Here is a 52,600-nt window from a genome sequence, read left to right as displayed (position 1 = left end):
TGCTCCCCGCGTAAGCGGGGATGAGCCCGATGACCTCGAGGGCGCGGACTCACTGGAATGGTGCTCCCCGCGTAAGCGGGGATGAGCCCGGGCACGCGTACCCCGGCCTGAAGCTTGTGGAGTGCTCCCCGCGTAAGCGGGGATGAGGCGCGTCCATGTGTAGCAGTCATCGATGCTTCTCGGTGCTCCTGCGAGCGTGTGAAGTTAGCCCTGATGGGGTGTGTTCTGTCCGGCAGTTTGGTGTGCTGTTCGAAGGCTCTGGTTCTCGGTGGATTCCGGATCAGTGGCCCAAATGGGGGCTGAGCTTTTGCTGGTGCTGTCGCGCTTGTGGCACTGCTCGGCGCTTCCGAGGGCTCGGTGAGACCGAGAAGTGCAGCAGACTAGTGGGGGAGTCATTGCCGCAAATTGCTGTTTGAGGGTCCTGCCGATTAATGTTGCGGGGAGCGGATTCGCTGCTGAGTGTGGCGCGGCTGGCTGTGAGCCGGAGCGGACACATGAGTAATGAATACGCGGGGCTATAGCTCAGTCGGTTAGAGCTACGGACTCATAATCCGTTGGTCCCGGGTTCGAGCCCCGGTGGCCCCACCATCAGGCTCGCTGTCGAGCGTCGCCACGACGCTGGCGGGCGAAGCGAACCTCAATGCGAGAATCTGCGGGCTAGCAGTTACCATGACCCACATGAGTGTTGAGATGGACCCGTTAATCGAGTCGCTGTATTACTGGTCCGACATCATCGGAGTCCTTCTCATGGGCATGATCGGCGGCACCATTGCCCGCCAGCGCGGCTATGACATCGTCGGCTTCTTCTTCATTGCGATGTTCTCCTCCCTGGGTGGAGGCATGATCCGTGACGTGCTCATCAACCGCGGCACCGTGGCGGCGATGAGTCAGCCGGAGTACCTTTACTTGGCTTTTACAGGCGCAATCATCGCGCGCTTTGTCTACTTCAAGGGAAAGACCTGGGATTATGTGCAATCCCATGGTGATGCGGTGGTGTCGGCACTGTGGGCGTCGACAGGCGCGCTCAAGGCCATTGCCTACGGCCTGCCCTTCATTCCCTGCATCATGATGGGTGTGTTCACAGCGACTGGCGGCTCCATGATTCGTGACATTGCGATGGGCCGTGAACCGGCGGTCTTTGGTGACAACACGCCGACTGTTATCCCGGCAGTGGCGTGTGCACTGGTCGTGCTGGGGGCGGATGCCACCGGGTTCTTGGCCTACGGTGTCATTTTGGGCCCAATCGTGTCCTTTGTGCTGACCATGCTGGGCATCTGGGTGGGCTGGCGCATTCCTGCCCGTCAAGAGTGGGCGCCGGTTAATGACACTGCGGCGTATGTCATGGTGATGGCGCGCAAGGCGGAGAACAAGGGCCGCGCTGTGGGCCGTCGTCTGGAGCCGACCAAGCTCCGTGCGTGGCGGCATAACCAGATGGAGAAAGCACTGCAGCGACGTATTGAACGTGAAGTGCGCGCGGGTAAGCGCCGAGCAGACGCGACTATCGACGCCTCAGAGTTCCTCGATTCCTTCAATGAGGAAGTCGCCGAGATGTCTGCAGAGATGGCGGCAGCTTCTTCTGACGCCCACTCTGATTTCGGTGTAGACCTTAGCGGTGATTCCTACGATGCCCAGAACAGCGAAGGGCCTTCGCCGCGCGAGCTTCTGGACCGAATCTTGGCCGATGAGAAGCTTACAGATGAGCTGGTTGAGAAACTTATGCACCGCTACGAGAACCGAGATAATTAAAACCTGAAAAATAGGTTAAAATGGGTGCGGAAGAAAGGAGTCAAGGGTGCGATCTGTCCGGTCCGGTCTCAGCGTAGTGTTAGCTCTGGCCGTGACGTGCGTCGGCGCGGCGGCCGTTACAGGCTGCGCGGATGAGTCCGCACACGTCGATACTTCAGGACTAGACCTTATTACGACCGATATCTCCGAACCCCAAAAATCCCTCATCCCGGCAGACTCCAATGACGTTCCGGGTCAGACCATCATCAACTTGGTGTACTCCGGCCTGATGTATTTGGACAAGGACGGCAACCCGCACTATGACATGGCGGAGTCCGTCACCCAAGTCAACGACACGACCTATGACGTGGTCATCCGGGATGACGCAGTGTTTTCCGATGGCTCGGAGGTTGACGCCCGAGACTTCGTTGATACGTGGAATACGGCTGTACGCCAGTCACTGCTGTCGGCCTATAATTTCGAGCCCATCCTGGGGTTCCACGAGGGTCAGCAAACCATGCGCGGCTTGAGCGTAACGGGGAAGAAGTCCTTCCGCATTGAGCTCTCTCGCCCCACCGCGGGTTTCCTCGAGCGCTTGGGCTACTCCGTCTTCTTCCCCATGCGCTCTGAGGATCAAAATCAACTGACTGAGCGCGGCACGGATCCCATCGGCAACGGGCCCTACATGTTGGTCTCGTGGGAACGCGAAGAAGCTCTCACAATCGTGCCGAATCCTCGCTATGAGGGGCCGCGTACCCCGCAGAACGAGGGAATCAAGTTTGTAATCTATCCCTCAGAGGATCACGCTTACAAGGACTTGGTGGCAGGGAATCTGGACGTGCTTGTCCAGATCCCTGATTCCAAGCTGGCCACCTTCGAAGATGAGTTGGGTTCCCAGGCAGTAAGCAAGCCGGTGGGGTCCATGATGGAAATCACCATCCCGGCTAATGCCTCGAACTTCCGCGGCGAGGCAGGCCGTCTGCGCCGACGCGCCCTGTCTATGGCAGTGGACCGTGAGAAGCTGGCCCGCGAGGTCTTCTACGACACCGTAATCCCGGCCAATGGCTTCGTGGCACCACTTCATGGCACGATGCCACCCGCACCCACCGACGCAGAGGCGCTGACCTACCAGCCGGAAAAGGCCCGCGAACTCTGGGAGAAGGCAGAGAAAATGGATCCCTTTGAAGGGACCTTCAGCATTGCCTATAACCTGGATGGCAGCCACCAGAAGTGGGTCGAAGCTGTAGCTCAACAGATGACGGATACCCTCGGCGTGCCCTGTGAAGGTCGTCCCTTGGAAACGTTCAAGGATATGCGCCAAGAAGTCACTGCGCGCCACATCACGGGAGCCTTCCGCACCGTGTGGCAGGCAGAATACCCGGATGAATCTTCCTTCCTCGCACCACTGTTTGCGTCGTACTCGGCGGCAAATGAGTCCGGATTTAGCAACGGCGAATTCGATGATCTGCTCAAGAAAGCCGGCAAGGCCGCTTCCAAGGCTGAGGCCCACGAGTACTACGCGCAGGCCCAGGATCTTCTGGTGGACGCTATGCCGGCGATTCCGCTGTGGACCTCAAAGGCACTTGGGGCCTATGGCAAGGACATTGCTCCCGCTAGCTACACGTGGAAGCCCACGCCGAACTATTATCTCATTCACCGCACGTAATCGCTTCTTCCTCCAAGGCTTCTGGCAGGGTGCGCGGCTAGAGTTAGTGAAATGCTGAGGTACTATTTTTTCACCTTCTGGCAGGCCTTCATCGATCATGGCCTGCCGCTACTGGGCATGCTGCTCACCGTGCTTCTTATCCCCCGCGTGGGACGGCTGGCAGTGCGGGTTATCGAATCCCGCTTGGATGAGAACGAGGAATCAACCAAGGCGCGCTTAGCCTTGGCAGGCGCTCTGGTCTACGTTGCCCAAGCCGTGGCGTATTTTCTTCTCGTCGTGGCTGCACTCGCCAACCTGGGCGTACCTGCACTCGGTGCGGCCATCCCCGCAACCGTGGTCTCAGCCGCGGTCGGTTTCGGTGCGCAGAAAATCATCGGTGATTTCCTTGCCGGCTTCTTCATTCTCTCGGAGAAGCAGTTCGGCGTCGGAGATTATGTGAGCTTCGATGGCGTGACGGGCGTGGAGGGAACTGTTGTGTCCTTGACTTTGCGTACGACGACGGTGCGCACTCCCACCGGCGAGGTGGTTATGGTGCCCAACGGTTCAGCAGGCGTGGTGACAAACTATTCCCAGGAGTGGTCCCGTGCGGTGGTGGACATCGCCATCCCGGTCCATGAGGGAGACAGCCTTCCTGACATTACGGCTCGAGTGGAAAAGATTTCGGAGCACGCGATCCGCACACCGGATATTCGTGATGACGTGGATGGTGAACTCGATGTGCTTCCCGCTACCGGAATTGTGGCGCCGACCGTTGCCGGTCAACCCTGGCAGGTGAAGTACCGTGTCCTCGTGCGGGTCAACCCTGCCCGTCAGTGGGCAGTTGAACGTGCGATCCGCTCGGCGCTGCTCGCGTTCTTCTGGGATCTGTACAAGCTCCCCCATCCAGAGGCCATTCCGGATGAGTTCCCCTTGGATCGCACGGCGACAAACTCCGTGAGCACACCGACGGGCAGTGATACCCACGCTGAGACGTCGATAACTAGCTCTGTGCCGACCACGAACCAGCATGCCGCTGCTAAACGTGAGGATTCGGGGCAGGCATCGCAGGCGGTAGCGGGGGCTGTAGCGAATACGGACATGAGCACTGACAATGGGCCAGGCCGCCCAGCTTATTCGGGGCGCGACAAGGAAGACGAGCCGGATGAGCACACTCGCGGAATTTGGCGCGCAGATCACCCAAAGAACAAGTGGGACTATTTCTGGACCATAGGCGGACGAGTACGCGCGTCCACGACCGGCCTATGTGCCGGGCTTGCTGTTGTTGGCGCATTGCTGCTCGCGTCAGCAAACCCGGATGGCGTGGATGCGGGCTGGCTGTCGCCCTCGCGGTGGATGAATGAAATTGCCACCGCGGCTGAGTCCTCGGAGCAGCAGACCGCGCCTGAAACAGCCCCACGCGAGGCCTCGCAGGACGACGCACCAGCAGCGGAGCCCGCTGCGAGTGACAGGGAAGAAGGCACAGAAAACGGCGCGGAAGCCTCCCCACGCAACGAGTCGTCTGTGGCTCCACGACCAGAGGAGGCGCACGACGGTGACACAGCAGCCACACCTGCGGTTACTGAAGGAGATGACGGGTCACGCACGGGCGATGTGACGGATACCGTGGAATCGATTTCCCCAGACACCGCAGCGTCCACCGACACCGTCGAGTCAGCCCCTGCGAACTAAGCGGGGAACTCCCTAGGCGAACGCGGCTCTGTGAGAGACGCTCGGGAGAGCACATGAGAAATATGAGTGATAGGGATGCAACGCGGTGAAGCGCTACATTGTGTTTATCGCTACTCGTGGCGCATTCGTTAACGCCAGCGAGGACTATGACACGAAACCAACGCCTGGTTTGAATGTCATCGAGACCGCCTCGTGAACCGGAGAACCAGGTTTAAGCAGGTCCTCCACTCGCAGCCAGTGCATCTGTGCCTCCTCGCGGGTGATGGTGACAAAGCTGTAGCCGTGGCTGTCCAAGTCCACGTGATGGCAGTGCGGGTTCGCTGCGCGCAGGAGCTGCTGTGCGGTCTGTGAGACGGTGTTTCCCTGTCGCAGGTTGAGCGCCTCGTTGATATTGGGCGCCGAGACGGATGCGCACACCATTTCGGCCCCCACAACTCGGCTGCCTGTAGTGATGGCGTGGGCCCATTCGGTGTGAATGTCACCGGTGAGAAAAAGGGTGTGGGTGGGGAGGGCGTCGATAAGCGCACGGCGTTCGGCGGAGTACCCATCCCACTGGTCACCGTTGATGGGGATACTGGTGATGTTGTCCGTCAGTGCCGCAGCCACCTGCGCCGTCATGGAGTTCTCCTGTAGAGAAATGAGATTGAGTGGGGCGAACATGACGGAATTGCCCAGCACTTTCCACGTGGCCTGCGAGGTCTCAATCTTGCCCAACAGCCACTCGTACTGCTCCGAGCCCAGCATTGAGCGGCCTTCTTGGGCGAAAGCCACGGGATTCCAGGACACCTGCTCATCGCGGTAGGTGCGCAGGTCCATCATGGTCAGCTCCACCAAGTCACCGAAGGTGAGGGAACGGTAGAGATGCCCAGCCTCGGATGGCGCGGTGGCGCGCACCGGCATCCACTCGAAGTAGGCGCGCATTGCCGCTGACTGTCGCGCGGCCCAGCTGCCTTCCGTGGCGGGGCTGTGGTTCTCAGCGCCACCGGCCCAGTTATCGTTAGCTATCTCGTGGTCATCCCATACCACGACCCATGGCAGCGCTGCATGGGCTTCCTGCAAGTCCGGGTCGGTACGGTAGCGTCCGTAGCGCGTGCGGTAATCCGCCAGCGTTGTAATCTCGTGCGCTGGGTGGTGCAGGCGAACCGGCCCGAAACCGGAGTAGGCGCCGGAGCGATACTCGTAGATGTAATCACCCAAAAAGACCATGTAGTCCAGTTGCCCACCGCGGGCTCGCTGTGCGATGTCCCGGTAGGCGCTGAAGAAACCGGACTCCCAATTGGCACACGAGGCCACGCCAAAGGTGAGCTTGTCCGGGGAGGCATTCGCGGCGGGTGCGGTCTTGGTGCGTCCAATAGGGGAGGAGGCACCGTCTACGAGGAAGCGGTAAAAATACACCGTGTCCGGCTCGAGGCCGTGCGGGTCCACGTGGACGGTGTGGTCATGGTCCGCGGTGGCGTGGGCGTGGCCACGCTTGACGACGTCCCCCATCCCCTCATCCCGGGCCACTTCCCATTCCACGGTGACTGCTGGGCCCACGCCGCTGCCAGGAAGCGCCTCCTCCGTGGGTGTTACGCGCGTCCATAAAATGACCGAATCCGGAATCGGATCTCCCGAGGCCACTCCGTGCACGAAGGGGAGCTGTCCTTCCGGCGGCTCAACGAGGCCGAGGGAGGCGGAAGCGTTCGGATCTGCTGCGGAGGCGGAGGATGCGGCGAGTGAAGCGGCCGTGGCGGTGGCCAGGCCGGTGGCGTGCAGGAGGCGGCGACGAGAGAAGGAACGGCGCATGTTTCAAAGGTTTCTCCCCTGAAGCGTCTCCGCAACTTGGGGCGCGAGAATTCGCTCGCCGGTTAAATGCCGTTTTCCAGCCTGTTACGTGTGCTTTACCCCCGGGGTAGTGAGATTTCCTCGGCGGCGGTGTTACGGGATATAACAAGTACTTATGACAAAGTTCTCTCGCGCGGTTCTCGCCGCTTCTGTTTCTGTTTCACTGTCTCTTTTCGCCGTGGTCCCTGCTCATGCAGAGACTGGCGCTGTCGACGCGGAGGTTGTCGCTCCGGCGTCTACTGCCCCTGAGTCCGATGCTGACCCAACCTCTACCTCGAGCTTCGAGTCCCCCGCTAAGGACGACGCATCTGATGCTGAGGAGCAGCAGTCTTCTCAGGGGGAGAAGATCGCCCTCGGCGTGGGCATTGCTGCGGCAGTACTCGCAGCCGCCGCCGGAGGCGTGTTCTGGGCGGTTCAGCAGGGCATTATCCCGAATCCACTTCCTGGCGTTATCCCTTCACCACAGGCTCCTGCACCTGCACCTGCACCTGCACCTGCGCCAGCGCCGAAGCATGAGCCTGCTCCTGCCCCTGCTCCCGCCCCTGCTCCTGCCCCTGCTCCAGCGCCCGCACCAGCTCCGGCACCCGCTCCGAAGCCTGCTCCCGCCCCGCAGCCAGCACCGGCTTCCTATGGTCGTTGCCTCGATGTGTGGAACGCACTTGGTCGTCCGATTTACCCGAGCGATCCGGGTTTTCGTTCCAAGTTCGACAGAGACGGTGATGGCGTAGGCTGCGAGAGGGATCCTCGTTAAGCTAGAGCGCATGAGCGCTTTTTCTTCCATTGAATCGTGGCCCGTCGACACCGTTGCCGGTGCATTGCTGCACCGCGGCGACGTGGTGGAGCAGGTGGGTGATGCCACACGCCGCTTCCCAGTAGCGTCGGTGACCAAGCTTGTGGCTGCCTATGGGGTGATGGTGGCCGTGGAAGAAGGCGCGGTGGAGCTGGATCAGCCCGCTGGTCCGGAAGGCTCCACGCTGCGTCACTTGCTGGCGCATGCTTCGGGCGTGGGCTTTGATTCGCGTGAACTTCAGAAGCCGGTGGGAAAGCGGCGCATTTACTCTTCGGCGGGCTATGAGTGGGCCGCCGAGGTGGTGGAGAAGGCTACCGACTTTTCTTTCCCTGACTACCTTGCGGAGGGAGTGTGCGCCCCGCTGGGAATGAGCGCGACCACCCTCGAAGGTTCGGCGGGCCACGGTGTGGTTTCCACCGTTAATGATCTCGCGGCCTTTGCCCGTGAGGTGCAGTCCCCGCAGCTGCTTGCTCCCTCCACTGTCGACGAGATGCGCAGCGTACAGTTCCCCGGACTGCGCGGCATCGTGCCAGGCTATGGCAGCTTTAAGGACTGCACGTGGGGACTGGGCTTTGAAATCCATGGGGAGAAGGAACAGTGGATGGGTGGCCTGCCAACTGACGCCGTGGGGCACTTCGGCATGAGTGGCACCTACCTTTGGGTTGCCGGTGACTGGGCCATGGTGGCGCTGACTGACCGTGATTTTGGAGACTGGTGCAAACCGCTGTGGGCGGAGGCTAACACGGCGATCTGGGAGGAGTGCCAGGCGCAGTAGCTATGCCGTGCCGTGGCCGGCTGTGGGTGCAACGGGGGTAGTGGGGTACCTGTGGTGGCGGCACATAGCTGGTGCGTATGAGCATTAGTGTTGCGAAAGTGATTCGTGTGGCGGATTTCGGGGGAGAAGTCTCAAGGTGAGATTGAGATAGCGGGGGCTTAAGTGCAGGTTGAGGGTTGTTGAGGCTTAAGTGGCGGAGGAAAATTGTGGGCAACTCAGACGCACCGAAGCCACGTGCGGCTTGGCCCAAGGTTGAGCTCAGCGTGTGGCGTGATGAAGGCAAGTTCGTAGGGGAAGACGAAGCTCGTCTTGCGTCGGCGCAGGCCGGCGTGCCATCACACGGACGTCAAAGGAGACAAAGGAGTGAATCTACGCGTTCACCCGCAGCACGCCGACGCATCTGCGCCGGCCACGTCAGCGAGCCCTGTCGGCAGCCCCGCAGAAAGCTGGCCCAACCGCGCCCGCGGTGAAGTCGGCACAGCGGTCCTGCAGATTTCGGGCATGCCCCGCGGCCTGCGCCCGGCTATCGAGCGTGCCATGGCGCGCTGCATCCGCAGCGAGAGCGAATTCATCGTGCCGGGCGATGACCCACTCACCGCGCAGTGGTGTACCCGTTGGCGCCGCGATGCCGACTGGGACCCGGTGAGTGGAATGACGCTCGGCGGTGGCCCCAGCGTGGGCATCGGCTGCCGCCAGGTCCTTACCGGCACGCCCAGCGAGCTGGAAGCCCTAGGCCGCGCAGTAGAGATGCTGGCAGGGGAGTACGGCTTTAAAGGTGCAGTCCGGCGCGCGCTCTAGGCTCGTTTCACAGCCCTAGTCCTGAAAAGGATCGAGGATGCGCTCCGAGAGGTCCGCCACGGAATCGATGATGCGCGTCGGGCGGTACGGGTAGCGCTCAATCTCGCGGTCATCACTGATGCCAGAGCGCACGAGGATACTGCGCATGCCTGCCTCAAGGCCCGACTTGACGTCAGTATCCATCCGGTCACCAATCATCACGGTGTTCTCCGAGTGCGCGCCAATGTTGTTCAGAGCGCTGCGCATCATGACCGGGTTGGGTTTGCCCACATAGTAGGGCTCGCGGTTGGTCGCCGCTGTGATGAGTGCGGCCACGGCACCCGTAGCCGGCAGCACTCCCTGCGGTGCGGGGCCAGTGACGTCAGGGTTCGTGGCAATGAAGCGAGCACCATTGCGGATGAGGTTGATGGCCGTCGTGATGGCCTCAAAGGAGTAGGTGCGCGTCTCACCCAACACCACGAAGTCTGCCTCCGTTTCATTGAGAATCCAGCCTGCTTCGTGCAGTGCGGTGGTCAGGCCTGACTCGCCCACCACATAGGCGGTAGACAGGCCCGCCTGGTTCGAGAGGAAAGCTGCGGTGGCCGTGGCCGAGGTCCAAATACGCTCTGCCGGAATGTCCAAGCCAGTGTTCTTAAGGCGGGCGGAAAGATCCCGCGGGGTCGACATTGAGTTGTTAGTCAGCACCATGTACTCGATGTCATTATCCTTCAGCGCCTGGATGAACTTATCCGCGCCGGGAATCATATCTCCTTCCTTGATGAGCACGCCGTCCATGTCGGAGAGATAAGAAATCACGAGTGTTCCTCCAAATAATTAGCAAGTTCGCCCACCGTCTTCACGGAGAGCATTGTTTCTTCAGTCAGCCGCACCCCGCAGGCTTCCTCAAGGCGAATGGCCAGCTCAATGCGCTCAAGCGACTCCACCCCAAGGTCTTCCAAGAGGGCGTTGCGCTCCAAGCCCTCCTCAATTCCCGTGACTTTCGTGATAAGGCGGGTGAGCTCACCATAGGTATCGCCAGCGGAAGCAGAATCGGTGTACTCGGCCGGCTCGGAGCCAAAGCGGGCGGCCAGTTGTGCGGAAAGGTCGTTAGCCATGTGTATCAGTCTAGTATTGAAATGTCATGATTATTCGAGCACGCTCCTCCGCAATCGCCCGCAGCTGGGCGCGCCGCGTTCGCCCGCAGATGCGCCGCGTTGAGCACGGCGTCCATTCCCAACTGCATGATCTCACTACCGAGCCTGGTTTGACGCAGGTCAGCGCCACTGGCTTCGTGGACAACGAGGGCGTGCGCGTGGCCTGGTATGAAGTCGGGCCAGCGGATGCCGAGGTAACCGCGGTCTTTATTCACGGTTACTGTTTGTCGGCGGAGAGCTTCTATTCGCAGGTTGCGGATGTCCGCGCAAACTATCCCTCGGTGCGTTGTTTGCTTGTCGATGTCCGCGGCCACGGCCGCTCCACCCACGTCGCTCCCTCTGAGTGCACCGTGCGGGGCGCAGCCGATGATGTTCTCGCAGTTATTGCTGAGCGCGCCGCAACTGGGCCGCTGGTGGTGATGGGCCACTCCATGGGCGGCATGATTGCGCTCAATCTTCTGCGGCGTGCCCCACGTCAGGTGGCCCAGCGCATCGAGGGAATGCTGTTGGTCTCAACGTCGATGCAGCGCTTTGCTGCCGAGGGAATGGCCCGCATGTTGGAATCGCGGACCCTCGGTGCGATCTACAGTGCCTGCCTGCGCCTTCCCGATCGCATGAATCGCGCGCGCTTCGAGGCAGCAGCGGTGGTCACACCCGCGTTCGCCGCACTCCTGCAAGGTTTCCCGCAGATGGACAGCTTGCAGTTCCACGTCTCCATGCTGCTCGACACGCCGATGTCGAGCTACGCTGGCTTCTTTGATGACTTGGTGGAGCACTCCGAGTTCGGTGCGGCGGCTCGGCTCCGTGATATCCAAGGGGAAATCGTCGTGGGCAACTATGACATCGTCACCCCGAAGCGCCAGTCCGAGGTCATTGCTCGGCATTGGCCCGCAGCAACGTTTACCGCTATCGAGGGTGCCGGACACATGGTCATCCTGGAGGAACCACTCGAGGTCTCTAAGGCGCTGGGCCGTGTCCTTGACCGTGTGCTCGCTAGTTCCCGCTGACGGCGGCTGAGCCCTTTGCTGATAGCGGTCGTGCCCTTTGCTGTTGGCGGCCGAGCCCCGCGCGGTGGCTGAACTGCCCTATCTGCCAAAGTTGTCGCCCCTGCCTCAATTTTTGGAAGAAAAATTGTCAGGTAGGGCAGTTGCCGTTGTGGCTTTGAGCATGAGAATGCCCCTTCTGCCCGAAGCGGGACAGAAGGGGCTGGAGGGCGTGAAGCTTTTAGCCCTAAGCCTTAGTCCTCATCGGAGGAGGCGGCGAAGGTAGCCGTCGGGTCATCGATCTTCAGGTCGCGGGCAGCCTGCTCCACGACGCTACGCTCCACCTTGCCCTCGCGAGCCAGGCCCTCGAGGACGGCGACGACGATGGACTCGGCGTCGTTGTTGAAGAAGCGGCGAGCGCCCTCACGGGTATCGGAGAAGCCGAAGCCGTCCGTGCCCAGGACGATGTACTCGCCCGGCACGTAGGGGCGAATCTGCTCCTGCAGGTCCGTGGCGAAGTCGGAGACACCGATGTACGGTCCCTCAAAGCCCTTGAGCTGGGAGGTGGCGAAAGCCTCGGTCGGGGTGCTGCCCTTCTGCAGGGCCTCCTTGTTGCGGGCAGCGCCATCGCGGGCCAGGTTGACCCACGAGGTGACGGAGAACAGCGAAGCCTTGACGTCGAACTGCTCGGCCAAGATTTCCTGGGCACGCAGCGCCTCATAGACACCGACACCGGAGGCCAGGATGTTGGCCGGGATGGAGCCGGACTCAGCGGTGTTGTAGTGGTAAATGCCCTTGTGCAGGCCCTCGACGTCGAGGTTCTCCGGCTCGGCCGGCTGCTTCACCGGCTCGTTGTACACGGTGATGTAGTACATGATCGGCTCGTTGTCTTCGCCGTACATGCGCTCGATACCGCGCGGAACAAGGTGAGCAATTTCGTAGCCGAAGGCTGGGTCGTAGACCTCAACCGCTGGGTTGGTCGATGCCAGGATCGGGGAGTGACCATCCATGTGCTGCAGGCCCTCACCGGTCAGGGTGGTGCGGCCGGCAGTAGCACCGATGATGAAGCCGCGGCCCAGCTGGTCGCCGGCGGCCCAGAAGGCATCGCCGGTGCGCTGGAAGCCGAACATCGAGTAGAAGATGTACAGCGGAATCATGGCCTCGCCCTGGGTGGCGTAGGAGGTTGCAGCGGCGGTGAAGGACGCGGCAGCGCCGGCCTCAGAAATACCTTCGTGGAGGATCTGGCCGTCAGTAGCCTCGCGGTAGGAGAGCATGAGGTCATGGTCCACCGGCACGTAGTTCTGGCCGCGTGGGTTCCAAATCTTCAAGGTCGGGAACCAGGAGTCCATACCGAAGGTGCGGGCCTCATCCGGGATGATCGGCACAACGCGCTTGCCCAGCTCCTTGTCACGCATGAGCTCCTTGAAGGTTCGAACCAGAGCCATGGTCGTGGCCACATCCTGCTTGCCCGAGCCCTTGCGCACCGAGCGCAGCTTGGACAGATCCGGGGTGGTCAGCGTGGTGAAGTTCTCGCGGCGCTCCGGCAGGAAGCCACCGAGCTCCTTACGACGCTCCAGCATGTACTTGATTTCCGGAGTCTCCGGACCCGGGTGGTAATAGGGCGGCAGGTACGGATCAGCCTCAAGCTGCTCATCCGAAATCGGGATACCCTGCTTATCGCGGAAGAGCTTGAGATCCTCCAGCGTCAGCTTCTTCATCTGGTGGGTAGCGTTACGGCCTTCGAAGTTGTGGCCCAGGCCGTAGCCCTTAATGGTGTGGGCCAAGATGACGGTCGGGCGGCCGGTGCCGGCGTAGCTCAGAGCCTTGTCATACGCAGCGTAGATCTTGCGGTAGTCGTGGCCACCACGGCGCAGTGCCCAGATCTCATCATCGGTCATGTCCTCAACCAGCTTGAGCGTGCGCTCATCGCGGCCGAAGAAGTGTTCACGCACGTAGGCGCCATCGTTGGCCTTGAAGGTCTGGTAGTCACCATCCGACGTGGTGTTCATGATGTTGACAAGGGCGCCTTCCTTGTCAGCGTCGAGAAGCTTGTCCCAACCGCGGCCCCACACGACCTTGATGACGGACCAGCCGGCGCCACGGAAGAAGGACTCCAGCTCCTGGATAATCTGCGTGTTACCGCGCACCGGGCCGTCCAGGCGCTGCAGGTTACAGTTTACCACGAAGGTGAGGTTGTCCAGCTCATAGAGGGACGCCATCTGTAGCAGACCACGGGACTCCGGCTCATCCATCTCACCGTCACCGAGGAAGGCCCACACGTGCTGCTTGGAGGTGTCCTTGATGCCGCGGGTCTCCAGGTACTTGTTGAAACGAGCCTGGTAGATAGCATTAATCGGGCCAAGACCCATGGAAACAGTTGGGAACTCCCAGAAGTCCGGCATCAGGCGTGGGTGCGGGTACGAAGGCAGGCCCTTATTCTCACCGCGGGAGTGCTCCTGGCGGAAGCTGTCCATGTCCTCTTCAGTCAAGCGGCCTTCCATGAAGGCGCGGGCGTAGACGCCCGGGGAGGCGTGGCCCTGGAAGAAGATCTGGTCACCGCCGGACGGATCGTCCTTGCCCTTGAAGAAGTGGTTCAGGCCCACCTCGTAGAGCGGGGCAGCGCCAGCGTAGGTGGAAATGTGGCCACCAACGCCAATGCCCGGACGCTGTGCGCGGTGCACCATGATGGCGGCGTTCCAGCGGATCCAACGACGGTAGCGCTTCTCTAGCTCCTCGTCGCCGGGGAATTCCGGCTCGAGGGAGGTCGGAATGGTGTTAACGAAGTCCGTAGACGTCAGGGACGGCAGTGGAACACGCTTGGCGGTGGCACGCTCAAGAAGGCGCAGCATGAGGTAGCGGGCACGTTCCGGATCGGAAGAATCAAGCAGACCGTCGAGGGAATCCATCCACTCGCGGGTCTCCTCCGGGTCGGAGTCGTGCAGGTACGCGGCTACACCATCGCGGACGATGGGGAAGTTGGAGTCGCCGTTGACAGCGTCCAAATCAGCCATTGAATCCTCCTGGTTCGGGGTACAAAGATCTGTCACAAGGATACGCGTCTCTCACTAGGGAGACACGTCGAGGTCCCTTGTGGTGCTTTTACGGGGGAAAATGTCCACTTCTGGGGAGGAATAGGGGTGGTTCAGCGCGAAAATGTGCACGGCAGACGTTAAAATACTCTGCATGACAACGACGACTCCATCGGAAGGAACTCAACACGTGACCGGATCTGCGGCCAAGCTCGGTATCGAGGAGGGGCAGATCGCCCTCGAACTCGGATGGGACGAGGACTGCGATTCCACGATTTCCGAGTCCATTGAAGACGTGCTGGGAGAAGACTTCCTCGACGAGGAGACCGACGAGCTGTGTGATGTCGTGCTGCTGTGGTGGCGCGCTGAGGATGGCGACTTGGTCGATGGCCTCGTGGACGCCACCCGTCCGCTCGGTGATTCTGGCCGAATCTGGCTGCTCACCCCGGGTGCCGGCAAGCCGGGCAACCTTGAACCGGGTGAGATCTCCGAATCCGCACAGCTGGCAGGTCTGGTGCAGACCAAGGCTGAGCGCCTTGGTGAGTGGCAGGGTTCTTGCCTCGTGGCGCGCGGCTACACCAAGAAGCCTTAAACTTTTCACTGCTCAGCGGGCATTCTCGGTGTCGGGGGAGGCCCTGATTTGTTACTGCGGGTGCCCGTAAGCTAATCTTGTGCGAGCGCACCAAGCGCACTGCGGCTTTAGCTCAGCTGGAAGAGCAACTGGTTTACACCCAGTAGGTCGGGGGTTCGATCCCCTCAGGCCGCACCATTGTCATGAGTCGCGACATGCTTGACAGGTGAGTCGCGACATCGTTGACAAACCGGCATCTCAGTTTGTTTTGTTCTGGGGTGCCGGTTTCGCTTTGCCCAGAGCGCTGGAAAGGTTGATTCTGTTCCCGGAGGCCCTCCTTGCAGGAACCCTGCCGCGTGCGCGAGAAGCATCGGGATAGCCCAAGCATGAGCACGATGCCGCCTACGCTGAGTGGAGCAGGGGCTTCTTAGTCCTACCGGCGACACTGAGGTCTTAGCCTGCTTTGACGATGGCGAGGTTGCGGTTGGGACTGTTCATGGTGTCAAACATGTCCCGACTCACCTGTCAAGCATCATTCGACACGGTAAGGGTGGGCTAAGTGTCAAGTTTGTCGCGACTCACCTGTCAAGCATCAGGACTGCTCGCGCAGGAACAGGGTGTCAAATATGTCGTGAACTCGGACACCTCAGGCCGCACCATGTAAGCGCCACTTCCTACACTGCTAGGACGTGGCCCTTTCGCGATCTCACGGCTGTCCCACGGGGGACGGGGGTGACGCTAGAAGCGGTCTTGGCCGCGGTTGCGGATCTTTTCGTAGAAGTCCGGCTTGGAGGAGCCGTAGCGCGAGCGGGAACGGCGCGAGGAGGAAGCAGGGGAGGCCGGTGCTGTGGGCTGCGGTGCGGCGTCGGTAGACACCGCGGACCCAGTGGACGCAGGTGCGGAGTCGGAGGCAGACTCCAGCTCGGCTGTGGTGGGGCCGTCTACAGCGGCTGCAGCAGCGGCGAGAGCAGCTTCCTCCTCACGGGCACGGCGGCGCTCCCGAATTTCTGACCAGACGAAGTAGGCCAAGCCCAGGGGTGCCATGATACCGAAGGCGATCCACTGGTATCCGTAGGACAGGTGGTTTCCGCGGTCGAGCTTCGGCACTGGGAGAGCGTGAAGCTCGCCGGGCTGATCCGGGGAGAGTTGGAGGTAATCGTGGGCGAGGGGGACGCCGACAAGCCCTGCTATCTGCTCCGTATTGATGGAGTAGACCTGCGTGTAGCCCTGCTGCTCCGTGGGGGCGGACGTGTGCTGGGGTTCGTCCGTACGGGCCATGGCCACGATGGTGACGTTCTCACTGGGGGCCTTATCGATGTGAGGGACGGCGTTGCCCTCATCGGTGGGCATCCAGCCGCGGTTAACCAGATAGGTCGTGCCCGAGGTGCTCTCAAAGGGGACGAGGGACTGGAAAGCCGGGCTTGAGCCCACCGGGCGCAGGCGCAGCAGTACTTCCTGATCCGGCAAATAGTGGCCGGTGACCTCAGCGCGGGTCCATTCCTTGTTCAGCGTTCCCTCAGCGGAGAAAACATCCTCGATCGGCTGCGGGTCAGACTCATAGGCCTCTTCGATGAGGTGGTTGCGTTCCACAATCTGATCATCCTTACCCAGCTGCCATGGTGCGAGCACCGTGAAAGCGAAGTAGGTAAAGGCGACGACAATGATGAGCAGGATGACCCACCCAGGCTTGAGGAACGTCTTCAGCATGAGGACCAGTCTAGTCGCGCTGCTCGCGAATCCACTCGAGTAGGCCCGGCACGGACGCGTCGATCTCCTTGCGGGTGCGCTCAAAGTCCTCGTCAGTGCCGTAGAACGGATCCTCGACGCTGGCGTCCTCAGGAGAGTTCGGGTCGAAACTGCGCATGAGGCGCACCTTATCCTTAGGGATACCGCGCTCAAGGAGGGCATCGCGGTGGCCAGTGTCCATGGCCACGAACAGGTCGGCGTCCATGTGCTCCTCACCGAGCTGGGAAGCGCGGTGATTGGCACCATCATGGCCGCCGCGGCGCAGCTCGGCCACGGCGCGCTCATCGGCTCCCTGGCCAACGTGCCAGCCGCCGAGACCACACGAGGATACGCGGGCAAGGAGATCGAGCATGTCGGTCTCCATGGCATCGCGGGTGATGATTTCAGCCATGGGGGAGCGGCAGATATTGCCAGTGCAGACGAATACGATGTGGAGCTGGTTGTCGTTCTCCGGAGGCGTCATGGAGGGGACTCCTTAAGATATCGAGGGTGCGCTGGCGAACGAAAGCTAGGATATAGCAGCAACGCGACTGACGTGAAACCCACCTTCAACAAAGGAGCAAACGAGATGGCAGAACGCACGACCGTCGGTGACATCCGCCGCGTCATCCACGAGGCATACCCGCCAGAGCTCGCCGAGTCCTGGGATGCCGTGGGCCTGGTCTGCGGTGACCCCACGGACGAGGTGAGCACCGTGGCCTTCGCCCTTGACTGCACCCAGGAGGTGGCGGACAAGGCTGTGGAACTTGGTGCCCACATGCTCGTGGTGCATCACCCGTTGCTCATGCGCGGGGTGACCTCGGTTGCTGCTGATACCCCGAAGGGCAAGGTCATTCACACCCTCATCCGCAACGGTGTTGCATTGCTCTCGGCCCACACGAATGCGGACAAAGCGCGCCCGGGTGTCAATGACAGACTGGCAGAGCTCGTCGGCATCACGCCGGGTCGACCCATTGTTCCCGTAGAGCCGTATGACAACCTCGAGGAGGCGTTGGGGCTGGGCCGCGTGGGCGAGCTGCCGGAGGCCATCACTCTGCGCGAGTTCACTCAGCGGGTAGCCGATGCCCTTCCGGAGACCGAATGGGGTGTGCGTGCCGCCGGGGATCCGGAGCGGATGGTTAAACGAGTGGCCGTCTCTAGCGGTTCGGGTGATTCCTTCCTCGATAAGGCGGCGGCACTGGGCGTGGACGTGTACGTCACGTCTGACCTGCGCCATCACCCGGTGGATGAGCACCTGCGCGCGGCCGACCTGGCGGATCCGGAAGGCCCGGCCGTGGTGGATACCGCCCACTGGGCCAGCGAATTTCCCTGGACCGCCCAGGCGCGCGATATTGTGGAAGGCGCATTGCGCGTGAATACCGAGATTATTGATCTCCGCACCGACCCTTGGACGATTTCTGCGCAGAAGGAGAACTAAATGAAACTGTCACAGGACCTGCAGCAGACCTTGCTCGAGCTGGCCACCCTGCAGCGCACACAGGCGCTCGGTGGACCGCCCACCATCCCAGAACAAGAGGAGTACGAGAAGGCACAGGCCGCACACGCCCGGCTTGTCGACGCCTCCGGCTCCGCCCAACTCGCCGTCGATGACATGGAGCTGGAAATCCTCCGCATCCAGGCCGATGAGCGAAAGCTGCGCCAACGCGAGCGCGATGACAAGGCACAGCTCGGTGCTGCTACAGACCCAGAACAGCGCAAGGACCTGGAGCACGACCTGTACGCGGCGAAGTCCCGTATTGCTGATCTCATGAGCGAGCTGCAGGAAGCTCACAACGAGATCCATGCACTGCGCGCCAACCTGGACGTGCATGGCGCCAAGGTCTCCGACTCCGAGCGCAAGCTTGAGGTACTCAAGCGTGCGGCCGAGGCAGCGAAGGAAGCTGCTGATAACCAGCCGGACCCGCAAGAGCGCATCAACGAGCTGCGTGAGCAGTTGCCTGCTGAGGTCATTGAGGATTATGACACCGTCCGCGAGGAGAACGGCGTGGGCGCCGCTGCCTTCACCGGCCGCGCCTGTGGCGGCTGCTTCATCGTGCTGCCTCCGGCTGAGCAGAATGCTGTGCGCAACGCGGCTGCCGACGTTGTCCCGCAGTGCAGCGACTGCGGCTCCTACCTCGTGCGCCCTGCCTCATGAAACTCGTCATCTTTGCTGATGGCGGTTCCCGCGGCAATCCCGGCATCGCCGGCTCCGGCACCGCGGTCTACAACGACGACCGTTCGCAGCTGTTGCGGGAAATCGCCTACGTTGTAGGCCAGAAATCCACCAACAACGTGGCCGAATACCACGGCTTGCTGCGCGGCCTTGAGGCTGCCGTGGAGATGGGCGCGGACGAGGTGGAGTTCTACATGGACTCCAAGCTCGTGGTGGAGCAGATGAACGGGCGCTGGAAAATCAAGCACCCAGACATGCAGAAGCTCGCCATTGAGGCCCGCCGTCTGCTTAACCAGATTGGCAGTTACACCCTCGACTGGGTTCCGCGCGCACAGAACAAGGTGGCTGACGAGCTCTCCAACGTGGCGATGGATGCCGCCGCAGCCGGTGAGCCTGTCGGCATCGTCGGTCCAAAGAATTCTGACGCTGCGGCGACAACCGATGACACCGTGGGCGAGGAACCGGTGGGCGAGGAGGGGACGTCGGAAAGCACGGCGACCTCCACTGAGCCGGCCATAGGGCCCACTACGGTGTCCGACTGGCGCCCCGACACCGGTCCCGCGACCCGGTTTATCCTGCTGCGCCACGGCCAAACAGCCATGTCCGCTGCCAAACAGTATTCCGGCCGCGCCAACCCGGAGCTCACCGATCTGGGTAAGAAGCAAGCGCTAGCAGCCGCCCAAGCCTTGGCCGATACCCACATCGACGCAGTCGTGTGCTCTCCACTGCGCCGCTGCCAGCAGACGGCCTCCGCGGTGGTGGAAGGCCGAGACCTGCGCGTTGAAACTGTGGACAAGCTCATCGAGGTCGATTTCGGACGTTGGGAAGGCAAGACTTTCGCCGAGGCCGATGCCGCCGACCCCGAACTCCATGCCCAGTGGCTCACGGATACGTCCGTGGCCTGCCCCGGCGGTGAATCTCTGCGCGCGGTGCATCGCCGCGTCAGTGCCGCCCGCCGTGACCTGCAGAAGCGTTACGAAGGCAAGACGGTGCTCGTGGTCTCCCACGTCAACCCCATTAAATCCTTCATCCGCCAAGCACTCGACTCCGGCCCGCAGACCCCGAACCACCTCTTCTTGGGGCTGGCGTCTTTGAGCGAGGTTGAGTTCTTCGCAGAGGGCGGTGTCCTGCACCGATTCAACGATGTGGGGCATCTGGGCGCGCTGGGATAAACTAGCACCAGCGAATGAGCCGACCGGGTAAACGCGTCCTAGCGAACCGGCCCCCATGTGTGGGGCTAGGCGCGGGCCGAGGAAAGTCCGGACTCCACAGAGCACGGTGGTTGCTAACAGCAACCCGGGGTGACCCGCGGGCAAGTGCAACAGAGAGTAGACCGCCGCGCACTCCGCTACGCTTCGGCGCGGCGAAGTGGAGCGGTAAGGGTGAAAGGGTGCGGTAAGAGCGCACCAGCACCGTCAGCGATGGCGGTGGCTGGGTAAACCCCACTGGGAGCAAGGCATCACGGCCCGCCACGAATGCGGGCCCGATCAGACGTCAGTAGGTTGCTCGCCGAAGTCTGAAGGTAGCTGCTTGAGCCAACTGGCAACGGTTGGCCTGGATGGATGTTTACCGCCGCGCCGCGTGCGCGGTACAGAATCCGGCTTATAGGTTGGCTCATTCGCTCCTACACGTTAATTTTTTGGAACAATGGGGCGGCATGAAGCTTTATGCCGCACCGTTGGATTTCCGCGCCATCGCGGAAGAATTTTCCGTCCCCACCGACTTCCCGTCTGAGGTTTCCGCACAGGCCGCCGCCGCGCAGGATCGCTACGCAGACCAGCGTCGGGACGCCCGGGACATTCCCTTCGTCACCATCGATCCGGCCGGTTCCATGGACTTGGACCAGGCCGTGTTCATTGAGGCCCGCGATGGTGGCTACCGCGTGCTTTACGCCATTGCGGACGTTGCCGCCTTCATCGAGCCCGGCTCAGCTTTAGAAGAGGAGTCTCTCAAGCGCGGGCAGACCATTTATCTCCCCGATGACCCAGCGCGGCTACACCCGGCGGAGCTCTCAGAGGATAGGGCCTCGCTGCTTGCCGACGTCGACCGGCCCGCCGTCCTCTGGACCTTCGACCTCGACTCCGCCGGTGAGGTAGAGGACTTCTCGGTCGAGCGCGCCCTCGTGCGCAACCGCGCACGCCTTGACTACGACCAGGTCCACGAGGATCTAGAGAACGGCACCTTGCATTCCTCCATCGCATTGCTGCCACAGGTGGGCAAGCTGCGCCAGGCTTCCTCTTTGCGTCGAGACGCGATCAACCTGCGTCTGCCCTCCCAGCGGGTCTCCGAGACATCTGACTCGGGGCAGGCTGAGGAACAGGGACACTACGAGCTCATTATCGAGCCGCGCTATGAAGTCATGGACTACAACTCGGAAATTTCCTTGTTGACCGGCATGTGTGCGGGCCGACTCATGGAATCCCACGGCGTCGGTTTCCTGCGCACGTTGGCCGCTGCCACACCGGAGGCTGAAGCCGAATTCCGTTCCGAAGCTCAAGCTCTGGGCTTCTCGCTGGAAGGGCAGTCCATTTCAGAGTTCTTGCACTCTGTCGATGCTGATTCGCCCCGTGGCATGGCGGTCATGCGTGAAGCCCAACGCCTCTTGCGCGGCGCGGATTATGTGTGGCTGGAGGAATCCCCGGCTGATGTCCACGCTGGTATTGGTGGGTACTATGCCCACGTCACGGCGCCGCTGCGGCGCCTCGTGGATCGTTTCGCTACCGAGGTCTGCTTGGCGCTCAGTGGCGGCTACGAGATCCCGGAGTGGGTTCGCGAGCGCGCTGCTGCGGTCATTTCCACGATGCGCTCGACATCGCAGCTGGCCTCCCAGGTGGACAGGGCCTGCCTCAACCTCACGGAGGCTACCGTCCTCGCACCGTGGGAGGGCACGAACTTCGAAGCTGTTGTGCTCGACGGCAGCGAGAAGCGCGAGAAGGCCCGCCTCTTTGTACTCGAGCCTCCTGTGATGGGGGAGGCCGTGGGCCAGCCCGCAACCGGCAGCGAGACGACCGTGTCCCTCGTCAAGGCCGATGTAGCGGAGCGCGACGTACTCTTCGCTTGGCCGGCCGACTAGCTTTCGGTTACTGCCGGCGCGCCCGCGTTGAGCGGAACCACAAGCAAGCCATCTTCCGCCAAATCAGCGGCGAAGTTGGTGGCCTTGGAAGCAGGAACATAGGCGATGACCGCCGTCGACGTTCCGGCATGCGCCGAACGTGCTGCCACAGCACCGCGGGCGGTGGCCAGCTGGGCGAGCTTTTCGGCAGAGTCGAAGCCGTACACCGTAGCCAACGCTGACTGTGACTGCGTCAGCAGCGGGAAGAGTTCCATTCCGCGCCGGGACCGCAGCGCACGGGCCAGGCCCTGGGCACGATCGGTTTCCTCTGCGTAGAAAGTCAGCCATGCGGTGGCCTGGGGAATCGTGGGCTGATTTTCTGGCCCGTGGATTTTGTGGACGGCCGCCAGCCAGTCGAGAACGCGCTGCGGTGCGTCCGGCAACAGACGCAGCGATTCCGTGCCGAAGGCGCGGCAAGCGTCATCCACGAAGCGCTCGCGGGTGCGGATATCGGCGATAGCCTCTTCGCAGTCGAAGTCACCTGGTACGGCGAGCACACAAGCTGCTAGGTCCTGGTTGACTGGGTGCGGAGCCTGCGTGACGGAACCATCGGCATAGTCGATGATGGTGATGGATTCACCAGTTCCGCGCAGCGCTGCGGAATGGCGGGCGCGCAGAGCCGGGAAGTGTGCGAAAGTCCCGACTGCTTGCGAGCAGACCTCAGCCAGACGCGCGCGCAGCGGGGCGTCGTGCGGATCGTCAGCGCTGCCCAGCAGAGCGAGAGCCGTCGCGATGTCGATCGCTGCTGCCGCACCCAGTCCCGCGTTATCTGGGATGTCGGTGACCACCGTGATGTCCGCGCCGGTGGTCTCGCGGGAGAGCAGCTGGCGGGTGATCATTGTGTGGATAATGCCGCCTAAACGCGCGGCAAGGCCTCCTGCCGGTGCCGGGGGTTTCACCGGCTGGCCCTCAGAATCAACGCTGGGCTGCTGTTCAGCGGCGAGGGCGGAGACCTTATCCAACGTGATGAAATCCTCGGTCGTGCTGCCGTCAGCGTTGAGGCAGCGAACGGTGACGGTGCCGTCGTCACGTGGGCTGACTCCTACCGCTGCGCGCAGGTCCGACAGCCCCATGATGGCGATGCCGCCGTAGTGATCAATGTGCTCACCAATGAGCGACCACGTGGCTGGGGCACTCGCAATGTGAGCGGGCTCGGTACCGACGTTCTCATTGTGTGCGGTGCGTACGCGGTCGATGACCGGCGTTGAAGGGGCGGTCCACAGGGGCATCGGGGAAGTACTCCTTTGCTGGTGGCGGTATGTTCTCTGCGGCTGGGCAGGAGAGAGTGACCTGTTCATTCTAGCCGCATGGCTCACGAGGGGTCTGTAGTGTGGGGTGCATCGAATCGACGGTGCACTTTTCCGGTGACCGAAACCGGAGAGGTCTCCGCATTCCCCGATTCACAACGTAGAGATACGAGTCTCAGAATGGAGAAAACAATGGCTGACGCTGACAACAAGTGGTTCTATGACCCATCTACCGGTGAGGTTACCCAAGGCAAGGTTTCTGGCTGGGAGAACCGTATGGGCCCGTATGACTCCCGTGAGGCCGCCGAGCACGCCATCGAGATTGCTAACGCTCGTACCGCGGCTGCCGATGCCGAGGATGAAGCTGAAGACGACTACTAAAGGCCACAGCCACAGGCGCCACTGCCACAGGCGTCACTACTGACAAACACCTGACCCCGCTGCTCTCCATCAGGTAGGCGCTTAGTGCACCTAATGAAGGAAGCAGCGGGGTCAACCACGTCTCACGGGCCTGCTTAAAGCGGATTATCGAGCGGCGTTACTTTCGCAGCTTCTTGCGCAGCGGCTTAAACGCCGCCTTAATCGCCTTGAAGCTCTCGGCGTAGGCATCGAGCGCCTCCAGACCAATGGCGCGCTCTCGCTGGTAGAGAAGGCCGTAACCAAAGGTATCCTCGCCGCGCCGACGAGCAGTCTCAGCCAGCTCGATGAGCTTGTCACGGGATGTTACTGAGTCCTGAAAGTCACCCAACACCGACTGCATCTGCTTGCACGCCTTGTACAGGTTCTTGGTCTTGAGATTGGTAGCCGAACCTGCAGCCTCCGCAGCATAACGCAGCTTCTTAGCAGCCTTGCGCATGTCGTGGAAATATTCCTCGCGCTCATGCAGCGACAACTCGGAGTTGTCCCAGTTCTTCACCGCCTTCTTGTGGCGCTTTACCAACTTGTCGTATGCCTCGTTGAGGTGCAAAGCCATGACAGTATCGAGGTCATGATGCTCCTTATCCTCAGTCTTGGAGTGCTTGGTCTTAGTCTTCGGCTCGTCCTGAGACCCCTGGCCTTCCTGATTGTCAGCGGACTCCTGTGCCTCAGGGCCCACCTCAACGCTTGCATCAGTCTCAGCTTCGTCGCGCTCGTCGTCCTCACGAGCAACCGGAGGGTTCGCCAAGAAGGCGTCAAGGGCGTCAAGCAGATCGAGGTACTGATCAGAATCGAGTGCAGCGATAACGCGACGGTGAGCACGGCGGTAGTCACGGCCCATGTCGTGTGAAATGTGCTCACGGGTTGCATCATCCAACACGTCAGAGTCCTCCGACGCGAGGAGGTTCTGCCAGCGTTCTTCGACAACCTCTGCATCGCGGGCTACGCCCAGCATGCTGGCGAGTTCCTTGAGATCAGATTCCAGACGCTTAATCTCCGGACCCACCACAATGCCGTGGAAGGTCTGAAGGTGGCTGCGAAGCTCACGCGTAGCAACGCGCATCTGGTGCACGGAATCCCACTCATCGCGGCGAACTCGAGGGTCATACTCCACGAGCTTGTCACGGTTTGCTTTGAGTGCATTGACGACGGCTGCGGCGGGGGAGTCCGGTTCAACATTCGATACGGCGAGTGCCGGCGGCAGCTCCACGTTGTTGATGGAGTCCCCCAGGGCCGACTTCAGCTTGGAAGGTGAGGACGATACGCGAGCACCAGAGCTGATGAGTAGGGATGTGGCGTGGCGCAGGAAAGAGCCGCCCTCCTTGGTGGCGGGAAGTTCCCCTGCGAGCTCGACCTCCCACTCGCGCCATACACACTGGGAGCCGCCCGGTAGGAACGAGAAGGCGGTGACGTGGTCATCGCAGAACTCAGCGACCGGCTGATCAGCTGTGTCGACCAAGAGCAATTCCGTACGGTTGTTATCCACCTGTGCAATGGGCTCCAAAGAGTGATTGCGGACCACCGAGCGCACTTCGTGGATGAGCTCTGCCGGAACCTCATAGCGGCCGTCAACAGGCTCGCCCAATTCAGCACGAATTTCTGTACGTCCCGCCTCACCCGGGATCTTGATGTGCCATCCATCATCATTACCGCCTGTACGGCGGCGCAGAGTGATCTTGGCATGAGTGAGTCGAAGATCCGCAGTGTCGTAGTAAATCGCTGACATTGAGTGATGACGAGTTTCCGCTACCCGGGCGACCTCTTCGAGCTGGGTGAGATCAGGCACCGGCGTGGATTCATCCACGGCGAACTTTGCTTCGACTTCTAGGAACGTCTTGGGAGACATACACACACCTTCGTCGGGAGGAGGAAACTTTCTCAAAGAGCAGGAAATGCCCTTATATCGCTACATAGTTTACCTGGCCACAGGGCTATACGGGGTTGGAGTGGTTGCCTAGCGTGTTAGTTGTCGGCGTCCGTCCACTCCAGAGGAATCGCCGTTAAGATGAGATTTTTCTGCAGCGGAGGCCCCAGCGGACATGCCCGCGCGGCTGCCCATAGCCAGCGATATTGTCCGCGCATTTGGGAAGTGTCGGTCTCGGGCTGCTTCAGCGTCTAGCCGGCGCTGATCCAATGCATTGAAGGCCCGGTTGGTGAGTGCCAATGCGTGGGGGTCATCCTGGTGGGCAGAATCCTTGAGGTCTGTTTCTCTAGGCTCATGGGGTGCGAATGTCTTGTTAGCCTCATCGAGAAGCTCGCCGATCCGAGACGCGTACGACAGGATGAAGCTGCGGCGGTAACTCGCGAGGTTGCCGAGTTTCTGGGCATTCTCGGCATGCTCCCCATGGCGCATGTGCCAATCACATTGGCGCTGCAGAGACCGGAAGAGATCGAGCACATGTCGAAGATCGCCCTCGGTTCCGAAAATGGTGATGATTCCTTTAGGGTGAATCTGCAACGCGGAACAGCCGTTTCTATCAGCGATAACACTGAGCAATGTCGACTTGTGGTTGATGTAGGGAGCACTGATGTGAACCCGCCTGGACACGAACTCAGCTGCATCATTACTGTCAATCTCTTCCATTCGGTGTCGTTGCTGAAGGCTCTGAGCCTTAGCAATAAGCGCGCTCGCTTCCTCTTCGTAAGGCGTCGATTCGGCCTTCTTGAGGAGATTAGTGATTCTTGTGCGCACCTTGGCTTCTTTGGTTCTACGCGGTTGTTGAGCGCTCGACTCATCAATCAAAGCGTCAACGTCCCTTAACCGAGGCAGCCTCATGATTTCTGTAATGAACTGTTCGAGCTCGGTAGTGGTCATGCTCATGGACGTGGGTGGTTCGAGGGTTAGCCATTCCTTGCGTAGAACCGTAGAGGTGATTTGGGCTGGTACACGCCCAGCGGCACGGTAAACGATGGGGTAGCAGTATTTGCCTAGGACGTGGAGTAGATCTGCGGGAGACCACCCCTGTTGCGCGGCGACAATAACGAGATCGATGCCTCGGTCACTGAGTGCTGAGTGGTAAGAGTTCATGACTATCCTTTTGTGGTTGGTACAAATGTTCGCTTGTGTGGCCATTCAAGCATGTTGCTTCGACATAAGTCCCTGGGTTAGAAAATTCTTGCCCCCGAGATACTCTTGCGAGCAGGGGTAACGAACAGCGATGCGGGGGCAATCCTGATGACTTTCGGCTGGGGTGTACTGACCGCCGGTAGGGTTTAAAGCATGAACAGCCAACACGAATTCGTCCTCCGCACAGTAGAAGAACGCGATATCCGCTTTATTCGTCTGTGGTTTACCGACATCCTGGGCGCATTGAAGTCCGTGGTGATGAGCCCCTCCGAATTGGAATCTGCATTTGAAGAAGGCGTTGGCTTCGATGGTTCATCAGTCGAAGGTTTCTCCCGCATTTCTGAGGCTGACACCATTGCGATGCCAGATCCGTCGACGTTCCAGATCATGCCTTTCGACAAGGATGAACCTGAGCTGCTGTCGGCACGGATGTTCTGCGATATCGCGCAGCCTGATGGTCAGCCCTCGATGGTGGACCCGCGACACATTTTGCGACGACAGGTCACTGAGGCTGCAAATGAAGGATTCACGTGTATGGCATCGCCTGAAGTGGAGTTCTACCTTCTCGAGGATGCCCGGGACATTAACAGGTTGGTTGCCACCGACAATGGCGGGTACTTTGACCAAGCGACTCATGACAATGCGCCGAGCTTCCGTCGGCGCTCCATGTACGCACTGGAGTCTATGGGCATCGCCACGGAATTTAGTCACCATGAAACCTCTCCTGGGCAGCAGGAAATCGACTTGAGGCACGCAGACGTACTAGCGATGGCGGACAATATTATGACCTTCCGCTACGTCATTAAGGAGGTCGCTTCGCAACAGGGCGTTCACGCCACCTTCATGCCCAAGCCGTTTGAGCATCGCTCGGGTTCCGGTATGCACACGCACCTGAGTCTCTTTGAAGGGGACTCGAATGCGTTCCACGACCCGGATGATGAGTTCTCCCTTTCGGAGACTGCGAAGCAGTTCATCGCTGGCATCCTCGAGCACGCTGTCGAAATGACGGCAATCACTAACCAATGGACGAACTCCTACAAGCGGCTCATGTTCGGTAGCGAGGCGCCGGGTTCCGTGACTTGGGGCGTGTCGAATCGCTCCGCGCTCGTCCGTGTTCCTACGTATCGGCTCTCCAAAGAGATGTCTCGCCGGGTAGAGATTCGTTCTTTGGATTCCGCGATGAACCCCTACTTGGGTTATGCGGTTCTTCTTGCCGCCGGTCTGCGGGGTATCAAGGAAGGCTACGAGCTTGGTGATCCTGCAGAGGATGACGTCCACCAGCTGACGCGCCGGGAACGCCGTGCGATGGGCTATAAGGATCTGCCGATGAGCTTGGATCAGGCGCTTCGTGAGTTTGAGCGTTCTGAGTTTATGGCGGAAGTTCTGGGAGAGCACGTCTTTGAATACTTCCTGCGCTCCAAGTGGGATGAATGGCACGAGTACCAGCAGCAGATCACGGCTTTTGAACTTCGCCACAACCTGAACTTCTAGGAGAAGCATGCGTCCTGCATCAGTACCGTCACCAGCAACTCTCGGGCTGACCAGACCGACCGCAGGGGAGGACCTTGCCCGCTTAGGCTGGGACAACGCTGACTCTTTGGATTTGTTGTGGACACTGGCGGCTGCCGGTGACCCAGACTTGGCCTTGAATACCCTCATGAGGGTCTTTGACGGCGCTCCTGAGATTGGCCCGGCACTGCGAGAAGATGAGACATTCCGAGTGCGACTCATCGCTCTGCTCGGAGGTTCTTCGGCTTTTGGAGATCATCTCGCCGCAAACCCCGGCACGTGGCAAGAACTGCAGCGGGCGTTGCCTACTCCCACGGAAATGCTGCATACGCTGCTCACTACGATTGGCGCAGAGCCGGCAACGTTTGCTGAGCAACCGGATCGTCCCGATACTGCCAGCGAGGATCTCACCACGCCGGGTACGTACCGCGCGGAAGCGGGGGAGCACAAAGCACAGCTCAAGACGGTCTACCGCACGCTGATGATGCGCATTGCTGCCCACGACCTGGCAGGAACATTTCATTCTCGAAAAGGACAGTCGCGGCCACAGCCGCGCGTTGGATTCCGCGAGGTGACCAGGCTGACAACGGCACTTGCAGACGCAGCACTGACGGCCGCCCTGGCAAGCGCGGTGCGCGTTGTCTACGGCGATGACTCACTCGATGCCCAGTTATCAGTGATCGCAATGGGCAAGTGTGGTGCTGGCGAGCTCAATTACATTTCAGACGTCGACGTCCTTTTCGTCGGCTCGGAGGCCACACCGCGAGTAACCCGACTAGCTTCAGAATTTAACCGAATCGGTTCAGCGTGTTTCTTCGAGGTCGATGCAAACCTTCGTCCCGAAGGAAAGTCTGGCGCCTTGGTGCGTACCTTGGATTCGCATATTGCGTACTACAAGCGGTGGGCAGAAACCTGGGAGTTTCAAGCACAGCTCAAGGCCCGCCCCCAGACGGGATACATGCCGTTGGGTAAGGACTATGTGGACAACATCGGCCCCATGGTGTGGACTGCTTCGCAGCGTGAGTCATTTGTTGAGGATGTGCAGGCCATGCGTCGCCGTGTCCTCGATAACGTGCCGGAAGATATGCGTCACCGTGAGCTTAAGCTCGGTGAGGGTGGATTACGTGATGTCGAATTCGCGGTGCAGTTGCTTCAGCTCGTCCATGGGCGCTCCGATGACACTCTTCGCACACTCGCTACGGTGGATGCACTTGCCGCTCTCGTACGCGCGGGCTACGTGGGCCGTGAAGACGGTACCCAGCTCATTGAGGCTTATGAATTCCTGCGCTTGCTGGAACACCGCTTGCAGTTGGAGCGCTTCCGCCGCACCCACACTATGCCGGCCAGTGATGATGCCAGCGCGCTGAAGTGGCTAGCCCTCAATGCAGGCTTCCACTCCCAAGGGCAGCAATCAGCCGCAGACAGGATGAACGAGCACCTGCGTAAAATTCGTGTGCTGATTTCGGAATTGCACTCGCGCCTGTTCTACCGGCCGCTTCTTAACTCCGTGGCGTCGATGTCTGCAGATGAGCTCAAGCTCTCCCGCGAGGCCGCGCTCCTACAGCTGGCGGCCTTGGGGTATCGCCACCCTGACCGTGCCTTCGAGCACCTCACCTCGCTCGCCGCGGGAAGCTCACGCAAGGCGCGCATCCAAGCTATTTTGCTTCCTACACTGATGGAATGGCTTTCCTTCACGGCAGACCCTGACATGGGCCTGCTGAACTACCGGAAGTTGTCGGAGGCTGCCTATGACAGGAATTGGTTCCTCCGCATGCTCCGTGATGAGGGCGTGGTGGGCCAGCGTCTCATGAAGATCTTGGGCACCTCGCCGTTTACGTCGGAGCTCATCATCAAGGCCCCTGATGTGGTGAAACAGCTCTCTGACGGTGCGGCGGGGCCGAAGCTGTTGGAGACCAAGCCGGAGCAGGTCTCCTCAGCACTCATCAACTCAACGAAACGTCATGCCAACCCAGATAAAGCCGTGGCAGTGGCACGGTCATTGCGTCGCGTGGAGCTTGCCCGCATTGCGTCGGCAGACTTGCTGGGATTCCTTCCTGTACAACAGGTATGCCACGAGCTTTCCACCATCTGGAATGCCGTTTTGGAGGCCGCGTTGCGGGCCGAAGTTCGTGCTTGGCGCCTTGCGGAAGAGGATGCTGAGCCGCCGGCGCGCATCGCGGTGATTGGCATGGGGCGTCTCGGTGGCATGGAGCTGGGATTTGGTTCGGATGCTGACGTCATTGTTGTGGCCGAGCCGACGGAGGGCGTTGAGGAATCGGCTGCGATCTCGTGGGCAATCAGCATCATTGATAAGCTGCGTCGCCGCTTGGCCAAGCCGTCCGGTGACCCACCATTGGACGTTGACTTGGGTCTGCGCCCTGAAGGGCGCTCGGGAGCTGTCGTGCGCTCGATTGAGTCCTATGAGCGTTACTACTCCCGCTGGGGTGAGTCCTGGGAGATGCAGGCCCTCTTGCGCGCTGCCTTTGTCGCTGGCGACAAGGAGGTGGGCGAGCAGTTTATGACCATGATTGATGGATTCCGCTACCCAGCAGATGGCGCGAGTGAAAAGACTCTGCGGGATATACGCAGGATGAAAGCGCGGGTTGATAATGAGCGCCTGCCTCGTGGCGCAGACCGTAATACCCACACCAAACTGGGCCGTGGAGGCCTCACCGATATTGAGTGGACCGTGCAGCTCTTGCAAATGATGCATGCTCACGAAGTGCCGGAACTGCATGATCCGTCCACGCTCCGCGTGTTGGATGCGCTGGAGGAGCATGAGGTTATTCCTGCTTCACACGTCCAGGACCTACGTGAGGCGTGGCTGTTGGCCACTGACGCACGAAATGCACTCGTCCTCGTGCGTGGCAAACGCGTAGACCAGCTTCCAGCACCCGGCCCACAGCTAGCTCAGGTCGCCGGTGCATCCGGCTGGGCGCCGGAGAATAACCAGGAATTTCTCGAGCACTATCTCAAAGTCACTCGCCATGCCCGCAAGGTGGTGGATGAGGTGTTCTGGGGAGAAACGGAATCCTTTGAACACGATTAATGAGAACAACAAGATTCAGATCTCAGGGTTATCCCTGAACTTGCTGCTAAACCCTGTTCTTTCCCGTGCGAAAGCGATACTCTGAGGAGCAAACGGAATGAAAGGTTTTCCCTTCTCCGCAGTGCCCCTCCCAAACCGAAGGATTACCAGACCATGAGCTTAAACCTTTCTCTCGACCTTGCCGGTGCTACGCTGGCTGACCTTGAAGCATTCCTCGCTGCAGCGCGTGCCGCTCACAGCGATCCGAAGGCGGAGCTCAGCGTGGAAGGAACGGTGATGCGGGTGGACGTCGATAAGCCGCGCGTGCGCCCAGTGGAACCGCAGCCGGAGAGGCGCCCACGCACCGGCATGGATCGCCCAGTGGCAGAAAGCACCATTCGCTCGATCATTGATGCACTTTCTGAGCGTCTAGATCCGCCGTACCCACCGCGCGGAAGTTCCTTCGGAACTTTTGGCCCTGATATGGATTAAACCGTAGGAACGAGGGCGCATTAGAGTGATGGGCGTGAAGTCCAAGCAAATAATCGCCGTGTGGATTGTGGTGGTGCTCGCAGTCCTAGCGGTTGTTGGTGTTGGCTGGTGGTTTACTGAGCGGCAACATACCCCGGAGGATTTTTTGACAGTGCAGGACGTTGTTAACGGCGGCGTGCCCCAAGACCAGTCGGTCAATGTGAATGCGGATTCAGCGGAGAAAGACCGCATTGTGGCGCTAGCAGAAGCGCTCGGAATTCCTGCGGAGTCGGTGCCACGTGGCATCCTGTCGGTGTCGACTGATGTTTACCGCTCCCGCCAGGTCCTGCAAGGAGAGCTGAAAAAGGCCGTAGAGAGCGGGACCATCACAAAGGACGATGCTGCAGGCACTCTTGCCGCCTTCGACGCCGGCATTGTTACCCCAGCGATGGGGCCCATCATCGCAGAATCTACCCCAGCAGATTAGAGAGCGCGCAGCGACTGGCAGAGACTCGGCAGAGACCCGGCATGGTGCTGGCAGGCGGGGTGCTTAGTCTCAAACGCACACATAACGAAACGGTAAAGGTGGTGCGTTGAGATGGAGAAACGTCGACGGTTACGAGAGCTCCTGCGGACGGTATGCGGGGTCAGCCTCGCCATCCTCGTTCCCATCGGTGGGGGATTAGGGATGTTTGCGGTGGCAAATGGGGTGCCCCTGGAGATGCAGATCAACACGCTGCCCTGGGGCTAGCCCACCTGCACGATGGTGGTGCGCGGGCGCGTGTCGCCACCCCGTCTGCGCAGGATATGGGTGATGATGACGCCCACGATGCCCACGCCCCACACGCCCAGCACTGCCCAGGCAGCTAGGCGGAAATCATGCATGGGATACGCAGGGCCATGGCCCAAGTGGTCCAGAAACACGCCGAAAAGCTGCGCACCCAGCATAGAGGAAATGAACCCACCCATATTGCCCAAACCGGTTGCGGTGGCGACAACGCTGCGCTCGAGGTTTTCGCGCACAATGTCGAACCCATAATTCGCCACCGGCGTGCACAGGGAGACCAAGCTGATGAGGATGAACAGGGACAGGTAGCTTCCGCCGGCGAGGAAGAAGACGACCCACACCGCGATATGGACAGCGACGAAGCTGAGGGTAAGCCATGGGCGGTACCCGCTTGCCCGTGAGGAGAGCTTGCCGTGCAGAGGGCCGACCAGAACCATGCATACGCTAAACCACGTCAGAACCCAGCCGGCTTCCGTCTTGGAAAAGCCCAGGCCAGCCGTCATCATCGGCATACCCCACAGCATGACGAAAACATTAGTGGCTGCCAAGCCTACCCAGTGGATGAAGAAGGCCTGCCAGGCTACTGGGGAGCGCAGCACGGTGGCTAGCAGCGAGCCAAGACCGTGGGACCCAGAATTGGGGCGTTCTTTTGGAGTCTTAACAATGCCGAGGGATTCCGGAGAGTCCGCCACCGCTACCGCGGCAGCCACAGCGATGAGGATGCCCACCGCGCCCAGCGTGACAAACGCCGTGGTCCATCCGGCCCAGCCCAGAACGAGGGAGAATGGGATGGCGGACATGAATTGGCCCAGCTGACCTAGCGAGGAGGTCACCTGGGTAAACATGGGGGTGCGGTGCAGTGGGAACCAGTAAGGGAGGATGCGCATTACTGACAGGAAGGCGGTGGCATCGCCCGCACCGATTAATATGCGGGCAGCGATGGCCACCCAGTAGTTCGTGGTAAAACCCAACACAACTTGGCCTAGGCCCATGATGACCGAGCCGATAACAAGCAGGCGGCGCGGACCGAATTTATCAATGAGCATGCCGGTGGGGATTTGTGCGAGGGCGTAGACGCCCAGCTGAACCGAGGTAAACACCGCAATGCGTGAGGCGTCCACTTCGAAGCGGTCGATGGCTTCCAGCCCGGCCACGCCAAAGGATGTGCGCCCGGTCATCGCCACGATGTAGACCAGCATGGCTGCTACCCAAACAGAGAGAGCTTTGGTAGTGATGACTTCGCGAGGATGAGGGGCTGACATGGCTGATACTTTACGCCGCACCCACTAAGATGCAGGGGGTGAAGTACATTTCGACCCGAGACACCGACCGCCAGCCGGCCTCCTTTACGGACATCCTCCTCGGAGGTTTGGCTCCTGACGGAGGCCTGTACCTGCCGGAATCCTATCCCCGTATCGATGATGCCACCCTGACCGCGTGGCGTCAGACGCTCGCGGAGGGCGGCTACGCGGCGCTGGCCGCAGAGGTGCTGAAGCTCTTCGTGGATGACATCCCGAAGGATGACCTCGAGGGCATTGCGCAACGCGCTTACACTTACCCCAAGTTTGCCCATGAGGAGATCGTCCCCGTCAGCGAGCTGGGGGAGGGACTGTACATCGGTCACCTCTCGGAAGGCCCCACAGCCGCCTTCAAGGACATGGCCATGCAGATGCTCGGTGAGCTCTTCGAGTACGAGCTGGCACGCCGCGGTGAAACACTCAACATCCTGGGCGCTACCTCGGGCGATACCGGCTCCTCTGCTGAATATGCCATGCGTGGCCGCCATGGTATCCGCGTCTTCATGCTGACCCCGGCTGGGCGGATGACGCCGTTCCAGCAGGCACAGATGTTTGGGCTCGATGACCCGAATATCTTCAACATCGCCCTCGACGGGGTCTTCGACGACTGCCAGGACGTAGTCAAGGCTGTGTCGTCCGATGCCAACTTCAAGGCGCAGCACCGCATTGGTGCCGTGAACTCCATCAATTGGGCTCGCCTCATGGCGCAGATTGTCTACTACATCAACTGCTACCTCAAGGTCACCACGGAGAATGCCCAGAAGGTTTCCTTCAGCGTGCCCACCGGCAACTTCGGCGACATTTGCGCGGGCCATATCGCTCGCCAGATGGGCTTGCCCATTGACCGCCTCATTGTCGCGACGAATGAGAATGACGTCCTCGATGAGTTCTTCCGCACCGGCAGCTATCGCCCGCGCTCTTCTGCGCAGACACACAAGACTTCCTCGCCGTCCATGGATATTTCCCGCGCCTCCAACTTCGAGCGCTTTGTCTTCGACCTGCTGGGCCGCGATGCCGCCCAGGTCGGCGAGCTCTTCGGCGTGAAGGTCAAGGAGGGCGGTTTTAGCGTGGACAAGGATGCTCTCGACGCTGCGCGCCAGGAGTATGGCTTCCTGTCCGGCGCTTCCACACATGCTGATCGCCTCGCCACCATCAAGGATGTGCACGAGAAGTATGACGTCCTTGTTGATCCGCACACCGCCGATGGCATCAAGGTGGCCCGCGCGGTCAAGGATGAACATGGCGTAGAGAGCCCCATCGTGTGCTTGGAAACTGCCCTGCCGGTGAAGTTCTCTGAGACCATCGCGGAGGCCATCGGTACCGAGCCGGATGTCCCCGAGCGTTTCGCGGGCATCATGGACGCCGAGCGCCACGTCAAGGACTTGCCCAATGACGCAGGTGCGGTGAAGGATTACATTACGGCGTCGATTAGCAGCACGGAGGTCTAAACCCATGGGACAAGAGCAATTTTCAGGCCCGGAATACTTCACCGAGTTTGACCCGGAGAAGTTTATCCGTGACATGAAGCAGGTTGCGGAGATGGAGAAAGAGAAGAACTCGAAGGCGGAAGAGGCTAGCCCAGAGCAGGATGACTAGGCGTTTCCTCCTCGGCGTGGTGTGCGCCATGAGCCTGGGGGTGGCGGCCTGCGTACCTGCGGAGGATAACTACTCCGAGGCAGGCAGCGCCCCGTACACAACCGTTGTGCCGTCGACACCACGGGCAGAAAGCCCGAGCTCGTCGCCGGTTCCTCCAGGTACCGCCCTGGACGTCAGCTCCCGTGAGCCCGTGCCCGGTGAGAACTTTGATTTCAACCTGTGCACGGTGGCCTGGAGCTTTGTGCTTGATGACGCCCGCACGATCGCCGTCACCGCTTCCCATTGCGGCGAGCCCGGCGATACGGTGTGGGCCGGCAATGCGGAGGGGGAGTTTACGTACCCTGCCGATCCGGTGGGCAGTATTATCTATTCGGACTTGTCTGCCCCAGACACGCATGGGCTGGACTTCGCCCTCGTAGAGATCTCCCGTCAGGCGGAGTTCTACTCCCCACAGGACATGCCCACCTCCGTAGCTGCGGCGGGGGAGAGTGCCTTGCCTGCGGAGGTGTGCAAGCTAGGGCGCATCACAGGAGAGACCTGCGGGCAACTAACGCACCGCGAAGGTCCTGGCAAGCTCACCTATGCTGAGCGCACGGTGGATACCGTTTCTGCGCGGGCGCAAGCCTGCTCGGCCCGCGGCGACTCCGGTGCGCCGGTGTACGGTGCACCAGGGATCCCACAGGAAGGTGTCATCGTGGGGGTGCTATCGGGCACGACGGATGCGGACATCGATGGCGTTGATTGTGCGAACGGTGCTGGCGCCGAAATGTCCTTCACGGTGGCCGCGGACATCGAAGCAGTCCTCCCGGAGATTCTGGACAACCTGTGACCCAGTAGGATAAGGTCCATGCCCACTCCTGAGTATATTCTGTCCCTGCGTGAGAAAATTGGCCACGACCAGCTTTTTCTTCCCGCCGTCACCGCGGTGATCGTGCGTGCGGTACCAACTGGCTCAGCTATCTGGGAGCTGCCGTCGGTGCTCTTGGCCCAACGCGCTGATAACGGAAACTGGGCTCCGGTCTCCGGTATTTGTGAGCCGGGGGAGGAGATCACTACGACGGCGCTGCGGGAGGTTAAGGAAGAAATCGGCATCGATGGGCGCATTGAAGCCCTCCTCGGTGTGGGCCAGGTTGGGCCCGTGACCTTTCCCAACGGGGATCAGTGCATGTTTATGGATACCGCTATCCGCGTGTCCGTTCCGGATGATACCGAGCCTGTCGTGTCAGACGACGAAAATCTCGATGCGCAGTGGTTTTCCGTGGCGCAGATGCCAACGTCCGTCAGTGCTCGCCACCGCATGATCATCGGCGATGCGGTAGCGCAGATGAAACACCCCCAGGGTTTTCGCCCGCGGATGGGTTACGTCAAGCGTAACCAGTAAGCCAGCTCCGCAGATTCGGTGACGACAATGACCTCACCATCCACGATGGACTCTTCCAGTTCTTCCTTAGTAATCCAGGGGCTGTGCTTGTCGACGCCCACGATGACCCGCTCCGCCACCGTTATCAGCAGGCGCCCGTGGGAGGAGAGGGTGAGGAAGAGGGGGACGTCGCCAAGCGCATAGCTCCACGCAGTGGCGTAGACATCCCGCGCACCTGGCCCCAAGTAGGAGGTCTCCAGCAGGAGCTGACCGCGGCGCAGGTAGATGCCCTCGCGCGGGAAGCCCCCGAGCACCTCCCGCACAGCGTCAACGTTGGCGTGGTCGAGGGCAATGAAGGTTACTGGGGGCGTCATGGCAAACCTGGGGATGAAGGTAGTTTCCTTGGGGGAATTATAAAGTATTAGCAGAGGCTCATGAATGTGCTTGATGTGTGGACTGCGTCATTCTTATGGTGGGGCCATGATGACACACGCACTGAAGAAAGCAACCATTGCCACCGCCTTTGTCGCGCTGACCGGAAGTGCTCTCGGCACCGGCGCGGCCGGCGCGGCCGAGCCGACCTCCACCGGACCCCTCGGCTCCAGCTCCGCCCAGCTCAACAAGTTGAGCTCCACCATCCTAGACCACAAGGATGGCAGCCAGGAAGGCAACAAGGGCGACGAGCAGGGCTCCGGCCTCATTGAGAAGTATGAGGAAGTCGAGGGTCTAAAGGATTTGCTTCCGGCCGATGAAGCACAGAAGGCTATTGAAGGAACCTTCACGGCAAAGAAGAACGATGCCATATCGATCACCTTCGACAAGGACGGAACCCTGTCCTTCAACGACGGCTGCAATCAGGGCACGGGCACTTACCACTTTGATCAGACCAACGCTATCGTCATTGAAAATCTCGCTGAAACCAGGATGGCGTGTGAAGAGTCGGTGATGGCTGATGCCCAGGATTTCAAGTCGATTCTGGACATCAAGCCCGTCGTCTTCCCGGTCGACGATTCCACTTACGCTCTCGGCGCTCAGGGCATCGTCATTCAGTTTGTCAAGTCTGAGGGCAAGTAAAAATTCGACACTAGCGGTCGGCCTAAAACAGGCTGGCCGCTTCTTTTCTGCCCCCATGAGGGGCAGCATGCTAGGCCATCACGAGCACCGGAAGAGCGCGGGTGATGACCATCAATTGCGGCGGAGTGCCTGCCTAGGAGGAAATGCTTTCCTTGGAGAAAGTATAAAGTTCTCGCGCAAACTCATCAAAAGCCTTGAGGTGTGAGTGCGGTGCTAGTTAGGGTGAAACCATGATGACACACACACTCAAGAATGCGACCATTGCAACCGCGCTAGCAGCACTAACCTGTGGCTCTCTCGGCACCGGCGTTGCTGGTGCTGTGGAATCCGCCCCCACCAATCCCTTCGGCTCCAGCTCCAGCCAGCTCGCACAGTTGAGCTCCACGATCTTTGGCGGCCAAGATGATGAGAAGGGATCCGGCCTCGTTGAAAAGATCGACGATGTCGAGGGCCTGAAGGAACCACTCTCCGCCGACGAGGCCACCAAGGTTCTCCTCGACGGTCCGTTTGAAGCCAAGAAGAACAAGAATGTCAGCATTGGCTTCCAGGAAGACGGCACCGTTGGCCTTGATGACGGTTGCAATGGCGGCAGCGGAACGTACACGGTCAATGAGAAGACTGGCGCCGTGGAATTGAAGGACGTCATGGCCACGACGAAGGGCTGCGAACAGTCCGTCATGGAGGATGCACGGGCATTCAATCTTGTCATGACCAAGCCGCAGGTCTACGTCATTGATGACTCGACCATTGCCTTTGCCGCTCAGGGCCAGGTCATTCAGTTTGTTAAAGCTGCGGAGTAAATAAACTGCACTGTACGGTGGCTAGCGCGCGACGGGCTGGCCACCTTCTTTTGCGTTCTCAGCAATTCGGCGGCCTTCGATAGCCCAGCTGACGAAGCGGCTGGAGCACGCTGTCCAGTGAGCAATGAGCAAAATAGGCAGGCTTAGGGAGATGAGATCCAAAAGCTGAGAGCCGTTGACAAGCGCGACTTGATGGCCTCCCATGCTCACCGTCCCCGGCGGGAAGGTGCACGCCCACCAAGCTGGCGTGTACTCGGTCCACCGAGCAATGTTGGGGTAGAACTTTGCCATTGCCCACAGCGCGAGGGGAATGGCAATCACCATGGCGGTGAGGCCGTAGTACACGGAGAACTTACCGGGGTAGAGGATCTGCATGGCGGTGGTGGACTGTCCCACCACACCGAGCGGCACCCAGGCTGTGGCGGAATTCGCGCCCTCGAGGTTCACCTTGCCGTGCCAGGCGGCCCAGTAGACGCGGATGAACGTTGGTACCGCCGTCAGAATCGACATGGCAAAGAAGGCGGTGCCCATGACGTGGTAGATCTGGCCGTAGTCGCGGGCGCAGAAACCGGCGACGGAAGAGGAAATCATCGGGCCCACCAGCGGCAAACCCCACGTAAATCGGGGCTCTCCATCGAAGCGGGTGAGCTGAATGGCCCATGTGATGACGGTGACGGGGGCACCAATCCAGAAACCGACGAGACGGAAAATCGGCATGCCTGTCAGACCCGACAGCGCTGCGCCGAGCGCCAAAATGCCGATGAAGTACATCGACCACTCCGCCATCGTGGTGCGCGCGAAGCTGGGCTGACGGTAGTGCGCAAAGCCAATCGTGAGCACCAAGAAGATGACGCAGGCGATACCCGCAAAAAGTGCCGAGCCGATCATGATGCCGTCCTCAACGAGGAGGCGAGAGACGATCGACGTACCCATGAGGCTGCCTCCCCACGCGGGGCCAGGCGGCGGCAATTGGCGGAATCTATCAGTCACAGATGGCATAGTAGTTTCTTTCGATCCTGTACGCCCCATCCTGAAGGCCAAAAGCGCGGTGAGTTTTCACTGATTTGTTGTATGCAGTTGCTGAGGACACAAGGCGGTGTGTCGTGCGTGGCTGAAAGTGGAGATGCGTGACCGGCGACCCCTTGCCTAGTTGTAGATTGTCCCGTCCGGGTCGGCAGCTCGGACTACCTCTTCTACCGCAGAGCACAGGGCAGGGTCAGTGATGTATCCATCTTGGCAGCCGTGGTAGGTCTGTATTTCTCCTGAGGTGGGGTTACGTGCGCCATTGTCAGCGGTGCCGTAGCCGCATTCTGCTGCCGAGCCTACGCATTCCTTACTATCTACTGGGGCGGACTGGTGTTCATCGTCCAGGACCTGTTCTCCCTCTTGAGTGTCGAAGCACCATTGGGAGTAGGAAACTGAGCCGTCTGACCAGCGGGCAGAGCCGGGGGATCCGTCGAGACACTCAACAACGGTCGGCTCCGCACTCGGGGCGTCCTTTTCCTGTCGAGCGTTGTCTGGGACTGTGGGATCCGGTGTTCGGGCTTGGTCTGAGGTGGAGGTTTCGGCTTGGATGGAGCTTTCCTCCGAGGTGGAGTTTGGCGAGGTTGAGGCTGTACTACTGGACAGCGCACTAGAGGTAGAAGGGACGGGGTGTGGTGTTTCTTCTCTGGGGCTGCTGCATCCAGCGACGGCGAGAACTGTAGCGGCGAGAATGAGGGTGTGCTTTTTCATACTGCTTGCCTTTTCATGGGGAAGTTGCCGTGTGCTTCTATTTCTACTCGCCCAGAAGAGCCCCGGGTGAGTTCGCCGGACCAAGCTGTGGACACTGGCATGTGAATTATAATGTGCCATTTTGGGTTGAGTGACGCGCTGGTTCCACACACCCTTAGAATTCGCCGTCCGCTGAACACATGAAAAATCCCTGGCCTGCCCAAACGGCCAGACCAGGGAATCCTGCGAGATTAGCAGTCGTAGTACATCTCAAACTCCAGCGGAGTCGGACGCAGGCGAGACGGCGCGATCTCGTTCTCACGCTTGTACTCGATGTAGGTCTCGATGAGGTCCTCAGAGAAGACATCGCCCTCAGTCAGGAAGTCATTGTCTTCCTCCAGCGCGGCGAGAGAAGCTTCCAGGGAGGTCGGGGCCTGCGGGATGGAGGCAGCCTCTGCCGGCGGAAGCTCGTAGAGGTCCTTATCCACCGGAGCATGCGGCTCGATGCGGTTCTTCACACCATCCAGGCCGGCCATCATCATGGCAGCGAAACCCAGGTACGGGTTACCGGACGGGTCCGGTGCACGGAACTCGATGCGCTTAGCCTTCGGGTTGGAACCGGTAATCGGGATGCGGATAGCAGCAGAACGGTTACGCTGCGAGTACACCAGGTTGATCGGGGCCTCGAAGCCTGGAACCAGACGGTGGTAGGAGTTCAGCGTTGGGTTGGTGAACGCCAGCACAGCCGGGGCGTGGGCCAAGATGCCGCCGATGTAGTAGCGGGCCATGTCAGACAGCCCAGCGTAGCCAGCCTCATCGTGGAAGAGCGGCTGGCCGTCCTTCCACAGGGACATGTGGGCATGCATACCAGAACCGTTGTCACCAGCCAGCGGCTTCGGCATGAAGGTGACGGTCTTGCCGTACTGCTCAGCGGTGTTTTTGATGATGTACTTAAAGGTTTGAATATCATCCGCCGCGTGCAGCAAGGAGTCGAAGCGGTAGTTGATCTCGTTCTGGCCGCTGCCTACCTCGTGGTGGAAACGTTCAATGGCGAAGCCGGCCTTCTGTAGCTGCTGCACCATGGCATCGCGGACTTCGCCGTGCTTGTCGACGGGCGCGGTGGGGAAGTATCCGCCCTTCACGCGAGTCTTGAAACCGGTGTTCGGGGTGCCATCGAAGTTGGTCTCGGAACCACGGTTCCACCAGCCCTCATCGGTGTCCACCTCGTAGAAACCGTTGTGCACTTCAGTGCCGTAGCGAACAGAGTCAAAGATGTAGAACTCTGCCTCTGCGCCGAAGTTGCAAGTATCGGCGATACCGGTAGAAGCGAGGTACTCCTCGGCCTTGCGGGCGATGTTGCGCGGGTCGCGGCTGAACGACTCGAGAGTAAACGGATCGTGGACGAAGAACTTAATGTTCAGGGTCTTCGCGGTGCGGAACGGATCCACGAAAGCCGTGGTCGGATCCGGCAGGAGGGTCATATCCGACTCATCGATGGTGGTGAATCCGCGGATGGAGGAGCCATCGAAAGCGAGGCCCTCAGCGGCCGCGTCCTCGGTGAACTCATCTGCTGGAATGGAAAAGTGGTGCTCGGCGCCGGGAACGTCCGTGAAGCGGATGTCAACGAACTTGACGTCCTCTTCCTTGATGAATTTGACGACGTCCTGGATTGTCTCGAAGGACACGGTTGTCTCCTGTTGGTTGACCTGTAGTACTCCCGATCAGTTTACAGGTAGTGAGCCCACCACTGGGGCAGGTGGGGTAGGCAATGGGAAATTTCATCCCGTTACCGCCCGCCGACTAGATTGGTGGGCATGGCAGACAACAAAGATGGCTTCGGGCCGGGGGAGTGGCCCGGAAAGGATCTCGGCCTCCCCAAGGAGGGGGCAGGTGCACTCGCCTCCGTGATGCGCCGCACAGGGGGCGTGCTCATAGATTGGCTTTTGGCCATGCTCATAGCGAACCTTCTTGAGCTATTCACCAGTTCTCTTGGCGGGCCTGCCTTTCTTGGCTATGCGGTCTGGGCTGTCATGGGCATTGTGTGCGGCTGGCTCTTTGCCCGCACCCCGGGGATGCTCATTCTTGGGATGGGCGTGGCCCGACTGGATGAGCCGGGTGCCACTGTGGGCTTCTGGCGCGCTGCTGTCCGCACGCTGCTCACCGGTGTGCTTTTCCCAGCCGCAATGGTGGACGCCGATGGCCGTGGCCTCCACGACCGCGCCACTGGCACCGCCGTCATCATGGCCTAAAACCAGCTATCATGCCTAAAACCAGCTTCTGGCTGGCCTATGGTCGGAGGTTGTCGAAGTTTTCCAGCCGTTGCCCGGCTAGACGGCATCTTTCATAAGGCATGTGCTGGAAGGTGTTTTCACACCTGAAAACACCTTGTAGGCCCTCTAGATGGTGTTTTCAGCCCCAAAGATGCCGTCCAGCAGATGCCATCGAGACGTGCAGCAGATGCCATGAAGAATCCACATGGTGTGGCCTATGAACTTCTCGCTGAGGCTATGTCAGAGCAAGAAACAAAATGAGAAAGGTCCCTTTCCCACTCGGAAAGGGACCTGTCTCATGAACGGAGGACGGTGGCTTACTTGCCGCCCTTGCGCTCCTGCATACGGCGCATACGACGGTTCATACCGGACATGTTCTGAGCCTGGCGCGGCATGGGGCCCTTCGGCAGGCCCGGGGTGGTGCCGGGGAGATCATCCATGGCCTCAATGCGGCGGATGTTGTCGTAGGTCTCGTTCTTGTTGAAGTTGCGCGGGAGCTTCATGATGTGGCTGCGCAGCTTCGATACGGGAACCTCGTCGTCACCGTTGCCGACGAAGACCTCGTACACCGGCACGCCACCGGCGAGGCGGTCGACGCGCTTCTTCAGGCGGTTAAGTGTGGGGCCAACGCGCTTGCGGTCGCCCTCGACAACGAAGATGACGCCGGAGTTGCCGATGACGCGGTGGATGAGATCCTGCTGGCGGGTTGCGGCCACGCCGGTCTTGACCTTCCACACCACACCAACGGTGTTACGCAGCTGCTGCTCAAGCGCCCACCCGGCGGCACCAGGTTGGTCCTCGACCTGCTTGTACATGTCGCGCTCAAGGCGGCGGGTGAACAGGAACATCGCGAGGATGGCGCCGATGCCCAAACCCAGAATGAGCATGAACCACTGGCCGTTGAAGAGCCAGCCAATGAGGAAGAAGAGCAAGCCCATGCCTAGGAAGGCAGCGAGCATGATGGGGATGAGCGCCTTGTCCTGCTTGCGCTGCATGTTGAACGCTTGCCACATCTGTGACCGGGTCTGCTTGCGCTTAGCGCGCTTTGCCGCGCGCTCCTGCTTCTTCGCTTCCTTTAGCGATGCCTTGTCGTCGTTAGCCATGGCTCCTACTTTAAAGGTCAGAGGATTAAAAAGGGAAACGCCTAGCGGATCGTCGACGCAGCAGAGTCGGCACCCGCCGGGGTCTTGACCATGCGCGTGGTTACCGGGGTCTCCTCAGATGGGCCGTACTTCTCAATCAGGGTGGACGCCTCCTGGGCGGTAGCGCCCTGGGAGGTCTCCGCCAAGTGCTTGAGGTTCTCTGGCAGCTCGAGGCCGCGGGCCTCCATGGCCTGGACGTAGAGGCGGCCGGCGCGGTAAGAGGAGCGAACCAGCGGGCCAGACATGACGCCGCCGAAGCCGAGCTCCTTGGCCAACTTGGAGTGCTCCACAAACTCCTCCGGGCGCACCCAGCGCTCAATCGGGTGGAAGCGGGGACCCGGGCGCAGGTACTGCGTAATCGTGATGATGTCGCAGCCTACCTCGCGCAAGTCACGCAGCGCCTCCTCGATCTCCTCCGCGGTCTCACCCATACCGAGGATGAGGTTGGACTTGGTGATCAGTCCGAACTCGTGGGCCTGACGGATGACGTCGAGGGAGCGCTCGTAGCGGAAAGCCGGGCGGATGCGCTTGAAAATGCGCGGAACGGTCTCCAGGTTGTGGGCGAAGACCTCCGGGCGAGCCTCGAAGACCTCCTGGAGCAGATCCGGCTTGCCGGAGAAGTCCGGGGTGAGGTTTTCTACACCGGTGTGCGGGTTGAGCTCGTGGATTTTGCGGACCACCTCGGCATACAGCCAAGCGCCCTCGTCCGGTAGATCGTCACGAGTGACGCCGGTGATGGTGGTGTAGTTAAGATCCATCTCCTGGATGTTTTCGGCCACGCGGCGAGGCTCGTCACGGTCCAGCTCTTCCGGTTTGCCGGTGGCGATGTCGCAGAAGTCGCACCGGCGGGTGCACTTGTCACCGCCGATGAGGAAGGGGGCCTCACGCGATTCCCAGCACTCGTGGATGTTGGGGCAGCCGGCTTCCTGACACACCGTGTGCAGGGAAGCCCCGGCAACGCGGGATTTCATATCCTCGTAGCCCGGTCCCGTGCGGACCTGGTTGCGAATCCAGCGCGGCTTCTGTTCGATGGGCGACTCCGCATTCTTTTTCTCAATGCGGAGCATCTTGCGTCCTTCAGGCTTTACAGTCACAAAAACTCACTTTACGCGTCGGTGTGTGCTCTTCCTAATACAATCAAAGGCCCATAAGCCTTTATTCCCCGGGGTGGGCCTCCTTCTGTGCTTGGCGGGCTTGACGTGCCTTTTCATTGGCCACCTTGATGGGATCGGGGGCGGAGGCGAAGGTGTGGTCCGCCACGGTGAGTTCACCGGAAAGAGCCTTCTGTAGGGCGTCGAGAAGCGGGGCCTCTGCCTCGTCCATGGTCACCTCGCGGCCGAGTTCTAGAGAGAGGGTGGAGACGTCGGCGTCGTCGATACCGCAGGCCACGATGTGCTCGTAGTACTCCAAGGTATTGGTGCAGTTGAGCGCCAAACCATGCATCGTCACGCCACGAGTGATGCGGATGCCCAAGGCGCCGAGCTTACGGTCACGGGTAGGGGCGGTTGGGTCGGCGGCACGGGTCGTGGATGGGACCCACACGCCGGAGCGGCCGTCGATGCGTCCAGCAGTGGTGACACCCAGTTCGCGGACGGCCTGAATGATGGCTTCTTCGAGGCGGCGGACATAGTCCACGACGTCAACCGGCTCCGCCAGCTTGATGATGGGGTAGACCACGAGCTGGCCCTCGCCGTGCCACGTGATGCGGCCGCCGCGGTCAACGTCGATGACCGGCAGACCGTTATCCGGCATATCCTCTGGCTGCGTGCGCTTGCCGGCCGTGTAGACGTTAGGGTGCTCCACCACGAGGATGACATCACCCTGCGTGCCCGCCGCCCGCGCCGCCGCGAGCTCAGCCTGCAGATCCCAGGTTTCCTGGTAACCCATGCGGCCCAGGTGGCGGATCTCCAGTGGCTCGGCGGAAGCACGGATGGAGCGATCAGCGGGGAAAAATGGTTCGCGGGGAGCAGTCATGGCAACCCATGGTAGTCCTCGCGTCGCCAGAACTTTTAAGCGACTCCGTTAGCGGAGGCGTACTCCTCAGCGGTCATGAGCTCGCCGGCCTCGGTGACCTCAACTTCGAAGAGCCAGCCCTCGCCGAACGGGTCGTTGTTGATGACGGCGTAGTCATCGTGAACATCCTCGTTGACGGCGGTGACGGTGCCAGTGACCGGGGAGTAGAGATCAGAGACGGACTTGGTGGACTCGACCTCACCACAGGTCTCGCCGTGCTCGACGGTGTCACCCACGGCCGGCAGCTCAGCAAAGACAACCTCGCCCAGACGGTCAGCGGCGACGGAGGTGATGCCGACGCGAACGGTGGCGCCGGCCACGGAGTCAGCGGTGGCATTGATCCACTCGTGGTCCTCGGAGTAGGAGAAATCAGAAGGAAGGGTAGCCATTGGAAGGGGGTCCTTTCAGTAGATGAATTCAGTAGGGAGTTTACTTCTCACGCTTGTAGAACGGCAGCGCGGAAACCTCGAAGGGGTAGCGCTTGCCGCGAATATCCACCTCGACGGCTGTTCCCGGCTCGAGACCAGCTGCGGTATCGAGAAGAGCGAGCGCTACTGGGTGCCCCAAGGTGGGGGAGGGCTGGCCAGAGGTGACGGTGCCGACCTTCTTCTCGCCCACGAAGACCTCGGAGCCAGCACGAGCAGCACGGCGCTGGGAGGAGATGAGGCCGGTGATGACAGCCTTCGGGCCTTCCTCCGCACGCTGGCGCAGTACCTCAGCACCGACGAAGTCCTGCTCCTTCTTGGCAAAGGCGCGGGCCATGCCAGCCTCTACCGGGGTGATGTCACGGGTCAGTTCGTTGCCGTAGAGCGGCATGCCGGCCTCCAAGCGCAGGGAGTCGCGGGCTGCCAGACCACAGGGCTGGAGGCCGTACTCTTCGCCGGCCTTGAGCAGTTCTTCCCACAGTTCCGGGGCATCGGAGTTGTAGACGATGAGCTCGAAGCCATCCTCACCGGTGTAGCCGGTGCGGCAGATGAATGCGTACTTGCGGGCCACCTTGCCGGTCATCGCGGCGTAGTAGGGCAGATCCATGACGGCCTGCTGCTTGGTGTCCTCCACCAGCGGGACGAGGATTTCCATTGCCTTCGGCCCCTGGACGGCAATCATGGCTACGTCACGGGACTCGTTCTTCAGATCCACATCAAAGCCCTCGGCGCGTTCGTTCAGGGCCTCCCACACTGCGTCGGCATTGCCGGCGTTCGGGACGACGAGGAACTTGGTCTCCTCTAGGCGGTAGGAGATGAGGTCATCCATGATGCCGCCGTCGTCGGCGCAGATCATGGAGTATTTCGCCTTGCCCACCTTGAGGGTCGTGAGGTTTGAGATGAAGCAGTAGGACAGGAATTCGGCGGCATCCGGGCCGTTGACCCAGATTTCACCCATGTGGGAGAGGTCGAAGAGTCCGGCGGCGTTACGGACGGCGCGGTGCTCGTCCAGCTCGTTGTCGTACTTCAGCGGCATGTCCCACGGTCCGAAGGCCGTGAAGGTGGCGCCAAGCTTCTCGTGCTCGGCGTGCAGCGGGGAGTGCAGTTGGTCAGTCATGAATTAATCCTCCTGGGTGTTCTCATCGGAGTAGTCGAAGGCCTCGGGCGGCGGGCAGCTGCACATGAGGTTGCGGTCACCGTACGCCTCATCGATGCGGCGCACTGGCGGGAAGTACTTGCCGCGGCGCAGCGATGCCACCGGATAGGCGGCCTGCTGACGGCTGAAGTTAAAGCCCCAGTCATCAGCGGCGACAGCCTCTGCGGTAAAGGGCGCGTGGTGGATGACGGAGTCCTCGTAAGTCACCGAACCGTCGATGATCTCCTGAATCTCAGCGCGGATGGAGCGCATTGCCTCGATGAAACGATCCAGCTCGCCCAGGTCCTCGGACTCGGTGGGCTCCACCATAAGTGTGCCGGCCACCGGGAAGGACAAGGTCGGGGCATGGAAGCCGTAGTCCACGAGGCGCTTGGCCACGTCGGCGGCGGTGACACCGGAGGCGTCGGTAAGCTCGCGCAGGTCAAAGATGCATTCGTGGGCCACCAGGCCCGCGTTGCCGGTGTACAGCACCGGGAAAGAATCCTTGAGGTTCTGCGCCAGGTAATTCGCACCGAGGATGGCATGGCTCGTGGCATCGGTAAGGCCCTGGGAACCGATCATGGCCAGGTAAGACCAGGAAATCGGCAGCACACCGGCCGAACCATAGCGCGTAGCCGTGGACGGCACGCCCCCGCCATCCTGCGCCGGCTGGGAGGGATCGAGCTGTGGATCGTTGGCGTCGGTAGGCAAGAAGGGAACCAAGTGCTTGGCGACGCCCACCGGGCCCACACCCGGGCCGCCACCGCCGTGCGGGATGGTGAAGGTCTTGTGCAGGTTGAGGTGAGAGACATCGCCACCGAAAGCACCCGGACGGGCCCAACCGGCCAGTGCGTTCATGTTCGCGCCATCAATGTAGACCTGGCCGCCGGCCGCGTGAACCTTGTCGCAGACCTCGCGGACCTCGGGATCGAAGACACCGTGGGTAGAGGGGTAGGTAATCATGATGCCGGCAACGTGTTCGCCGTGCTGCTCAATCTTGGCGTCGAGGTCAGCGACGTCGATGGAACCATCATCAGCGGTTTTGACCACCACGACGCGCAGGTTGGCCAGCGTAGCCGAAGCCGCATTCGTGCCGTGGGCAGAAGCTGGGATGAGAATGACATCGCGGCCGTGGTCACCATTGGCCACGTGGTAGCGGCGGATAGCCAGCAAACCGGCGAGCTCGCCCTGGGAGCCCGCGTTGGGCTGAATGGAGACCTGGGCGTAGCCCGTGATTTCTGACAGCCAAGCCTCAAGCTCTTCAATGAGCGCGCGCCAGCCGGCGGTGGTCTCTTCTGGGGCGAAGGGGTGGATACCCGCGAACTCCGGCCAGGAAATGGGCTCCATGGCGGAGGTGGGGTTGAGCTTCATCGTGCACGACCCCAGCGGGATCATGGTGCGATCAAGCGCCAGATCCTTATCGGCCAGGGTGCGCAGGTAACGCAGCATCTGGGTTTCGGAGTGAATGGAGTTGAAGATCTCGTGCTGCAGCGGTTCCTCAGAGCGCTGCACCGAGTTCGGGATGCCGAAGGAGGAGGAACCCGTGGCTGCTTCCTCAGGGATATCGGAGGCCTGCGCGCCGAAGGCCTGGGCCAGTGCGGCCACGTCCTCGTTGGTGGCGGATTCACCAAAGGAGACCGCAACCTTGTCCGCGCCAATTGCGCGCACCAGGTAGCCCCGCTCTTGCAGCTGCGACTTGATGGCCGCGGCATCCACACCGGTCACAGTGACGGTGTCGAAGAACTCGCGGGAAACCAGCTCCTTGCCGGCGCCGCTCACGGCCTGGGCGAAGGCCGAGGCACGGTCATGGACGCGCTGCGCGATGTCCTTCAGCCCCTTCGGGCCGTGGTAGACCGCGTACATGGAAGCCACGTTGGCTAGCAGTGCCTGGGCAGTACAAATATTAGAAGTCGCGCGTTCGCGACGGATGTGCTGCTCACGGGTCTGCAGTGCGAGGCGGTAGGCCGGGCGGCCAGCAGCATCCTTGGACACGCCGACGATGCGTCCCGGCATCTGGCGCTTGAGCTTCTCCGTCACAGCCATGAAGGCTGCATGCGGGCCGCCAAAGAAAAGCGGAACACCGAAGCGCTGCGAGGAGCCGAGGACGACGTCCGCGCCCATCGCGCCGGGGGCTTCAAGGAGGAGCAAAGAGAGCGGATCAGTCACTACGGCGGCAAGCGCACCGCGGGTGTGCAGTTCCTCAATCACCGCACGCGGATCAACAATGTCACCCTCGGTACCGGTGTATGCCAGGATGGCGCCGACAAGGTCCTCACCAACGATGCCATCGCGGACATCGGCGATTTCCACCTCGAGTTCAATGGCGCGGGCGCGCTCCGCAGCCACGGCGAGAACCTGCGGGTGAAGGCGGGAATCGAGCAGAACGCGACGGCCCTTCTTCACCGCGCGAGCCATGAGGCCCACGGCTTCGGCGGTGGCGGAGGCCTCATCAAGCAGGGAGGCATTCGCAATGGGCAGACCGGTCAGGGACTCGATCATGGTCTGGAAGTTGAGCAGGGCTTCCAGGCGGCCTTGCGAAATCTCCGGCTGGTAGGGCGTGTAGGCGGTGTACCAACCGGCATCCTCCAGCAAACCGCGGCGGATGACCGCGGGGGTGAGGGTATCGGAGTAGCCCTGGCCGTAGAAAGACTTCAGCACGACGTTCTGCGAGGCGTACTCGCGCAGCTTGGCCTGGGCATCGTCCTCACTCAGCGCCTCCGGAAGATTGAGAGACTCAACGGCGCGGATGGTGGTGGGGAGGGCGGCATCGACAAGCGCCTCAACGCTGTCATAGCCCACGGCCTTGAGCATCGTCGCACGCTCGGCTTCATTGGGGCCGAGATGACGAGAGATGAAATCCATGTGTTTGAACTCCTTCGTGGCGTTAGTCAGTATGGCCTAAACCGCCTTTTAGTATAAGGCGTGGCGTATGACATTAACCCCGGCTACCCCTGGCTTTAATGCCCAACCATCCAGCGGTTACTGCGGCGACTACCAAGCCGAGAATAAACGCGGAGGAATAACCCACCGCAGGCCCCAGAAGCGACAGGATGAAGGGCGCGAAGAAGCCGAGATAGGTGAGCGAATAAAACACCCCCGTCGCCGCGCCGAGCTGATCCGGGTGCGCAATCGCCTGCGTTTCCGCCAAGCCCGTGAGCATACCGATGCCGTAGGAACTGCCCATGACAATCGCCGCAATCGGCAACAACGCTACAACCCAGCCGTGGTGCGCGGCGGCAAGGATGACCAGACACAACCCCATGCCGAGGGCGGCGAGCACCATGCCGTGGAAAGGCGTCATTCGAATGCGGCCGGCAAGCTGCTGGATGATGACACCACTTCCCATAGTCACCATGGCCATGAGCCCCGCTACCAGGATGGGACGGTCCAGGTGCTCACTGAGCTGCGAAGGCAGGAAGACGAAGGTTGTGGTGACCGTGCCAAAGACCCATGGCGCATACGCGATGACGTGTAGATAACGCGGGGTTAGCAGACTAGTGGGGAAGAAAGGCTGGCGGGTGGTCCGCCCCGAAGTGGTGGGGAGCTCTGGGACCATCCACACCAGGGGAACCACAACCAGCGCGAGTGCGATATGGAAAAGGTAGGGAAGCACCGTGGGCCACGGCAGGTACTGCGCGCTAAGGCCCGCCATGCCGGGGGCCAGCGCAAAGCCGGAGGATAAAGCAACGGAGGAACGCTTGGCGCCGACGTGCACGTGCGTACTGAGCTCCTTAATCCACGCTGCTCCCGAGGACATGGCCATGCCCACGGCTGCGCCAATGCACAGTCTGCCGATTAACAGCGGCAGAAACGCACCGTGGAAGCCGAGAAGCAAGATGAGCGAGCCTGCCGTGGTGGTCAGAACTGCTGGGCGCATAACCGCACGGCGCCCGAACGAATCGGACAGGGGCCCGGCTATGAAAAGAGCCAGCATGATCCCGAAGGCGTAGATGCCGAAGAGGAACGTTGTGTGCAGAATTCCCAAGGGCGTGGTGAGTTGATAGACCACCACCATGGGGGCGAAGAGGTTGGCGCCGCACGCTACGAGAAACATGCCGAGAGCAATGCGGAACCACTTCTGAGAAACCATGCGGCCCAGTCTAGTGTGCTGAATCACATCCGGTGGTTGTTTATGTCCACGGAAAACGACGAAGCTCCCCGCGCCGAAGCACGGGGAGCTAGGACACTCTAAGAACTAGAGGTTGAGATCTGCGGAGAAGTCCGCAGTCTCAAGGCGGTCCTTGATGGTCGTGATGAAGCGACCAGCGTCGGCACCGTCGACCACCTGGTGGTCGTAGGTGAACGGCAGGTAGCACATCTGGCGGATAGCGATAGCATCCTGGCCGTCCTCGGTCACCACAACAGCACGCTTGGTGATGGCTGCGGTGCCCAGGATGCCGGCCTGCGGCGGAACCAGAATCGGGGTATCCAGCAGGGCGCCCTCAGAACCGATGTTGGTCACGGTGAAGGTGGCACCAGTGAGGTCGTTCGGCTTGAGCTTGTTGTTGCGGGCCTTGTCAGCCAGCTCAGCAATCTTCTGCGCGATCTCCGGGAGGGAGAGCTCCTGAGCCTTGTGGATGACCGGAGTCAGCAGGCCCTTCGGGGTGTCCACGGCGATGGCCACGTTCACGTCAGCGTGGTACGTCATCTCCTTAGTCTCCGGGTTGTAGGAGGCGTTCACGTTCGGGTGGGACACCAGTGCCTCAACGGTGGCCTTCACAATGAACGGCAGGAAGGAGAGGTTGGCCTCGTACTTGTCAATGAACGCCTGCTTGGACTGCTTGCGCAGGTCCCAAATAGCGGTCATGTCGACTTCCTGGACGTGGGTCAGCTGAGCGGAGATCTGGAGAGCCTCAACCATCTTGGAGGCCGTGATCTCGCGAATGCGGTTGACCTTCTGGGTGGTGCCGATGAGCTCCTGCTTCTCCGGATCCACGGACTTGGTGGACCAGCGAGCACGCGGGTTGGAAGAGTCAGAGCCAGCAGAGGTTGCCGGAGCCTCGCCCTCGCCTGCAGCAGCCAGAACATCCTGCTTGCGGATGCGGCCACCAACACCGGTGCCGGAGACAGTGGACAGATCCACGCCGTGCTTCTCAGCGAGCTTGCGCACGAGCGGGGTGACGTACGGAATGTTGTCGCCGTTGTTGACCTTGGTGGAGGTCTCCGAAGCCTTCGGCTCGGAGGACGCAGAAGCAGCAGCAGCCGGCTTCTTCTCCTCGGACTTGTCAGCCTTGTCGTCTGCCTTTGGCTCTTCCTTCTTTTCTTCTGCCTTGTCC

46 protein-coding genes, 2 tRNA genes and 1 other RNA gene are annotated in these 52,600 nt (G+C 60.8%); 27 read left to right on the top strand and 22 right to left on the bottom strand.

The window, feature by feature from the left end:
- The first annotated feature begins 511 nt into the window (after nt 1–511).
- The 4 genes from HMPREF3149_RS11780 to HMPREF3149_RS11765 all read left to right on the top strand — a co-directional run bounded on the left by HMPREF3149_RS11780 (nt 512) and on the right by HMPREF3149_RS11765 (nt 5,059).
- Nucleotides 512–588 (top strand) — tRNA-Ile (locus HMPREF3149_RS11780).
- Between the two features lie 81 nt (nt 589–669).
- Nucleotides 670–1,746 carry a trimeric intracellular cation channel family protein gene (locus HMPREF3149_RS11775; protein WP_371440989.1) on the top strand — a complete coding sequence of 359 codons (1,077 nt, stop codon included), beginning with the start codon at nt 670–672 and terminating at the stop codon, nt 1,744–1,746.
- Nucleotides 1,747–1,792: 46 nt separating this feature from the next.
- Nucleotides 1,793–3,391: an ABC transporter substrate-binding protein gene (locus tag HMPREF3149_RS11770; protein ID WP_070538375.1), complete on the top strand. Its 1,599-nt coding sequence runs from the start codon at nt 1,793–1,795 to the stop codon at nt 3,389–3,391.
- 51 nt (nt 3,392–3,442) lie between these two features.
- Nucleotides 3,443–5,059: a mechanosensitive ion channel family protein gene (locus tag HMPREF3149_RS11765; protein WP_070538373.1), complete on the top strand. Its 1,617-nt coding sequence runs from the start codon at nt 3,443–3,445 to the stop codon at nt 5,057–5,059.
- A 144-nt stretch (nt 5,060–5,203) separates the two neighbouring features.
- On the opposite strand, the gene HMPREF3149_RS11760 is transcribed toward HMPREF3149_RS11765, so the two are convergent.
- A complete protein-coding gene (locus tag HMPREF3149_RS11760) occupies nt 5,204–6,844 on the bottom strand; it encodes an alkaline phosphatase D family protein (RefSeq protein ID WP_070538371.1) in 1,641 nt (546 codons plus the stop codon).
- A 154-nt stretch (nt 6,845–6,998) separates the two neighbouring features.
- On the opposite strand from HMPREF3149_RS11760, the gene HMPREF3149_RS13200 reads away from it, so the two are divergent.
- The 3 genes from HMPREF3149_RS13200 to HMPREF3149_RS11750 all read left to right on the top strand — a co-directional run bounded on the left by HMPREF3149_RS13200 (nt 6,999) and on the right by HMPREF3149_RS11750 (nt 9,246).
- Nucleotides 6,999–7,634, top strand: a complete 636-nt coding sequence (locus tag HMPREF3149_RS13200) for an excalibur calcium-binding domain-containing protein (protein ID WP_083280870.1) — start codon at nt 6,999–7,001, stop codon at nt 7,632–7,634.
- Nucleotides 7,635–7,644: 10 nt separating this feature from the next.
- Complete coding sequence (locus tag HMPREF3149_RS11755) at nt 7,645–8,448, top strand: serine hydrolase domain-containing protein (protein ID WP_070538369.1); 804 nt, start codon at nt 7,645–7,647, stop codon at nt 8,446–8,448.
- Nucleotides 8,449–8,811: 363 nt separating this feature from the next.
- Nucleotides 8,812–9,246, top strand: a complete 435-nt coding sequence (locus HMPREF3149_RS11750) for a hypothetical protein (protein WP_042531742.1) — start codon at nt 8,812–8,814, stop codon at nt 9,244–9,246.
- A 15-nt stretch (nt 9,247–9,261) separates the two neighbouring features.
- Here the strand turns inward: HMPREF3149_RS11750 and HMPREF3149_RS11745 are convergent, their stop codons facing one another.
- Entirely contained in the window at nt 9,262–10,041 is a 780-nt protein-coding gene (locus HMPREF3149_RS11745; protein WP_042531740.1) for an HAD-IIA family hydrolase, read from the bottom strand.
- Entirely contained in the window at nt 10,038–10,340 is a 303-nt protein-coding gene (locus tag HMPREF3149_RS11740; RefSeq protein ID WP_042531738.1) for an acyl carrier protein, read from the bottom strand. The genes HMPREF3149_RS11745 and HMPREF3149_RS11740 overlap by 4 nt, the downstream gene beginning before the upstream one ends.
- A gap of 26 nt (nt 10,341–10,366) precedes the next feature.
- On the opposite strand from HMPREF3149_RS11740, the gene HMPREF3149_RS11735 reads away from it, so the two are divergent.
- A complete protein-coding gene (locus HMPREF3149_RS11735) occupies nt 10,367–11,386 on the top strand; it encodes an alpha/beta fold hydrolase (protein WP_070538367.1) in 1,020 nt (339 codons plus the stop codon).
- Nucleotides 11,387–11,616: 230 nt separating this feature from the next.
- Here HMPREF3149_RS11735 and aceE read toward each other — a convergent pair whose 3' ends face one another.
- Nucleotides 11,617–14,373: a pyruvate dehydrogenase (acetyl-transferring), homodimeric type gene (gene aceE / locus HMPREF3149_RS11730; RefSeq protein WP_042531733.1), complete on the bottom strand. Its 2,757-nt coding sequence runs from the start codon at nt 14,371–14,373 to the stop codon at nt 11,617–11,619.
- A gap of 172 nt (nt 14,374–14,545) precedes the next feature.
- On the opposite strand from aceE, the gene HMPREF3149_RS11725 reads away from it, so the two are divergent.
- Together HMPREF3149_RS11725 and HMPREF3149_RS11720 are read left to right on the top strand one after the other, a co-directional pair.
- Nucleotides 14,546–14,983 (top strand): DUF3052 domain-containing protein, encoded by a 438-nt coding sequence (locus tag HMPREF3149_RS11725; protein WP_042531732.1) that lies wholly within the window; start codon nt 14,546–14,548, stop codon nt 14,981–14,983.
- Nucleotides 14,984–15,084: 101 nt separating this feature from the next.
- Nucleotides 15,085–15,160: transfer RNA gene (locus tag HMPREF3149_RS11720), tRNA-Val, on the top strand.
- Between the two features lie 540 nt (nt 15,161–15,700).
- On the opposite strand, the gene HMPREF3149_RS11715 is transcribed toward HMPREF3149_RS11720, so the two are convergent.
- Nucleotides 15,701–16,669 (bottom strand): SURF1 family cytochrome oxidase biogenesis protein, encoded by a 969-nt coding sequence (locus HMPREF3149_RS11715; protein ID WP_070538365.1) that lies wholly within the window; start codon nt 16,667–16,669, stop codon nt 15,701–15,703.
- A gap of 10 nt (nt 16,670–16,679) precedes the next feature.
- Nucleotides 16,680–17,171 carry a low molecular weight protein-tyrosine-phosphatase gene (locus HMPREF3149_RS11710; protein ID WP_070538363.1) on the bottom strand — a complete coding sequence of 164 codons (492 nt, stop codon included), beginning with the start codon at nt 17,169–17,171 and terminating at the stop codon, nt 16,680–16,682.
- A 105-nt stretch (nt 17,172–17,276) separates the two neighbouring features.
- On the opposite strand from HMPREF3149_RS11710, the gene HMPREF3149_RS11705 reads away from it, so the two are divergent.
- The 5 genes from HMPREF3149_RS11705 (at nt 17,277) to HMPREF3149_RS11685 (ending at nt 21,933) form a co-directional block, all read left to right on the top strand.
- Nucleotides 17,277–18,125, top strand: coding sequence for a Nif3-like dinuclear metal center hexameric protein (locus HMPREF3149_RS11705; RefSeq protein WP_070538361.1), 849 nt, complete (start codon nt 17,277–17,279; stop codon nt 18,123–18,125).
- On the top strand, nt 18,126–18,842 hold the full coding sequence (locus tag HMPREF3149_RS11700; protein WP_070538359.1) for a zinc ribbon domain-containing protein: 717 nt from the start codon (nt 18,126–18,128) through the stop codon (nt 18,840–18,842).
- On the top strand, nt 18,839–20,032 hold the full coding sequence (locus HMPREF3149_RS11695; RefSeq protein ID WP_070538358.1) for a bifunctional RNase H/acid phosphatase: 1,194 nt from the start codon (nt 18,839–18,841) through the stop codon (nt 20,030–20,032). The genes HMPREF3149_RS11700 and HMPREF3149_RS11695 overlap by 4 nt, the downstream gene beginning before the upstream one ends.
- Nucleotides 20,033–20,047: 15 nt before the next feature.
- An RNA gene (gene rnpB / locus HMPREF3149_RS11690) (RNase P RNA component class A) lies at nt 20,048–20,481 on the top strand.
- 36 nt (nt 20,482–20,517) lie between these two features.
- Nucleotides 20,518–21,933: an RNB domain-containing ribonuclease gene (locus tag HMPREF3149_RS11685; RefSeq protein WP_070538355.1), complete on the top strand. Its 1,416-nt coding sequence runs from the start codon at nt 20,518–20,520 to the stop codon at nt 21,931–21,933.
- Here HMPREF3149_RS11685 and HMPREF3149_RS11680 read toward each other — a convergent pair.
- On the bottom strand, nt 21,930–23,201 hold the full coding sequence (locus HMPREF3149_RS11680; protein ID WP_070538353.1) for a galactokinase family protein: 1,272 nt from the start codon (nt 23,199–23,201) through the stop codon (nt 21,930–21,932). The two genes, HMPREF3149_RS11685 and HMPREF3149_RS11680, sit on opposite strands and share 4 nt — an antisense overlap.
- A gap of 210 nt (nt 23,202–23,411) precedes the next feature.
- On the opposite strand from HMPREF3149_RS11680, the gene HMPREF3149_RS11675 reads away from it, so the two are divergent.
- Complete coding sequence (locus HMPREF3149_RS11675; RefSeq protein ID WP_042531708.1) at nt 23,412–23,600, top strand: hypothetical protein; 189 nt, start codon at nt 23,412–23,414, stop codon at nt 23,598–23,600.
- 157 nt (nt 23,601–23,757) lie between these two features.
- Here HMPREF3149_RS11675 and HMPREF3149_RS11670 read toward each other — a convergent pair whose 3' ends face one another.
- Both HMPREF3149_RS11670 and HMPREF3149_RS11665 read right to left on the bottom strand, forming a co-directional pair.
- Entirely contained in the window at nt 23,758–25,482 is a 1,725-nt protein-coding gene (locus tag HMPREF3149_RS11670; protein ID WP_070538351.1) for a CYTH and CHAD domain-containing protein, read from the bottom strand.
- A gap of 108 nt (nt 25,483–25,590) precedes the next feature.
- A complete protein-coding gene (locus tag HMPREF3149_RS11665; protein ID WP_070538349.1) occupies nt 25,591–26,664 on the bottom strand; it encodes a DUF2786 domain-containing protein in 1,074 nt (357 codons plus the stop codon).
- Between the two features lie 192 nt (nt 26,665–26,856).
- Here HMPREF3149_RS11665 and HMPREF3149_RS11660 point away from each other — a divergent pair, with 192 nt between their 5' ends.
- The 4 genes from HMPREF3149_RS11660 (at nt 26,857) to HMPREF3149_RS11645 (ending at nt 32,198) form a co-directional block, all read left to right on the top strand.
- Nucleotides 26,857–28,194, top strand: a complete 1,338-nt coding sequence (locus tag HMPREF3149_RS11660) for a glutamine synthetase family protein (protein WP_042531702.1) — start codon at nt 26,857–26,859, stop codon at nt 28,192–28,194.
- A 7-nt stretch (nt 28,195–28,201) separates the two neighbouring features.
- Nucleotides 28,202–31,261 carry a bifunctional [glutamine synthetase] adenylyltransferase/[glutamine synthetase]-adenylyl-L-tyrosine phosphorylase gene (locus HMPREF3149_RS11655; RefSeq protein WP_070538347.1) on the top strand — a complete coding sequence of 1,020 codons (3,060 nt, stop codon included), beginning with the start codon at nt 28,202–28,204 and terminating at the stop codon, nt 31,259–31,261.
- Nucleotides 31,262–31,414: 153 nt separating this feature from the next.
- On the top strand, nt 31,415–31,732 hold the full coding sequence (locus HMPREF3149_RS11650) for a hypothetical protein (protein WP_070538345.1): 318 nt from the start codon (nt 31,415–31,417) through the stop codon (nt 31,730–31,732).
- A 28-nt stretch (nt 31,733–31,760) separates the two neighbouring features.
- Nucleotides 31,761–32,198, top strand: a complete 438-nt coding sequence (locus HMPREF3149_RS11645; RefSeq protein ID WP_070538343.1) for a hypothetical protein — start codon at nt 31,761–31,763, stop codon at nt 32,196–32,198.
- Nucleotides 32,199–32,458: 260 nt separating this feature from the next.
- Here HMPREF3149_RS11645 and HMPREF3149_RS11640 read toward each other — a convergent pair whose 3' ends face one another.
- A complete protein-coding gene (locus HMPREF3149_RS11640) occupies nt 32,459–33,760 on the bottom strand; it encodes an MFS transporter (RefSeq protein WP_070538341.1) in 1,302 nt (433 codons plus the stop codon).
- A 38-nt stretch (nt 33,761–33,798) separates the two neighbouring features.
- On the opposite strand from HMPREF3149_RS11640, the gene thrC reads away from it, so the two are divergent.
- Genes thrC through HMPREF3149_RS11625 form a run of 4 tightly spaced genes read left to right on the top strand, consistent with a single transcriptional unit; the run spans nt 33,799 to nt 36,773 of the window.
- The gene (gene thrC / locus HMPREF3149_RS11635) at nt 33,799–35,244 is read left to right on the top strand and encodes a threonine synthase (protein ID WP_070538339.1); all 1,446 of its coding nucleotides are present in this window, start codon (nt 33,799–33,801) and stop codon (nt 35,242–35,244) included.
- 4 nt (nt 35,245–35,248) lie between these two features.
- On the top strand, nt 35,249–35,392 hold the full coding sequence (locus HMPREF3149_RS13695; RefSeq protein ID WP_168162219.1) for a hypothetical protein: 144 nt from the start codon (nt 35,249–35,251) through the stop codon (nt 35,390–35,392).
- Entirely contained in the window at nt 35,385–36,221 is an 837-nt protein-coding gene (locus HMPREF3149_RS11630) for a trypsin-like serine protease (protein WP_246820008.1), read from the top strand. The genes HMPREF3149_RS13695 and HMPREF3149_RS11630 overlap by 8 nt, the downstream gene beginning before the upstream one ends.
- Nucleotides 36,222–36,239: 18 nt before the next feature.
- The gene (locus HMPREF3149_RS11625; protein ID WP_070538337.1) at nt 36,240–36,773 is read left to right on the top strand and encodes an NUDIX hydrolase; all 534 of its coding nucleotides are present in this window, start codon (nt 36,240–36,242) and stop codon (nt 36,771–36,773) included.
- Here HMPREF3149_RS11625 and HMPREF3149_RS11620 read toward each other — a convergent pair.
- Complete coding sequence (locus HMPREF3149_RS11620) at nt 36,752–37,126, bottom strand: hypothetical protein (RefSeq protein ID WP_070538335.1); 375 nt, start codon at nt 37,124–37,126, stop codon at nt 36,752–36,754. The two genes, HMPREF3149_RS11625 and HMPREF3149_RS11620, sit on opposite strands and share 22 nt — an antisense overlap.
- A gap of 106 nt (nt 37,127–37,232) precedes the next feature.
- On the opposite strand from HMPREF3149_RS11620, the gene HMPREF3149_RS11615 reads away from it, so the two are divergent.
- Together HMPREF3149_RS11615 and HMPREF3149_RS11610 are read left to right on the top strand one after the other, a co-directional pair.
- A complete protein-coding gene (locus tag HMPREF3149_RS11615) occupies nt 37,233–37,826 on the top strand; it encodes an META domain-containing protein (protein ID WP_246820007.1) in 594 nt (197 codons plus the stop codon).
- Nucleotides 37,827–38,056: 230 nt separating this feature from the next.
- Nucleotides 38,057–38,626, top strand: a complete 570-nt coding sequence (locus HMPREF3149_RS11610) for an META domain-containing protein (protein WP_070538330.1) — start codon at nt 38,057–38,059, stop codon at nt 38,624–38,626.
- A gap of 21 nt (nt 38,627–38,647) precedes the next feature.
- Here the strand turns inward: HMPREF3149_RS11610 and HMPREF3149_RS11605 are convergent, their stop codons facing one another.
- From HMPREF3149_RS11605 to glnA, 3 genes are all read right to left on the bottom strand, one after another.
- On the bottom strand, nt 38,648–39,625 hold the full coding sequence (locus HMPREF3149_RS11605; RefSeq protein ID WP_083280869.1) for an SLAC1 family transporter: 978 nt from the start codon (nt 39,623–39,625) through the stop codon (nt 38,648–38,650).
- A 147-nt stretch (nt 39,626–39,772) separates the two neighbouring features.
- The gene (locus HMPREF3149_RS13485; RefSeq protein ID WP_141741526.1) at nt 39,773–40,360 is read right to left on the bottom strand and encodes a hypothetical protein; all 588 of its coding nucleotides are present in this window, start codon (nt 40,358–40,360) and stop codon (nt 39,773–39,775) included.
- Nucleotides 40,361–40,590: 230 nt separating this feature from the next.
- Nucleotides 40,591–42,024, bottom strand: coding sequence for a type I glutamate--ammonia ligase (gene glnA / locus HMPREF3149_RS11600; RefSeq protein ID WP_070538327.1), 1,434 nt, complete (start codon nt 42,022–42,024; stop codon nt 40,591–40,593).
- Nucleotides 42,025–42,153: 129 nt separating this feature from the next.
- Here glnA and HMPREF3149_RS11595 point away from each other — a divergent pair, with 129 nt between their 5' ends.
- Nucleotides 42,154–42,588: an RDD family protein gene (locus tag HMPREF3149_RS11595; protein WP_042531661.1), complete on the top strand. Its 435-nt coding sequence runs from the start codon at nt 42,154–42,156 to the stop codon at nt 42,586–42,588.
- A gap of 338 nt (nt 42,589–42,926) precedes the next feature.
- On the opposite strand, the gene HMPREF3149_RS11590 is transcribed toward HMPREF3149_RS11595, so the two are convergent.
- From HMPREF3149_RS11590 to sucB, 8 genes are all read right to left on the bottom strand, one after another.
- Nucleotides 42,927–43,712, bottom strand: a complete 786-nt coding sequence (locus HMPREF3149_RS11590) for a DUF4191 domain-containing protein (protein ID WP_042531635.1) — start codon at nt 43,710–43,712, stop codon at nt 42,927–42,929.
- Between the two features lie 41 nt (nt 43,713–43,753).
- Nucleotides 43,754–44,818: a lipoyl synthase gene (lipA, locus tag HMPREF3149_RS11585; protein WP_070538325.1), complete on the bottom strand. Its 1,065-nt coding sequence runs from the start codon at nt 44,816–44,818 to the stop codon at nt 43,754–43,756.
- Between the two features lie 88 nt (nt 44,819–44,906).
- Nucleotides 44,907–45,725, bottom strand: coding sequence for a lipoyl(octanoyl) transferase LipB (lipB, locus tag HMPREF3149_RS11580; RefSeq protein ID WP_070538323.1), 819 nt, complete (start codon nt 45,723–45,725; stop codon nt 44,907–44,909).
- A 35-nt stretch (nt 45,726–45,760) separates the two neighbouring features.
- Nucleotides 45,761–46,153 carry a glycine cleavage system protein GcvH gene (gene gcvH / locus HMPREF3149_RS11575; RefSeq protein WP_070538321.1) on the bottom strand — a complete coding sequence of 131 codons (393 nt, stop codon included), beginning with the start codon at nt 46,151–46,153 and terminating at the stop codon, nt 45,761–45,763.
- Between the two features lie 40 nt (nt 46,154–46,193).
- Nucleotides 46,194–47,306, bottom strand: a complete 1,113-nt coding sequence (gene gcvT, locus HMPREF3149_RS11570) for a glycine cleavage system aminomethyltransferase GcvT (RefSeq protein WP_070538319.1) — start codon at nt 47,304–47,306, stop codon at nt 46,194–46,196.
- Nucleotides 47,307–47,309: 3 nt separating this feature from the next.
- Entirely contained in the window at nt 47,310–50,186 is a 2,877-nt protein-coding gene (gcvP, locus tag HMPREF3149_RS11565; RefSeq protein WP_070538317.1) for an aminomethyl-transferring glycine dehydrogenase, read from the bottom strand.
- Nucleotides 50,187–50,259: 73 nt separating this feature from the next.
- Nucleotides 50,260–51,414, bottom strand: a complete 1,155-nt coding sequence (locus tag HMPREF3149_RS11560; protein ID WP_070538315.1) for an MFS transporter — start codon at nt 51,412–51,414, stop codon at nt 50,260–50,262.
- Between the two features lie 105 nt (nt 51,415–51,519).
- On the bottom strand, nt 51,520–52,600 hold a 1,081-nt coding region (sucB, locus tag HMPREF3149_RS11555; RefSeq protein ID WP_070538313.1), incomplete at its 5' end, for a 2-oxoglutarate dehydrogenase, E2 component, dihydrolipoamide succinyltransferase.

Source organism: Corynebacterium sp. HMSC05E07 (assembly GCF_001807225.1).
Classification (GTDB): Bacteria; Actinomycetota; Actinomycetes; order Mycobacteriales; family Mycobacteriaceae; genus Corynebacterium; species Corynebacterium singulare.
The sequence above is the reverse complement of the archived record's forward strand: the minus strand, read 5'-3'. Positions and strand labels throughout refer to the sequence as shown.

What these genes read in the sequence shown, in the direction of transcription:
- HMPREF3149_RS11715 (WP_070538365.1), bottom strand. Translation starts at nt 16,669, where the DNA reads ATGCTGAAGACGTTCCTCAAGCCTGGGTGGGTCATCCTGCTCATCATT.
- gcvP (WP_070538317.1), bottom strand. Translation starts at nt 50,186, where the DNA reads ATGGATTTCATCTCTCGTCATCTCGGCCCCAATGAAGCCGAGCGTGCG.
- HMPREF3149_RS11760 (WP_070538371.1), bottom strand. Translation starts at nt 6,844, where the DNA reads ATGCGCCGTTCCTTCTCTCGTCGCCGCCTCCTGCACGCCACCGGCCTG.
- lipA (WP_070538325.1), bottom strand. Translation starts at nt 44,818, where the DNA reads ATGCTCCGCATTGAGAAAAAGAATGCGGAGTCGCCCATCGAACAGAAG.
- HMPREF3149_RS13200 (WP_083280870.1), top strand. Translation starts at nt 6,999, where the DNA reads ATGACAAAGTTCTCTCGCGCGGTTCTCGCCGCTTCTGTTTCTGTTTCA.
- gcvH (WP_070538321.1), bottom strand. Translation starts at nt 46,153, where the DNA reads ATGGCTACCCTTCCTTCTGATTTCTCCTACTCCGAGGACCACGAGTGG.
- HMPREF3149_RS11665 (WP_070538349.1), bottom strand. Translation starts at nt 26,664, where the DNA reads ATGAACTCTTACCACTCAGCACTCAGTGACCGAGGCATCGATCTCGTT.
- HMPREF3149_RS13695 (WP_168162219.1), top strand. Translation starts at nt 35,249, where the DNA reads ATGGGACAAGAGCAATTTTCAGGCCCGGAATACTTCACCGAGTTTGAC.
- HMPREF3149_RS11655 (WP_070538347.1), top strand. Translation starts at nt 28,202, where the DNA reads ATGCGTCCTGCATCAGTACCGTCACCAGCAACTCTCGGGCTGACCAGA.
- HMPREF3149_RS11695 (WP_070538358.1), top strand. Translation starts at nt 18,839, where the DNA reads ATGAAACTCGTCATCTTTGCTGATGGCGGTTCCCGCGGCAATCCCGGC.
- HMPREF3149_RS11560 (WP_070538315.1), bottom strand. Translation starts at nt 51,414, where the DNA reads ATGGTTTCTCAGAAGTGGTTCCGCATTGCTCTCGGCATGTTTCTCGTA.
- HMPREF3149_RS11775 (WP_371440989.1), top strand. Translation starts at nt 670, where the DNA reads ATGACCCACATGAGTGTTGAGATGGACCCGTTAATCGAGTCGCTGTAT.
- HMPREF3149_RS11595 (WP_042531661.1), top strand. Translation starts at nt 42,154, where the DNA reads ATGGCAGACAACAAAGATGGCTTCGGGCCGGGGGAGTGGCCCGGAAAG.
- gcvT (WP_070538319.1), bottom strand. Translation starts at nt 47,306, where the DNA reads ATGACTGACCAACTGCACTCCCCGCTGCACGCCGAGCACGAGAAGCTT.
- HMPREF3149_RS11765 (WP_070538373.1), top strand. Translation starts at nt 3,443, where the DNA reads ATGCTGAGGTACTATTTTTTCACCTTCTGGCAGGCCTTCATCGATCAT.
- HMPREF3149_RS11620 (WP_070538335.1), bottom strand. Translation starts at nt 37,126, where the DNA reads ATGACGCCCCCAGTAACCTTCATTGCCCTCGACCACGCCAACGTTGAC.
- aceE (WP_042531733.1), bottom strand. Translation starts at nt 14,373, where the DNA reads ATGGCTGATTTGGACGCTGTCAACGGCGACTCCAACTTCCCCATCGTC.
- HMPREF3149_RS11610 (WP_070538330.1), top strand. Translation starts at nt 38,057, where the DNA reads ATGATGACACACACACTCAAGAATGCGACCATTGCAACCGCGCTAGCA.
- HMPREF3149_RS11615 (WP_246820007.1), top strand. Translation starts at nt 37,233, where the DNA reads ATGATGACACACGCACTGAAGAAAGCAACCATTGCCACCGCCTTTGTC.
- HMPREF3149_RS11670 (WP_070538351.1), bottom strand. Translation starts at nt 25,482, where the DNA reads ATGTCTCCCAAGACGTTCCTAGAAGTCGAAGCAAAGTTCGCCGTGGAT.
- HMPREF3149_RS11710 (WP_070538363.1), bottom strand. Translation starts at nt 17,171, where the DNA reads ATGACGCCTCCGGAGAACGACAACCAGCTCCACATCGTATTCGTCTGC.
- HMPREF3149_RS11700 (WP_070538359.1), top strand. Translation starts at nt 18,126, where the DNA reads ATGAAACTGTCACAGGACCTGCAGCAGACCTTGCTCGAGCTGGCCACC.
- HMPREF3149_RS13485 (WP_141741526.1), bottom strand. Translation starts at nt 40,360, where the DNA reads ATGAAAAAGCACACCCTCATTCTCGCCGCTACAGTTCTCGCCGTCGCT.
- HMPREF3149_RS11685 (WP_070538355.1), top strand. Translation starts at nt 20,518, where the DNA reads ATGAAGCTTTATGCCGCACCGTTGGATTTCCGCGCCATCGCGGAAGAA.
- HMPREF3149_RS11740 (WP_042531738.1), bottom strand. Translation starts at nt 10,340, where the DNA reads ATGGCTAACGACCTTTCCGCACAACTGGCCGCCCGCTTTGGCTCCGAG.
- HMPREF3149_RS11640 (WP_070538341.1), bottom strand. Translation starts at nt 33,760, where the DNA reads ATGTCAGCCCCTCATCCTCGCGAAGTCATCACTACCAAAGCTCTCTCT.
- HMPREF3149_RS11660 (WP_042531702.1), top strand. Translation starts at nt 26,857, where the DNA reads ATGAACAGCCAACACGAATTCGTCCTCCGCACAGTAGAAGAACGCGAT.
- HMPREF3149_RS11675 (WP_042531708.1), top strand. Translation starts at nt 23,412, where the DNA reads ATGGCTGACGCTGACAACAAGTGGTTCTATGACCCATCTACCGGTGAG.
- HMPREF3149_RS11630 (WP_246820008.1), top strand. Translation starts at nt 35,385, where the DNA reads ATGACTAGGCGTTTCCTCCTCGGCGTGGTGTGCGCCATGAGCCTGGGG.
- HMPREF3149_RS11755 (WP_070538369.1), top strand. Translation starts at nt 7,645, where the DNA reads ATGAGCGCTTTTTCTTCCATTGAATCGTGGCCCGTCGACACCGTTGCC.
- HMPREF3149_RS11735 (WP_070538367.1), top strand. Translation starts at nt 10,367, where the DNA reads ATGATTATTCGAGCACGCTCCTCCGCAATCGCCCGCAGCTGGGCGCGC.
- lipB (WP_070538323.1), bottom strand. Translation starts at nt 45,725, where the DNA reads ATGACTGCTCCCCGCGAACCATTTTTCCCCGCTGATCGCTCCATCCGT.
- HMPREF3149_RS11725 (WP_042531732.1), top strand. Translation starts at nt 14,546, where the DNA reads ATGACAACGACGACTCCATCGGAAGGAACTCAACACGTGACCGGATCT.
- HMPREF3149_RS11680 (WP_070538353.1), bottom strand. Translation starts at nt 23,201, where the DNA reads ATGCCCCTGTGGACCGCCCCTTCAACGCCGGTCATCGACCGCGTACGC.
- HMPREF3149_RS11625 (WP_070538337.1), top strand. Translation starts at nt 36,240, where the DNA reads ATGCCCACTCCTGAGTATATTCTGTCCCTGCGTGAGAAAATTGGCCAC.
- HMPREF3149_RS11590 (WP_042531635.1), bottom strand. Translation starts at nt 43,712, where the DNA reads ATGGCTAACGACGACAAGGCATCGCTAAAGGAAGCGAAGAAGCAGGAG.
- HMPREF3149_RS11650 (WP_070538345.1), top strand. Translation starts at nt 31,415, where the DNA reads ATGAGCTTAAACCTTTCTCTCGACCTTGCCGGTGCTACGCTGGCTGAC.
- HMPREF3149_RS11645 (WP_070538343.1), top strand. Translation starts at nt 31,761, where the DNA reads ATGGGCGTGAAGTCCAAGCAAATAATCGCCGTGTGGATTGTGGTGGTG.
- HMPREF3149_RS11705 (WP_070538361.1), top strand. Translation starts at nt 17,277, where the DNA reads ATGGCAGAACGCACGACCGTCGGTGACATCCGCCGCGTCATCCACGAG.
- HMPREF3149_RS11605 (WP_083280869.1), bottom strand. Translation starts at nt 39,625, where the DNA reads ATGCCATCTGTGACTGATAGATTCCGCCAATTGCCGCCGCCTGGCCCC.